The organism is Streptomyces sp. NPDC091371, from assembly GCF_040684275.1.
In the GTDB taxonomy this organism is placed as follows: domain Bacteria; phylum Actinomycetota; class Actinomycetes; order Streptomycetales; family Streptomycetaceae; genus Streptomyces.
The window spans coordinates 458,874-514,696 of the sequence record NZ_JBFBFP010000002.1 but is presented as its reverse complement, the minus strand read 5'-3'; the positions used below and the strand labels follow the sequence as shown (position 1 = coordinate 514,696).

General features: G+C 71.5%; 54 protein-coding genes and 1 pseudogene (1 of these 55 only partly in view). 10 read left to right on the top strand and 45 right to left on the bottom strand.

From position 1 onward, the window contains the following. From AB0O21_RS05205 to proS, 15 genes are all read right to left on the bottom strand, one after another. Positions 1–749, bottom strand: the start of a protein-coding gene (locus tag AB0O21_RS05205) for a YifB family Mg chelatase-like AAA ATPase (RefSeq protein ID WP_365166337.1). It extends 874 nt beyond the left edge of the window; the window shows 749 of its 1,623 coding nt (coding positions 1–749); the start codon lies at positions 747–749; its stop codon lies off the left edge, out of view. After that, a complete protein-coding gene (locus AB0O21_RS05200; RefSeq protein WP_365166335.1) occupies positions 749–1,120 on the bottom strand; it encodes a YraN family protein in 372 nt (123 codons plus the stop codon). Before AB0O21_RS05200 ends, AB0O21_RS05205 begins: the two co-directional genes overlap by 1 nt. Positions 1,121–1,266: 146 nt before the next feature. Further along, entirely contained in the window at positions 1,267–1,575 is a 309-nt protein-coding gene (locus tag AB0O21_RS05195; protein WP_003965949.1) for a DUF2469 domain-containing protein, read from the bottom strand. A 55-nt stretch (positions 1,576–1,630) separates the two neighbouring features. Next, positions 1,631–2,140, bottom strand: a complete 510-nt coding sequence (locus AB0O21_RS05190) for an NUDIX hydrolase (RefSeq protein ID WP_365166333.1) — start codon at positions 2,138–2,140, stop codon at positions 1,631–1,633. Next, on the bottom strand, positions 2,130–2,942 hold the full coding sequence (gene lepB, locus AB0O21_RS05185; protein WP_365166331.1) for a signal peptidase I: 813 nt from the start codon (positions 2,940–2,942) through the stop codon (positions 2,130–2,132). Before lepB (AB0O21_RS05185) ends, AB0O21_RS05190 begins: the two co-directional genes overlap by 11 nt. 44 nt (positions 2,943–2,986) lie before the next feature. After that, positions 2,987–3,856, bottom strand: a complete 870-nt coding sequence (lepB, locus tag AB0O21_RS05180; RefSeq protein ID WP_365166329.1) for a signal peptidase I — start codon at positions 3,854–3,856, stop codon at positions 2,987–2,989. A 113-nt stretch (positions 3,857–3,969) separates the two neighbouring features. After that, positions 3,970–4,788 (bottom strand): signal peptidase I, encoded by an 819-nt coding sequence (gene lepB, locus AB0O21_RS05175; RefSeq protein WP_365166327.1) that lies wholly within the window; start codon positions 4,786–4,788, stop codon positions 3,970–3,972. Further along, the gene (gene lepB, locus AB0O21_RS05170) at positions 4,781–5,503 is read right to left on the bottom strand and encodes a signal peptidase I (protein ID WP_365166325.1); all 723 of its coding nucleotides are present in this window, start codon (positions 5,501–5,503) and stop codon (positions 4,781–4,783) included. Before lepB (AB0O21_RS05170) ends, lepB (AB0O21_RS05175) begins: the two co-directional genes overlap by 8 nt. A gap of 44 nt (positions 5,504–5,547) precedes the next feature. Further along, the gene (gene rplS / locus AB0O21_RS05165) at positions 5,548–5,898 is read right to left on the bottom strand and encodes a 50S ribosomal protein L19 (protein ID WP_073911044.1); all 351 of its coding nucleotides are present in this window, start codon (positions 5,896–5,898) and stop codon (positions 5,548–5,550) included. Positions 5,899–6,031: 133 nt separating this feature from the next. Continuing rightward, on the bottom strand, positions 6,032–6,853 hold the full coding sequence (gene trmD, locus AB0O21_RS05160; protein WP_365166323.1) for a tRNA (guanosine(37)-N1)-methyltransferase TrmD: 822 nt from the start codon (positions 6,851–6,853) through the stop codon (positions 6,032–6,034). Further along, positions 6,853–7,410, bottom strand: a complete 558-nt coding sequence (rimM, locus tag AB0O21_RS05155) for a ribosome maturation factor RimM (RefSeq protein ID WP_365166321.1) — start codon at positions 7,408–7,410, stop codon at positions 6,853–6,855. The genes trmD and rimM overlap by 1 nt, the downstream gene beginning before the upstream one ends. An 82-nt stretch (positions 7,411–7,492) precedes the next feature. Continuing rightward, positions 7,493–7,732, bottom strand: a complete 240-nt coding sequence (locus AB0O21_RS05150; RefSeq protein WP_030011889.1) for an RNA-binding protein — start codon at positions 7,730–7,732, stop codon at positions 7,493–7,495. A 2-nt stretch (positions 7,733–7,734) separates the two neighbouring features. Continuing rightward, positions 7,735–8,172 (bottom strand): 30S ribosomal protein S16, encoded by a 438-nt coding sequence (rpsP, locus tag AB0O21_RS05145; RefSeq protein WP_351318398.1) that lies wholly within the window; start codon positions 8,170–8,172, stop codon positions 7,735–7,737. A gap of 219 nt (positions 8,173–8,391) precedes the next feature. After that, positions 8,392–8,988, bottom strand: a complete 597-nt coding sequence (locus AB0O21_RS05140; RefSeq protein ID WP_365166319.1) for a hypothetical protein — start codon at positions 8,986–8,988, stop codon at positions 8,392–8,394. 190 nt (positions 8,989–9,178) lie between these two features. Then, a complete protein-coding gene (gene proS, locus AB0O21_RS05135) occupies positions 9,179–10,591 on the bottom strand; it encodes a proline--tRNA ligase (protein ID WP_365166317.1) in 1,413 nt (470 codons plus the stop codon). A 131-nt stretch (positions 10,592–10,722) separates the two neighbouring features. On the opposite strand from proS, the gene AB0O21_RS05130 reads away from it, so the two are divergent. Next, a complete protein-coding gene (locus tag AB0O21_RS05130; RefSeq protein WP_365166314.1) occupies positions 10,723–11,409 on the top strand; it encodes a methyltransferase type 11 in 687 nt (228 codons plus the stop codon). Positions 11,410–11,419: 10 nt separating this feature from the next. On the opposite strand, the gene ftsH is transcribed toward AB0O21_RS05130, so the two are convergent. From ftsH to AB0O21_RS05100, 6 genes are all read right to left on the bottom strand, one after another. Then, complete coding sequence (gene ftsH / locus AB0O21_RS05125) at positions 11,420–13,270, bottom strand: ATP-dependent zinc metalloprotease FtsH (RefSeq protein ID WP_365166415.1); 1,851 nt, start codon at positions 13,268–13,270, stop codon at positions 11,420–11,422. A gap of 222 nt (positions 13,271–13,492) precedes the next feature. After that, the gene (gene ffh, locus AB0O21_RS05120; protein ID WP_365166312.1) at positions 13,493–15,064 is read right to left on the bottom strand and encodes a signal recognition particle protein; all 1,572 of its coding nucleotides are present in this window, start codon (positions 15,062–15,064) and stop codon (positions 13,493–13,495) included. A gap of 374 nt (positions 15,065–15,438) precedes the next feature. Next, positions 15,439–17,865 carry a [protein-PII] uridylyltransferase gene (locus tag AB0O21_RS05115; RefSeq protein WP_365166310.1) on the bottom strand — a complete coding sequence of 809 codons (2,427 nt, stop codon included), beginning with the start codon at positions 17,863–17,865 and terminating at the stop codon, positions 15,439–15,441. 17 nt (positions 17,866–17,882) lie between these two features. Next, a complete protein-coding gene (locus AB0O21_RS05110; RefSeq protein WP_365166307.1) occupies positions 17,883–18,221 on the bottom strand; it encodes a P-II family nitrogen regulator in 339 nt (112 codons plus the stop codon). Continuing rightward, positions 18,218–19,564 carry an ammonium transporter gene (locus tag AB0O21_RS05105; protein ID WP_365166305.1) on the bottom strand — a complete coding sequence of 449 codons (1,347 nt, stop codon included), beginning with the start codon at positions 19,562–19,564 and terminating at the stop codon, positions 18,218–18,220. Before AB0O21_RS05105 ends, AB0O21_RS05110 begins: the two co-directional genes overlap by 4 nt. 292 nt (positions 19,565–19,856) lie before the next feature. Next, positions 19,857–21,320, bottom strand: coding sequence for a hypothetical protein (locus AB0O21_RS05100; RefSeq protein ID WP_365166303.1), 1,464 nt, complete (start codon positions 21,318–21,320; stop codon positions 19,857–19,859). Between the two features lie 445 nt (positions 21,321–21,765). Here AB0O21_RS05100 and AB0O21_RS05095 point away from each other — a divergent pair, with 445 nt between their 5' ends. Further along, entirely contained in the window at positions 21,766–22,434 is a 669-nt protein-coding gene (locus AB0O21_RS05095; protein ID WP_365166301.1) for a bifunctional DNA primase/polymerase, read from the top strand. Between the two features lie 69 nt (positions 22,435–22,503). On the opposite strand, the gene ftsY is transcribed toward AB0O21_RS05095, so the two are convergent. Further along, positions 22,504–23,727, bottom strand: a complete 1,224-nt coding sequence (gene ftsY / locus AB0O21_RS05090; protein WP_365166298.1) for a signal recognition particle-docking protein FtsY — start codon at positions 23,725–23,727, stop codon at positions 22,504–22,506. Between the two features lie 143 nt (positions 23,728–23,870). Between ftsY and AB0O21_RS05085 the strand changes: the two genes are divergently transcribed. Both AB0O21_RS05085 and AB0O21_RS05080 read left to right on the top strand, forming a co-directional pair. Next, positions 23,871–25,310, top strand: a complete 1,440-nt coding sequence (locus tag AB0O21_RS05085; RefSeq protein ID WP_365166296.1) for a cytosine permease — start codon at positions 23,871–23,873, stop codon at positions 25,308–25,310. 63 nt (positions 25,311–25,373) lie between these two features. Further along, positions 25,374–26,360 carry an LLM class flavin-dependent oxidoreductase gene (locus AB0O21_RS05080; protein WP_365166293.1) on the top strand — a complete coding sequence of 329 codons (987 nt, stop codon included), beginning with the start codon at positions 25,374–25,376 and terminating at the stop codon, positions 26,358–26,360. 42 nt (positions 26,361–26,402) lie between these two features. Here the strand turns inward: AB0O21_RS05080 and AB0O21_RS05075 are convergent, their stop codons facing one another. The 4 genes from AB0O21_RS05075 to AB0O21_RS05060 form a co-directional block, all read right to left on the bottom strand. Next, positions 26,403–27,833: a sugar porter family MFS transporter gene (locus tag AB0O21_RS05075; RefSeq protein WP_365166291.1), complete on the bottom strand. Its 1,431-nt coding sequence runs from the start codon at positions 27,831–27,833 to the stop codon at positions 26,403–26,405. A gap of 184 nt (positions 27,834–28,017) precedes the next feature. Further along, entirely contained in the window at positions 28,018–31,782 is a 3,765-nt protein-coding gene (locus AB0O21_RS05070) for an AAA family ATPase (protein WP_365166288.1), read from the bottom strand. Positions 31,783–31,959: 177 nt separating this feature from the next. Further along, positions 31,960–32,178: a hypothetical protein gene (locus AB0O21_RS05065; RefSeq protein ID WP_030708500.1), complete on the bottom strand. Its 219-nt coding sequence runs from the start codon at positions 32,176–32,178 to the stop codon at positions 31,960–31,962. 367 nt (positions 32,179–32,545) lie between these two features. Further along, entirely contained in the window at positions 32,546–32,827 is a 282-nt protein-coding gene (locus AB0O21_RS05060; protein ID WP_365166285.1) for an acylphosphatase, read from the bottom strand. Positions 32,828–32,964: 137 nt separating this feature from the next. Between AB0O21_RS05060 and AB0O21_RS05055 the strand changes: the two genes are divergently transcribed. Beyond that, a complete protein-coding gene (locus tag AB0O21_RS05055) occupies positions 32,965–33,834 on the top strand; it encodes a CAP domain-containing protein (protein ID WP_365166283.1) in 870 nt (289 codons plus the stop codon). A gap of 9 nt (positions 33,835–33,843) precedes the next feature. On the opposite strand, the gene AB0O21_RS05050 is transcribed toward AB0O21_RS05055, so the two are convergent. Next, positions 33,844–34,449 carry a flavodoxin family protein gene (locus AB0O21_RS05050; RefSeq protein ID WP_365166281.1) on the bottom strand — a complete coding sequence of 202 codons (606 nt, stop codon included), beginning with the start codon at positions 34,447–34,449 and terminating at the stop codon, positions 33,844–33,846. A 127-nt stretch (positions 34,450–34,576) separates the two neighbouring features. Here AB0O21_RS05050 and AB0O21_RS05045 point away from each other — a divergent pair, with 127 nt between their 5' ends. Then, on the top strand, positions 34,577–34,984 hold the full coding sequence (locus tag AB0O21_RS05045; protein ID WP_365166279.1) for a helix-turn-helix domain-containing protein: 408 nt from the start codon (positions 34,577–34,579) through the stop codon (positions 34,982–34,984). Here the strand turns inward: AB0O21_RS05045 and mutM are convergent. The 9 genes from mutM to AB0O21_RS05000 form a co-directional block, all read right to left on the bottom strand. After that, the gene (gene mutM, locus AB0O21_RS05040) at positions 34,957–35,817 is read right to left on the bottom strand and encodes a bifunctional DNA-formamidopyrimidine glycosylase/DNA-(apurinic or apyrimidinic site) lyase (protein WP_365166277.1); all 861 of its coding nucleotides are present in this window, start codon (positions 35,815–35,817) and stop codon (positions 34,957–34,959) included. The genes AB0O21_RS05045 and mutM overlap by 28 nt on opposite strands. Positions 35,818–36,032: 215 nt before the next feature. After that, on the bottom strand, positions 36,033–36,878 hold the full coding sequence (gene rnc, locus AB0O21_RS05035) for a ribonuclease III (protein ID WP_365166275.1): 846 nt from the start codon (positions 36,876–36,878) through the stop codon (positions 36,033–36,035). 19 nt (positions 36,879–36,897) lie between these two features. Next, positions 36,898–37,071 carry a 50S ribosomal protein L32 gene (rpmF, locus tag AB0O21_RS05030; RefSeq protein WP_003965982.1) on the bottom strand — a complete coding sequence of 58 codons (174 nt, stop codon included), beginning with the start codon at positions 37,069–37,071 and terminating at the stop codon, positions 36,898–36,900. Between the two features lie 2 nt (positions 37,072–37,073). Beyond that, positions 37,074–37,781, bottom strand: coding sequence for a DUF177 domain-containing protein (locus AB0O21_RS05025; protein WP_365166273.1), 708 nt, complete (start codon positions 37,779–37,781; stop codon positions 37,074–37,076). Between the two features lie 69 nt (positions 37,782–37,850). Beyond that, on the bottom strand, positions 37,851–38,921 hold the full coding sequence (locus AB0O21_RS05020) for a cell division initiation protein (RefSeq protein ID WP_365166271.1): 1,071 nt from the start codon (positions 38,919–38,921) through the stop codon (positions 37,851–37,853). A gap of 103 nt (positions 38,922–39,024) precedes the next feature. Beyond that, positions 39,025–39,504, bottom strand: coding sequence for a pantetheine-phosphate adenylyltransferase (gene coaD, locus AB0O21_RS05015; protein ID WP_365166413.1), 480 nt, complete (start codon positions 39,502–39,504; stop codon positions 39,025–39,027). A 14-nt stretch (positions 39,505–39,518) separates the two neighbouring features. Beyond that, positions 39,519–40,097 (bottom strand): 16S rRNA (guanine(966)-N(2))-methyltransferase RsmD, encoded by a 579-nt coding sequence (rsmD, locus tag AB0O21_RS05010; protein WP_365166269.1) that lies wholly within the window; start codon positions 40,095–40,097, stop codon positions 39,519–39,521. A 47-nt stretch (positions 40,098–40,144) separates the two neighbouring features. Next, positions 40,145–43,369: a helicase-related protein gene (locus AB0O21_RS05005; RefSeq protein ID WP_365166267.1), complete on the bottom strand. Its 3,225-nt coding sequence runs from the start codon at positions 43,367–43,369 to the stop codon at positions 40,145–40,147. 16 nt (positions 43,370–43,385) lie between these two features. Then, the gene (locus AB0O21_RS05000; RefSeq protein WP_365166265.1) at positions 43,386–45,032 is read right to left on the bottom strand and encodes a DAK2 domain-containing protein; all 1,647 of its coding nucleotides are present in this window, start codon (positions 45,030–45,032) and stop codon (positions 43,386–43,388) included. A 240-nt stretch (positions 45,033–45,272) separates the two neighbouring features. Here AB0O21_RS05000 and rpmB point away from each other — a divergent pair, with 240 nt between their 5' ends. Then, a complete protein-coding gene (gene rpmB, locus AB0O21_RS04995; protein ID WP_007266795.1) occupies positions 45,273–45,458 on the top strand; it encodes a 50S ribosomal protein L28 in 186 nt (61 codons plus the stop codon). A gap of 88 nt (positions 45,459–45,546) precedes the next feature. Here rpmB and thiD read toward each other — a convergent pair whose 3' ends face one another. Together thiD and AB0O21_RS04985 are read right to left on the bottom strand one after the other, a co-directional pair. Continuing rightward, a complete protein-coding gene (thiD, locus tag AB0O21_RS04990) occupies positions 45,547–46,347 on the bottom strand; it encodes a bifunctional hydroxymethylpyrimidine kinase/phosphomethylpyrimidine kinase (RefSeq protein WP_365166263.1) in 801 nt (266 codons plus the stop codon). Then, entirely contained in the window at positions 46,344–47,327 is a 984-nt protein-coding gene (locus AB0O21_RS04985) for a thiamine-phosphate kinase (RefSeq protein WP_365166261.1), read from the bottom strand. Before AB0O21_RS04985 ends, thiD begins: the two co-directional genes overlap by 4 nt. A 245-nt stretch (positions 47,328–47,572) precedes the next feature. Here AB0O21_RS04985 and AB0O21_RS04980 point away from each other — a divergent pair, with 245 nt between their 5' ends. Then, positions 47,573–47,806 carry an Lrp/AsnC ligand binding domain-containing protein gene (locus AB0O21_RS04980; protein WP_030028650.1) on the top strand — a complete coding sequence of 78 codons (234 nt, stop codon included), beginning with the start codon at positions 47,573–47,575 and terminating at the stop codon, positions 47,804–47,806. 56 nt (positions 47,807–47,862) lie between these two features. Beyond that, a complete protein-coding gene (locus AB0O21_RS04975) occupies positions 47,863–48,348 on the top strand; it encodes a DUF3515 family protein (protein WP_365166259.1) in 486 nt (161 codons plus the stop codon). Positions 48,349–48,457: 109 nt separating this feature from the next. Here AB0O21_RS04975 and AB0O21_RS04970 read toward each other — a convergent pair whose 3' ends face one another. The 3 genes from AB0O21_RS04970 to AB0O21_RS04960 are packed head-to-tail and all read right to left on the bottom strand — an operon-like array spanning position 48,458 to position 51,414. Then, the gene (locus tag AB0O21_RS04970; RefSeq protein WP_365166257.1) at positions 48,458–49,615 is read right to left on the bottom strand and encodes a D-alanine--D-alanine ligase family protein; all 1,158 of its coding nucleotides are present in this window, start codon (positions 49,613–49,615) and stop codon (positions 48,458–48,460) included. A gap of 39 nt (positions 49,616–49,654) precedes the next feature. Further along, positions 49,655–50,665 (bottom strand): NAD(P)H-dependent glycerol-3-phosphate dehydrogenase, encoded by a 1,011-nt coding sequence (locus AB0O21_RS04965; protein WP_365166254.1) that lies wholly within the window; start codon positions 50,663–50,665, stop codon positions 49,655–49,657. Continuing rightward, positions 50,662–51,414, bottom strand: coding sequence for a lysophospholipid acyltransferase family protein (locus AB0O21_RS04960; protein ID WP_365166252.1), 753 nt, complete (start codon positions 51,412–51,414; stop codon positions 50,662–50,664). The genes AB0O21_RS04965 and AB0O21_RS04960 overlap by 4 nt, the downstream gene beginning before the upstream one ends. A 160-nt stretch (positions 51,415–51,574) precedes the next feature. On the opposite strand from AB0O21_RS04960, the pseudogene cofC reads away from it, so the two are divergent. Beyond that, a pseudogene (gene cofC, locus AB0O21_RS04955) lies at positions 51,575–52,222 on the top strand (2-phospho-L-lactate guanylyltransferase); the annotation flags it as partial. A 340-nt stretch (positions 52,223–52,562) separates the two neighbouring features. Here the strand turns inward: cofC and AB0O21_RS04950 are convergent. From AB0O21_RS04950 to leuC, 4 genes are all read right to left on the bottom strand, one after another. Further along, positions 52,563–53,234 (bottom strand): HU family DNA-binding protein, encoded by a 672-nt coding sequence (locus AB0O21_RS04950; protein WP_365166249.1) that lies wholly within the window; start codon positions 53,232–53,234, stop codon positions 52,563–52,565. A gap of 144 nt (positions 53,235–53,378) precedes the next feature. Then, the gene (locus AB0O21_RS04945) at positions 53,379–53,606 is read right to left on the bottom strand and encodes a hypothetical protein (RefSeq protein WP_030009267.1); all 228 of its coding nucleotides are present in this window, start codon (positions 53,604–53,606) and stop codon (positions 53,379–53,381) included. 137 nt (positions 53,607–53,743) lie between these two features. Further along, positions 53,744–54,337, bottom strand: a complete 594-nt coding sequence (leuD, locus tag AB0O21_RS04940) for a 3-isopropylmalate dehydratase small subunit (protein WP_365166247.1) — start codon at positions 54,335–54,337, stop codon at positions 53,744–53,746. A 5-nt stretch (positions 54,338–54,342) separates the two neighbouring features. Continuing rightward, the gene (gene leuC, locus AB0O21_RS04935) at positions 54,343–55,767 is read right to left on the bottom strand and encodes a 3-isopropylmalate dehydratase large subunit (protein ID WP_365166245.1); all 1,425 of its coding nucleotides are present in this window, start codon (positions 55,765–55,767) and stop codon (positions 54,343–54,345) included. Between the last annotated feature and the right edge of the window lie 56 nt (positions 55,768–55,823).

Below are 55,823 nucleotides of genomic sequence, written 5' to 3'. Positions count from 1 at the left end.
ATGGTCTTGCCGGCCCCCGGCGGCCCGTTGAAGAAGAGGTGGTGGCCACCGGCCGCGGCCACCTCCAGGGCCCGGCGCGCGGCGCGCTGCCCGGCGACGTCCGCGAGGTCCGGGAACTCCGCTTCCGGGCCGCCGTGGGCCGAACCGGTGCCCAGACCCGCCCCCGGCAGCAGCAGGCCCGCCAGTATCGGGTCCGGGCGGCCGGGGGTGTCGACCGGTTCCTCCTCGGGGACGGGCGTGTCCGTGAGGACCGCGATCAGCTGGCGCAGGCTGCGGACGCCCAGCACCGAGACGTCCGGTACGAGCGCGGCCTCGGCGGCGCACTGCTGCGGCACCACCACCTGCCGGTAGCCAGCCTCCGAGGCGGCCAGCACGGCCGGCAGGATCCCCCGGACCGGGCGCACCCGGCCGTCCAGCCCCAGCTCCCCGATGAGCACGAGGTCGGCGATGGCAGCGGGGTCGACCACCTCGGCGGCGCCCAGCACGGCCGCCGCCACGGCCAGGTCGAAACCGGCGCCGCTCTTCGGAACGGACGCCGGACTCAGCCCGACCGTGAGCTTCTTCTGCGGCCAGGCCGCGCCCGAATTGACCACGGCGGCACGCACCCGGTCCCGGCTCTCCACCAGGGTCTTGTCGGGCAGCCCCACCAGGGTGAAGGCCGCGACCCCGGGCTCCAGGTCGGCCTGGACCTCCACCACCACTCCGTCGACGCCGACCAGGGCCACCGAACAGGCTCGTGCGAATCCCATCAGGCCACCCCCCTGACGTGCTCCACCACGGGCGCCCCGCGCCGCGGCAGCAGGACTCCGACGAGGTCGATGCGCACCCCGCCCGGGGGCGGTCCGCCGTGGTCGGCGAGCCAGCGCCCGGCCAGCCTGCGCAGGCGCTCGGCCTTGCCGGGCCGCACGGCGGCCATGGGATGCTCGAACTCGCCCTCCCGGCGGGTCTTGACCTCGCAGACGACGAGGGCGTCCCCGTCCCGCGCCACGATGTCGATCTCCCCGCTGCGGCACCGCCAGTTCCGCGCGATCACGGTCATCCCGGCCTCGGTCAGCCGCCGTGCCGCGAGCTCCTCGCCGTACCGCCCCAATGCCTGCTGTGCCACGCCCTTCGCGTTCATCCGGCACCACCTCCGGCACCGACGATCGCGCGTCCACGCCCACCTTGTGGATCTTGGTGGACAGCCGGGCCGTTGTGGACAATCCCGTCACCCACACGAAGGACGGGCCCGTGCGGCGCCCCTGGCAGGAGGGGCGTGGGGCGTGACTAGCCGCCGGGCAGTTCGAGGTCGCTCTTGTTGAGCTCCTCGATGTTCACGTCCTTGAAGGTCAGCACGCGCACCTGCTTCACGAAGCGGGCCGGCCTGTACATGTCCCAGACCCAGGCGTCGGCCATCGAGACCTCGAAGAAGACCTCCCCCTGGACCGAGTGCACCTGCATCTCGTAGTCGTTGGTGAGGTAGAAACGGCGTTCCGTCTCGATCACATACTTGAACAGCCCGACGACGTCGCGGTACTCCCGATAGAGCTTCAGCTCCATCTCGGTCTCGTACTTTTCGAGGTCCTCGGCACTCATGGCATGTTCCCCTTCAGCCGTGCGTCCCCCTATTGTGCGCCAGACCCATGCGCCCCTAAACGATTTCCGGGGCCAAGACCACCGGCGCACCCGGAGGACCCTCGTCGAGCAGCGTCTTCAGCAGCTCGGCGAGTCTGGTCGGGTACACCGTCTCACGTGCCGCGAGCAGTTCCTCGGAGGTCCACCACCTGGCTCCGGTGACGCTGCGCCGCTCCAGTTCGGTGAGCCCGCGCATCTCGGTCCGCGTCTGGGCGGTACGCGCCAGGAAGTACCACTCGTCCTGTTCCCAGCGCCGCCCGTCGAAGGGGAACGAGCAGTACCTGTGCCACAGGACCGGCCCCAGTTCGACCTCTGTGATTCCCGTCTCCTCGGCCAGCTCCCGCAGGGCGGCCTGCTCCCGGCTCTCGGATCCCTCCAGCCCGCCGCCCGGGGTGAACCACCAGTCGTCGCCGGGGTCGGCCGGCTCGAAGCCGTGCAGCAGCAGGATCCGGTCCGCGGGGTCCAGCAGGATCACCCGGGACACCTGCCGCGGGCCGGGGGTCCCGGCCGCCGGGTCAGCGGGCACCGGCCCGCTCCTGCCGCCGCCCGCGCCCCAGAGCCCGTGCGACGGGCCCGTACGCAGCCCCCAGCACCACCAGGACGGCGCCGGCGGCCACCGCCGCCACCTGGAGCAGCAGCGGCCCGGGCCGGGAGGTCCCGCCGGGCAGGCCCTCGTACGTCTTCGGCCGCTCCAGCATCTCCATGGCGGGCCAGGCCAGGGCGTCGACGCGGGCGCTGACCGTCGACCGCGACACTGTGCCCTGCCCGGCTTCCTGCAGGTGGGCCCGCGAGTCCAGCGAGCCGGCGCGCTTGTCGCCCAGCAGGAAGAGGTTCCCCTCGGGGACCGTCACCTCGAAGGGGGTCCCCGAGGGGGCGGTCTGCCCGGGCGGCATTTCCAGACCGGTGTCGGGCTTGGTGGCGTCGATGTAGGGCTCGTCCAGCGCCGTCCCGTTCACGGTCAGCTCGCCGCGCGGGCCGCAGCACTTCACGGTGTCGCCGCCGATGCCGACGACCCGCTTGACCATGGGCGAATCGCTCCACATGGAGTCAGTAAAGATGACGACGTCCCCGCGGCGCACCTCGCCGCCGTCGATGCGCTGCGCCAGCACCCGGTCCCCGGGCTTCACGGTCGGCATCATCGAGTCCGTCGGCACGGTGTACGGCTGGTAGGCGACCGCGCCCCAGATGAAACCGCCGAGGAAGAGCACAAAACCGATGGCCACGGCGAGCCCCGACAGCGTGTTGCCGAGACCGCCGCGGCCATCCTCACCACTGCGTATTGAACGGGTACCGCTCGAACGCGTACCGCTTGCTTGCGTGCCGCCCATTGCAGCGCCCCCACACTTCGGAGATCGTCGACCTGGGCGGCACCCTACCCGGCGGTACGCCCGTTGGTCAGCCTCCGGCGGCGCCACATGACGAGCGGAACCGCGCCGACGAGCCCCAGTGCGGCCGGGCCGACCGCGGTCGCCGCGGGCTGCTTGTCGATGCCCGGCTGGTCGAAGGTGTCCGGGACCGGCAGGGTGGACCAGCGGGTGATCGGCCACGCGACCACCACGGCCCGTCCGACGACCTTGCTGACCGGCACGAAGCCCTGGGTGGAGTCCTGCATGTGGTAGCGGGAGTCCTGGGAGTTCTGCCGGTGGTCGCCCATCACCCAGATCTTGCCCTTGGGCACGGTGATCGGGCCGAAGGGCGCGTCGTCGCACGCGGTGTTGCCGGGGAAGATGTACGGCTCGTCGAGGGCCTTGCCGTTGACGACGACCGGGCCGCCCTTCTTGCACTCGACCGTGTCCCCGCCGATGGCGATGGTCCGCTTGATCAGGTCCTTCTCGGAGGCGTCCGGCATCAGGCCGATCTTGCTGAGGATCTGCTGGGCGAGGTTCGGCTCCGGGGTGGCCTCCCCGGACAGCCAGTCCGCCGGGTCGTGGAAGACGACGACCTCGCCGCGCTCGGGCTCGGAACCGAACCACGGGGTCAGCTTGTCCACCAGGACGCGGTCCCCCCGCTGCAGGGTGTTCTGCATCGAGTCGGAGGGGATCGAGAACGCCTGGACCAGGAAGGTCTTGATCAGCAGGGCGAGCAGCAGGGCGATGCCTACGAGGAGCGGGAGCTCCTTCCAGAAGGAGCGGTGCGCGTGCGCCTCGGTACCGCCGTCCTCCTCCTCGGCCTCGCGCTTGACGGCGTCGTCGTCCGGCCGCTCCTCGCCCTCGTCGCGTCCGGACCGTGCGCCTACCGCCACATCCCCCACATCCACTCCTCTTGTAGAGATCGCCGCCCGCGCCGGATCGGACACGGGCCCTCCCCTCCCTTAACGAGCGGGAGTTCCCTAAGGCGCGGGAGACCCAGGACACACTATGCGAACGGCACGCCCCGGCGGCGCCGACGGCGCCCGCGTGCCTCGCGCCGCGGCTGATCGGGCACCATGCGGAAGGTCGCGGGCGTCTCGAAGCGCTTCCAGTGCCCGTAGGGCCAGGCGATGACCACGGCCTCGCCCACGACCCCGTTCTCGTCGATGGTGCCCTGGAAGGCCTCGTCGAGGTGGTAGCGGGAGTCCGCCGAGTTCGCCCGGTGGTCGCCCATCACGAAGAGCCGGCCCGCCGGCACCTGCACCTCGAAGGAGATGTCCGAGGGGGTGTTGCCCGGGCTCACGTACGGCTCTTCGAGCGGCGAGCCGTTGACGGTGACCCGGCCCTTGGCGTCGCAGCACTTGACGGTGTCCCCGCCGACGCCGATGACGCGCTTGATCAGGTCCTGCTCGTCGGCCGAGGGGAGCAGGCCGATGAAGGTCAGCGCCTGCTTGACCTGCTTGATGCCGACCGGGTCGGGGGCCGGCCGGGCCGCCTCGCCCTGGAGCCAGCCGCCCGGGTCCTTGAACACGACGACGTCGCCGCGCTCGACCTTGGAGCCGAACCACGGGGTCAGCTTGTCCACGAGGACCCGGTCGCCGATCCGGATCGTCTGCTCCATCGAGCCCGACGGGATGAAGAACGCCTGTACGAAGAAGGTCTTGAGGAGCATGGCGATGCACAGCGCCACGACCACCAGCAGCGGCACCTCGCCCGCCCGGCGGGTGCGGCGGCGCCGCTTCACCCGGCGGGCCAGCCTGCGCCGCTCGGCCCGGCTGCCCGGCTCGGGCTCCGGTTCGCGCCGCGGCCGTCCTCGGCTACCCATGGCCGCCGCCGGCGGAGCCCCAGCGCGATGCCGGCCAGCCGATCCAGTCCGCCCGCCCGATCACCTTGTCCACCGGCACCATCCCCCCGCCCGGCTCCCCCAGGTGGTCCCGGGAGTCCCGGGACTGGGACCGGTGGTCGCCCATCACCCACAGCGTCCCCAGCGGTACGACGATCCGGAACGGCACCGTCGAGGGCGCGTCGCCCGGGAACAGGTACGGCTCGTCCAGCGGGACGCCGTTGACCTCGATCCGCCCGCCCGCGTCGCAGCAGACGACGTCGTCACCGCCGACGCCCACGACCCGCTTCACGAAGTCGGTGTCGGAGGGCTCCGCGAGCCCCAGCACAGAGGCCGCGCCGTGCAGGACCTCGCCCACCGGATTGCCCTCGGGGCGTTCGCGTACGAAGGATCCGGTGCCGTCGAAGACCACCAGGTCGCCCCGGCGCGGCTGGTCGCCGAAACGGTACGCCAGCTTGTTGACCAGCAGCCGGTCGCCGACCTGGAGCGTCGGCTCCATCGAGCGGCTGGGGATCAGGAAGGGCTGGACCACGAAATTGCTGAGCAGCAGCAGGAGGACGGTGCCGAACACGCCGAGCACTCCGGCCCGCCGCCACGTCAGCGGCCGCAAGGCCCTGGAAAACGCGAAACGCGACCGCCCCTCCCCGTCTGCACGGGAGGAGTGGTCGCGCTGCGTGTGAGGTGCTTCGGTGTCCATCGGGGGCGAGCCTATCCGGCCTGCCCCGGACACCGGAGGGGACCTCAGTTGTCGCGCTTCTCCTTGATCTTCGCGGCCTTGCCGCGGAGCTCACGGAGGTAGTACAGCTTGGCGCGGCGCACGTCACCGCGGGTGACGAGCTCGATCTTCTCGAAGATCGGGGAGTGGACCGGGAAGGTACGCTCCACGCCGACGCTGAAGGAGACCTTGCGAACGGTGAAGGTCTCGGAGACACCGGCGCCCTGGCGGCGGATGACGACACCCTTGAACTGCTGGATACGGGAGCGGTTGCCCTCGATCACGCGGACGTGCACGTTGATCGTGTCACCCGGGCGGAAGGCCGGGACGTCCGAGCGGAGCGCGGCGGCGTTGACGCCATCGAGCAGGTGAGACATGTTCTTCGTCTGCTTTCTTCGCATGACGCCACAGGTCGCCAGTGCGGGTTTCCGTAGAGAATTCGGGAGCCGTGCCACTCGTCGGACGACGATCCCCCTGTGGCAGGGGCGTCCGCGAGCACACAGCAGCCGCCTATTCTTCCACGCCCTCGGGCCTGCGCCAAAATCGGCCGTCGGCGGACGGCTGCCAGCCCAGGATGGACAGGATCTCCCGGTCCTTCTTGTCGAAGGCGGAGGCGTCGCAGCGCTCGATCAGGTCGGGGCGGTTGGCAGCGGTCCTGCGGAAGGCCTCGTCCCGGCGCCAGCGGGCGATCTTCCCGTGGTGGCCGCTGAGCAGCACCTCCGGGATGCCCCGGCCGCGCCACTCCGGCGGCTTGGTGAAGACGGGGCCCTCCAGCAGGTTCGCCATCTCGCCGGGCGCGAAGGAGTCGTCCCGGTGCGATTCCGCGTTGCCGAGCACCCCGGGCAGCAGCCGGGCCACGGCCTCGGTGACCACCAGGACGGCGGCCTCGCCGCCCGCCAGGACGTAGTCGCCGATGGAGACCTCGTACACCGGCATGCGCGTGGCGTACTCGTCCATGACCCGGCGGTCGATGCCCTCGTAGCGGGCCGGCGTGAAGATCAGCCAGGGCCGCTCGGAGAGCTCGACGGCCAGCTCCTGGGTGAAGGGGCGGCCGCTGGGCGTGGGGACGACCATGACGGGCCCGTGCGCGCCCGCCTCGTAGCCGTCGGCCAGCGCCTCGTCCAGGGCCTCGCCCCACGGCTCGGTCTTCATGACCATGCCGGGTCCGCCGCCGTACGGGGTGTCGTCGACCGTGTTGTGCCGGTCGTACGTCCAGTCCCGCAGGTCGTGGACGTGTACGTCGAGCTGGCCGCGGGCGCGCGCCTTCCCCACCAGGGAGACGTTCAGCGGTTCCAGGTACTCCGGGAAGATCGTGACGACGTCGAGACGCATCAGGCGTCGTCTCCGGCCTCGTCGCGGGTCGAGTCGATGACCGCTTCGCGCTCGTCGATCAGCCCCGGCGGCGGGGTGATGACGCAGCGCTGCTCCTCCAGGTCGATCTCGGCGACGATCTCCTCGACGAAGGGGATCATCACCTCGGAGCCGTCCGGCCGCTCGACGATGAAGAGGTCCTGCGAGGGCAGGTGGGAGATCTCGGTGATCCGGCCGATCTCGGTGCCGTCCTCGAGTACGACGTCCAGGTCCATGAGCTGGTGGTCGTAGTACTCGTCCTCCTCCTCGGGCAGCTCCGTCGGGTCGACGTCCGCGATGAGCAGGGTGTTGCGCAGCGCCTCGGCGGCGGTGCGGTCCTTGACGCCCGCGAAGCGGAGCAGGAGCCGGCCGCTGTGCACCCGGCCCGTCTCGATGGTCAGCGGGCCCGCCGACGCCGGTTCGGTCCGGAGCACGGCGCCGGGCGAGAGCCGCAGCTCCGGCTCGTCCGTCCGGACCTCGACGGTGACCTCACCCTTGATCCCGTGGGCGCGGCCGACCCGCGCGACTACCAGCTCCACCTGAGAAACTCTCCTGTTCGGACGACAACGGGCCGGGGCGGACACGTATGCCCTCCCCGGCCCGTGCCGGTGATTCAACTGCTCAGCGGACCTGGTCCACGTCGACGAGGTCGACGCGGATCCCCCGGCCGCCGATGGCGCCCACGACGGTACGCAGCGCACGTGCGGTGCGGCCGTTGCGGCCGATCACCTTCCCGAGGTCGTCGGGGTGGACCCGGACCTCGAGCACCTGCCCGCGGCGCAGGTTGCGCGAGGCGACCTGCACTTCATCGGGGTTGTCCACAATGCCCTTTACGAGGTGCTCAAGAGCCTCCTCGAGCATGATCAGGCCTCGGTCGACTCGGCGGCGGCCTCAGCCTCGTCCGCCTTCTTGTCGGCCTTCTTGGCCTTCTGGGTGATGGCCTCGCCCTTGGCGTCGCCACCCTCGAGGGCCTTGGCGAACTCGTCGAAGGAACGACGCTTGTCTTCCTTCGTCGCCGGCTGGAGCAGCGGCGCGGGGGCGGGGAGGCCCTTGTGGGCCTGCCAGTCACCGGTCAGCTTCAGGATGGCGAGCACAGCCTCGGTGGGCTGGGCGCCGACGGACAGCCAGTACTGCGCACGCTCGGCGTTGACCTCGATGCGCGACGGGTTGTAGGTCGGGTGGTAGATACCGATCTCTTCGATCGCGCGACCGTCCCGACGGGTACGGGCGTCCGCGACGACGATGCGGTAGTGCGGCTGGCGAATCTTGCCGAGGCGCTTGAGCTTGATCTTGACTGCCACTGGAGTGGTGTCTCCTGAACTTGACGTGGTTGGGCACATGAGATGCCACGTGGGGTTGCGGTACTCGGGTGCCCGATGGACGCGTCAGCCGGAGGAGAGAGGGGTCCTATGCGACTGTCGAGTACAGCTGTTCATTGTGCCATACGCCTGCGGCGCGCTCAGCCGGGAGGGCCCGATCCGGGACACGGCGGAGCGGGCCGCGCGGCCCGCCGCGGCGGTTCAGGAGGCTGCCGAGAGGGCCACCTCGGGGATGCGGAAGGGCTTCATGCAGCCTCCGCACACGATCGGGGCCTGCGCCAGCACCGAGGGGACCACCCGGACGTTGCGCCCGCAGTCGCAGACCGCCTTGACGCGGACGCCGCCGCCGGAGGAGCCGTGGCGGGCCGCCGGGCCGCGGAAGCTGCGCTTGGTGTCGGCGGCGGTGGCCGCCGTGTGCGCCTTGAGGGCGCGCTGCAGCCGCTCCATCGTCGGGCGGTAGCGCTTCTTCGCCTCGGGATTGAGCGTGACCAGCGAGAAGCCGCTGCTCGCATGCGGCTCTTCGGAGTGGTCCAGCCCCATCTCCTCGGCGATCGCGAGGAATCTGCGGTTGTGGTAGCGGCCGGCGCGGGAGGTGTCTCGGACCCCGCGGGCGGCGGCGATGCCGTGGACTGCCTCGTGCAGCAGTCGCTCGAAGGAGAGCTCGGCGCCGCAGGCGGACGAGGACTCTCCGATCAGGGACTCGGGCGCGGCAAGGTCCGGCAGCTCGGGGTGGTACCGCTGAATGTCGGCCCACGCCTGCGCCAGCTCTGCGGCGAGAACAGGTGGTGTCGTGCTCACGTCGTGACAACGAGCCGGGGTGCCCGGGTGTTCCGATTCCGGGCCATTCCAAATTTTTTGCACGTACCAGTCAGTTCAGTCTCATGCGTCCTGACGAGGACGGGTGCGCCGATCTCAGGAGGAGTCGGTACGTAACGACGACTACACCCCGGCGCGCGGCTCGGGCCGCACGCCGGGGTGTGGAAGCGGATCAGTACGAGCGCGCGACGATCGCGAGGGTACCGGGGGCGTCGTCCGCCACCGGCACCGACCCGTCCTCGGCGATCAGGCAGCGCACGGAGACGGCCTGCTCGGCCAGCTTCGCCTCGCCCTCCGGGCCGAGGTCGGCCCACGGGATGCGCGCCCAGCCACCCGCGATGGCGGCCTCGGCGGCCTCCTCGAGGGTCGCGACGTCCGTCGTACGGGACTCGCGGCGCTCGCGGGACTCGCGCAGCAGCTGCGCCTGGTCCTCGTCCAGCACCTTGGGCAGCAGGTCGAGCAGCTCGGTGATCTGGACCGGCTCCTTGCCGCCCGGGATGCGGCGGGCCAGCATCGCGGTGCCGTTCTCCAGGTCGCGCGGGCCGATCTCGATGCGGACCGGTACGCCCTTGAGCTCCCAGTCCACGGCGCGGCGGCCGAACGGGGTGTCGACGCGGTCGTCGACGTGCACGCGGATGCCGGCGGCCTTGAGCTGGTCGCCCAGCTCGCGGACCTTCGCCACGGCCTCGTCGCCCTTGATCGCCATGACGACGACCTGGATGTGCGCGAGGCGCGGCGGGACGCGCAGGCCGTTGTCGTCGCCGTGGGACATGATCAGGCCGCCGACCATGCGGGTCGAGACGCCCCACGAGGTCTGCCAGACCAGCTCCTGCTTGCCTTCCTTCGACAGGTACTGCGTGTTGAAGGCCTTGGCGAAGTTGGTGCCGAGCTCGTGGCTCGTGCCCATCTGCAGGGCCTTGCCGTCGCCCATCATGCCCTCGAGGGTGAGGGTGTTGATGGCGCCGGCGAAGCGCTCCTTGGCCGTCTTGCGGCCGAGGACCACGTCGATGCCGAGGACGTTCTTCATGAAGTCGCCGTAGACGTCCGTGTGGATCCGGGCGGCGTAGTCGCGGGCTTCCTCGTAGGTGGCGTGGGCCGTGTGGCCCTCCTGCCAGAGGAACTCGCTCGTACGGAGGAACACGCGGGGGCGCATCTCCCAGCGGACCACGTTGGCCCACTGGTTGATCAGCAGGGGCAGGTCGCGGTAGCTCTGGACCCACTTGGAGAAGTAGTCGTTGATGATCGTCTCGGAGGTGGGCCGGACGACGACCGGCTCTTCGAGCTCCTTGCCGCCGCCGTGCGTGACGACGGCGAGCTCGGGGGCGAAGCCCTCGACGTGCTCGGCTTCCTTCGTCAGGTACGACTGCGGGATGAACAGCGGGAAGTAGGCGTTCTGGGCGCCCGCTTCCTTGATGCGCGCGTCCATCTCCTGCTGCATCCGCTCCCACAGCCCGTAGCCGTACGGTCGGATGACCATCGTGCCGCGCACCGGGCCGTTGTCGGCCAGCTCGGCCTTGTTGATCAGATCCTGGTACCAGCGGGGGAAATCCTCCGCCTGCGGGGTGAGAACGGGTGCCTTTGCCATGGCGCGAATGGTACGGCGCCTCGCGCGTCGAGCGTGAATCGGGTGACCCGCTCCTCTGGACGCGGGGGCGAATGGGGAGTTCTCTGGCAACGGGGGCAAGGGGGCGAGACGGAATCAGGAGCGCTCTTTCGATGACACCGACGCCGACGGCGACGCTCGTCGCCCGGGACTGGGCGGAGATCCAGGAACGGATGCTGGTACCGCTGTACGAAGCGGTCTACGACCGGCTGGAGGTCGGGCCGGGCGACCGGCTGCTGGGCCTCGACTGCGGGGCCGGCCTGCCCCTGCTGCTGGCGGCCGGGCGGGGAGCCTCGGCCACGGGCGTGGAGGCGGATCCCGCGCGGCGCGCGCTGGCCCGTGAGCGGCTGCTGGAGGTGCTGGTGGCCCCGCCCGCGGCGCCCCCGGCCGACCGCGCCTACGACGCCCTGCTGGCCTTCTCGCCCACCCCGGCGGCCCTGGCCTCGGCACTGCCCGCGGTACGGCGCGGCGGGGCCGTGGTGCTGGCCGACTGGGGCCCCGCGGAGCGCTGCACGGTGCCGTCGGTCCTGGGCCGCGGGCCCGCGCCGCGGGACCTGGACGCGCTGGTGGAGCGGGCGGGGCTGCGGCCGGACGGGTCGGGGCGGGTGTTCTGCCCGTTCGGGTACGCGGACGTGGACAGTGCCGTACGGGGGCTGCTGTCGACCGGGCTCTACGACGCGGCCGCCGATCCCGCGCTGGCGGAGAAGGAGCTGGCCGAGGCGCTTCACCCGTTCGAGCGGTCCGACGGCGCCGTGTGGCTGCCGAACATCTTCCGGTACGTGATCGCCCGGGTGGCGTAACCGCCCGGGTTCAGTCGGTGCCGTGCGCCTTCGTCAGCCGCGGGATGCCCGCGGCGGCGTAGGCGGCCGGCTCGTCCAGGGTCTCGGCGGCGAGGAGGGCCTCCGCCAGCGCGTCGAGTTTCGTGCGGTTCTCGCGCAGCAGGCGGCAGGCCTCCACGTAGCACTCGTCGACGATCCGGCGCATCTCGTGGTCCACGGCGTCGAGGGTGGCGGGGGCGGCGGACAGGCCGTACGGGCCCCCTCCGTCGGACGGGATGGCGGTGAGCTTTCCGATGCGGTCGCTCATGCCCCAGCGGCCGACCATGCCGCGGACGATGTTGGTGACCTGTTCGAGGTCGTTCTCCGCGCCCGTGGTGATGACGTCGTAGACGACGTGCTCGGCCGCCATGCCGCCCAGCGCTCCGATGATGCGGCCGCGCAGGTACTCCTCGGTGTACGCGTACCGGTCGGCGTCCGGGGTCGAGAGGGTGACGCCGAGGGCGCGGCCGCGGGGGACGATGGTGATCTTGCGGACCGGGTCGGCGCCCGGCTGGAGCATGCCGAGGAGTGCGTGTCCGCTCTCGTGGTAGGCCGTACGGCGGCGCTCCTCCAGCGGCATGACCAAGGACCGCTCCGCGCCGAGCTGGACCTTCTCCAGGGCGTCCGACAGGTCGGACTGGGTGACCTGGTCCTGTCGGCGTTTGACGGCCAGCAGCGCGGCCTCGTTGGCGAGGTTGGCCAGCTCGGCTCCCGTCATGCCGGGGGTGGTACGGGCCACCTGGGCCAGGTCGACGCTCTCGGCGAGCGGGATGTCCCGGGTATGGATGCGCAGGATGGCCTCGCGGCCGCCGCGGTCCGGCGGGGAGACGACCACGGTGCGGTCGAAGCGGCCGGGGCGGGTCAGCGCCGGATCCAGGACGTCCGCGCGGTTGGTGGCGGCGAGGACGACGACGCCTTCCGAGCCGGAGAAACCGTCCATCTCGGTGAGGATCTGGTTCAGGGTCTGTTCGCGTTCGTCATGGCCGCCCATGGCCGCGCCGCCGCCCCGGACCCGCCCGATGGTGTCGATCTCGTCGATGAAGATGATCGCGGGGGCCACCTTGCGCGCCTCGGCGAAGAGTTCCCGCACCCGGGAGGCGCCGACGCCGACGATCATCTCGATGAACTCGGAGGCGGAGGCCGAGAAGAACGGCACCCCGGCCTCGCCCGCGACCGCCCGCGCGAGGAGGGTCTTTCCGGTGCCGGGCGGGCCGGAGAGGAGGACGCCGCCGGGCATCCGGGCGCCCAGCTTCCGGTACTCCTGCGGGTTCTTGAGGAAGTCGACGACGTCGTTGAGCTCCCCCTCCACCTCGTCGATGCCGGCCACGTCCTCGAAGGTGGTGCGCTTGGCGCCCTCCTCCAGCTCCACCGGCTTGGGCGGGGCCTTGCGGCCCAGTCCGCCCAGGCCTCCCATGCCGCCCATACCCGCGCTCATGCGGCGGGCGATGATCACCCACAGGAGGACGAGGAGCAGGATCGGGGCGAGGGAGAGCAGCAAATTGGCCAGGAAGCTGCGCTGCTCGACGACCGGCGAGGCGGTCACGTTCACGTTCTGCTTGGTGAGGTCGGCCCACAGGTCGTCGTCGGCGAAGGCGGGGCGCTGGGTGACGAACTTGGTGTAGTCGCCCTTGTCGCCGTCGGGCGCCGGCTGCTTGGCCTTCAGCTGGCCCTGGATGGCATCGCCCTTGGAGTAGATCTTCGAGACGTTGCCGTTGGCGACCTGCTTGCTGAACTCGGTGTACGAGATCGTCGGCTCGTCGCCTTCGTTGAAGAAGGAGAGCACCAGATTGGTGATCAGGTACACGATCAGGGCGGTGAGGATGAGCCAGCGCCAGCCCGGCATCTTCCTCTTGGGCGGAGGGGTGGGCCGTGCGCCCTCCGAGCGCCAGGGCGTATCGGCCCGGTCGCGGGGCGGTACGGGGGTGGGGCTGGGCACGGGACCTCCTTCTGCCGTCCCCCCGGCCCGACCATAAGGGATAAATCGGGCCATCGCCCCAGCAGGAACGGAAGGGCCCCGGCCGTGCGAACACGACCGGGGCCCACCGTCACGAAGCTCGGCTCCGCACTACTTCATGAACTTCTTGAACTCGTCCGGAAGGTCGAAGTCCTGACCCGCCTGGCCCCCGGTGGGGAGCCCGAAGGGGCTGCCGCCGGGCGCGGGCTCGATCGCCTGCGGGCCCTGCTCGCGGCGGGCCGCTGCCGCGGCCTCCTCTTCCTTGCGCTTCATCGGGTTGCCGCTCTTGCGCTTGCCCTTGGCCTGCTTGACCTGCTTCTTCTGCCGGCCGGGGCCGCCGCCCATCCCGGGGATGCCGGGCATGCCGGGCATGCCGCCGCCCTGGGCCATGCGGGACATCATCTTGCGGGCGTCGAAGAACCGCTCGACGAGCGACTTGACGGCGCTGACCTCGGTGCCGGAGCCCTTGGCGATACGGGCACGGCGCGAGCCGTTGATGATCGTCGGGTCCTGGCGCTCGGCCGGGGTCATCGACTTGATGATCGCGGCGGTGCGGTCCACGTCGCGCTCGTCGATGTTGTTGATCTGGTCCTTGATCTGCCCCATGCCGGGGAGCATGCCGAGCAGCTTGGAGATGGAGCCCATCTTGCGGACCTGCTCCATCTGGGCCAGGAAGTCGTCGAGCGTGAACTCCTTCGGGCCCTTGGCGAGCTTGGCCGCCATCTTCTCGGCCTCGGCCTGCGAGAAGGTCTTCTCGGCCTGCTCGATGAGGGTGAGCATGTCACCCATGTCGAGGATCCGGCCCGCCATGCGGTCCGGGTGGAAGGCGTCGAACTCGTCGAGCTTCTCGCCGTTCGAGGCGAACATGATCTGCTTGCCGGTGACGTGCGCGATGGAGAGCGCGGCACCACCGCGGGCGTCGCCGTCGAGCTTGGAGAGCACGACGCCGTCGAAGCCGACGCCGTCGCGGAAGGCCTCGGCGGTGTTGACCGCGTCCTGACCGATCATCGCGTCGACGACGAACAGGATCTCGTCGGGGCTGACCGCGTCCCGGATGTCGGCGGCCTGCTGCATCATGTCGGCGTCGATGCCGAGGCGGCCGGCGGTGTCGACGATCACGATGTCGTGCTGCTTGGTGCGCGCGTACTCGATGGAGTCCTTGGCCACCTGGACCGGGTCGCCGATGCCGTTGCCGGGCTGGGGACCGTAGAACGCCACGCCGGCGCGGTCGGCGACGACCGAGAGCTGGTTGACGGCGTTGGGGCGCTGGAGGTCGCACGCGACGAGCAGCGGGGTGTGGCCCTGCCCCTTCAGCCAGAGGCCGAGCTTTCCGGCGAGGGTGGTCTTACCGGCACCCTGGAGACCGGCGAGCATGATCACGGTGGGCGCGGTCTTGGCGAAGCGGAGCCGCCGGGTCTCGCCGCCGAGGATCGTGACGAGCTCGTCGTTGACGATCTTCAGGACCTGCTGGCCGGGGTTCAGCGCCTTGCTGACCTCTTCGCCGCGGGCGCGTTCCTTGACGTTCGCGATGAAGGAGCGGACGACCGGGAGGGCGACGTCGGCCTCGAGGAGGGCGATACGGATTTCCCGGGCCGCGGAGTCGATGTCAGCCTCGGACAGCCGGCCTTTGCCGCGCAGGCCCTTGAAGGTATTCGCCAAGCGGTCGGAGAGCGTATCGAACACGGTGGTCGCGATTCCTCGGGTCGGGGGCGGTGTGGTGTCCCCCAGGGTATCGGGCCGTGCCAAGTGGTGGGCCCGGGCGGTCGGAACCGGGGCTCCGCCCCGCACCCCGCGCCTCAAACGCCGGCGTGGCTGGACGTGGCCGGCGCCGCCTGCCCCTGCGGCTCAAAGCCCTGGGGCTCCGCCCCAGACCCCGCTCCTCAAACGCCGGAGGGGCTGGGTTGTCGCCCGGCGAGGCTGGACTGCCCGCAGGGCAATTCCAGCCTCGCCGGCGTTTGAGGCGCGGGCGCGCAGCGCCCGTACGGGGTCCGGGGCGGAGCCCCGGGGAACGGTGGAAGGGCGGGTAGGGGACCGCCCCGCGCAGCGGGTGCCCTGGCCTACACCAGGGCACCCGCCACCAGCTCCGCCAGGGCAGCCGCGTCCACGGGGTCCAGGGGTTTGCCCTCGGGCGTGGTGACGTACAGGGTGTCCACCGCGTTGGCGCCGAGCGTCGAGACGTGCGCGCTGCGGACCCGGACGCCCCGGGACTCGAGGGCTCGCCCGATCCGGTGCAGCAGCCCCACCGCGTCCGGGGCCCGGACCTCCAGGACCGTGGCCAGCGAGGAGACGTCCGCGACGACGGTGACCCGGGGCGGCGGGGGCACCACCCCGCGCCGTCGCGGGTACGCCGCCTCCCGGTCGGCCAGCTTCGCCGGGATGTCGAGCGAGCCGTCCAGCGCGCGGACCAGGTCGGTCCGCAGCCGGGCCGCCTGCGGCAGCGAGCCGTACTCCGCCGCGACCCGCCACCGGAGCACCAGGACCTCGCCCAGCTGGTCCGGGAGCTCCGTGGAGCGCAGGTCCGCCGCCCGGACGGTCAGCCGGTGCAGGGCCAGCACCCCCGCCACCGCCGGGAGGACCCCCGGCTGGTCGGGGACGGCCACCACGAGTTCCACGCCCACCGCGTCCTCCTCGTGGCGTGCGTGCAGCGCCAGCACCGGCTCGCCCGTGCGCAGCGCCTCCACCGCGAGGCGTTCCTGCTCCGTCGTCGGGATCTCGGGCTCCCCCGCCGCCGGGGCCGTGCCGCGCAGGACGGCGGCGACCCGGGCGACGAGGTCCGCCACGAGGGAGCCGCGCCACGCGCTCCACGCGGCCGGCCCGGTGGCGAGGGCGTCCGCCTCCGTGAGGGCGTGCAGTATCTCCAGCGTGCCGACCGACCCGACGGCCTCGGCGACCGTCCGGACGGTCGCCGGGTCGTCCAGGTCGCGCCGGGTCGCGGTGTCGATCAGCAGCAGGTGGTGCCGTACGAGCGTGCCCAGGACGGCGACGTCCCGCTCGTCGAAGCCGACCCGGGCGGCGACGTCGCGGGCGATGGTCTCGCCGGCCACCGAGTGGTCCCCGGGCCAGCCCTTGCCGATGTCGTGCAGGAGGGCGGCCATGAGCAGCAGGTCGGGGCGGCCGACCCGGCGGGTGAGGGCCGAGGCGCGCACGGCCGTCTCGATGAGGTGCCGGTCCACCGTCCAGGTGTGGACGGGGTTGCGCTGGGGGCGGCAGCGCACCCGCTCCCAGTCGGGCAGCAGCCGCGCGATCAGGCCGTCCGCCTCCAGGGCCTCCCAGACGGCCACCGTCGGCTCCCCCGCGCCGAGCAGCGTGACCAGCTGTTCGCGGGCCTCGGCCGGCCACGGCACCGGGAGCGGTTTCGCCTGTACGGCGAGCCGGCGTACGGCGTGGGGCGAGACGGGAAGGCCCGCCTGCGCGGCGGCCGCGGCGAAGCGGAGCGCCAGCACCGGGTCGCGGTCGGGCCGTGCGGCCAGGGCCAGTACGGCCTCGCCGTCCGACTCCACGACCCCGTCGGCGAGCGGCGCCCGCGGGGCCGCCGGGGCGCCCCGGGTGCCGAGCAGTCCGCGGAGCCTGGGGCGGGCGGTGCGCGCGCGGAGCACCCGGCCGACCTCGCGCCAGGTCACGTCGCCGGCGTACGAGACCACGCGCGCGGCCTCGTACACCTCGCGGAGCAGCGCGTCGGCGTCGAGCAGCCCCAGCTGGGCTGCGACCTGGTCCTGTTCCTGGAGGGAGAGCCGGTCGGTGGCGCGGCCGGTGACGAGGTGGAGGGCGTCGCGGGCGTCGAGGAGCCGGCGCCGGGCCTGGGCGAGGCCCTCGCGCGGGGCGTCGGCCAGCCAGGACGCGGCGACGGCCCGCAGCGCGGTGATGTCGCGCAGGCCTCCCCGGGCCTCCTTGAGGTCGGGTTCGAGGAGGAAGCGCAGTTCGCCGGAGCGCTCGGCCCGGTCCCGGCACAGGGAGTGCAGTTGCGGGAGCCGCTTGGCGGCCTGGTTGCGCCAGTCGGCCAGGACGGAGGTGCGCAGGCCGGCGAGGAGGCCGGCGTCGCCCGCGACGGAGCGGGCGTCGAGCAGCCCGAGGTGCACCTTGAGGTCCTCGGCGGCGGTCTTGCGGGCCTCGGCGGGGGTGCGCACCGAGTGGTCGAGGGCGAGGCCGAGGTCCCACACCGGGTACCAGAGGCGGTCGGCGAGCGCGCCCAGCGCGCGCGGTTCGGCCTTGCCGTCGTGCAGCAGCACCAGGTCGAGGTCGCTGCGCGGGGAGAGTTCGGCCCTGCCGTAGCCGCCGACGGCCACCAGGGCGGCGCCGCGTACGCCGGTCTCCCGTACGGCGGTCGCGAACAGGGCGTTCAGCCATTCGTCGGTCAGCCCGGCCAGCGCGGAACGCCGCGAAGGCCCGGACCGCGACTCCTCCTGGAGGAGTCGCAGCCGGGCCGCGGCGTATCCGCTGGGTCCCGAGTCGGCCGTGTGGTCCGTGGATTCTTCGACGCTCGTCACCCGGGATCTCCCGTCACCTAGAGGGCGTCAGCGCCGCGCTCGCCGGTGCGGACCCGTACGACCGAGTCCACGGGGACGCTCCACACCTTGCCGTCGCCGATCTTGCCGGTGGAGGCGGCGCTGACGATGACGTCGATCAGCTGCTCGGCGTCGTCGTCGGCGACCAGCACCTCGATGCGGATCTTGGGGACGAGGTCGACCTGGTACTCGGCGCCGCGGTAGACCTCGGTGTGGCCGCGCTGGCGGCCGTAGCCGCTGGCCTCGGTGACCGTGAGGCCCTGCACTCCGAAGGTCTGGAGGGCTTCCTTGATCTCGTCCAGCTTGTGGGGCTTGACGATCGCGGTGATCAGCTTCATGCGTCGACCTTCTTGCTCGCGGCGGAGTGGCTCGGGACAGCGGCGGTGTTGCGCGAGGCCGCGCCGCCGCCGGCTCCGCTGAAGTCGTAGGCGGTCTCGGCGTGTTCGACCTGGTCGATGCCGGCGACCTCGTCGTCCTCTGTGACCCGCATCCCGATCGTCTTGTCGAGGAGGAAGGCGAGCAGCGCGGACGCCACCAGAGAGTAGGCGAGGACGGAGAAGACTCCGATGGCCTGCTTGCCGAGCTGTTCCAGGCCGCCTCCGTAGAAGAGGCCGGCCACGTCGGACTGGACCCCGCCGGTGGCGAAGAGGCCGACGAGGAGCGAGCCGACGACACCGCCGACGAGGTGGACGCCGACCACGTCGAGGGAGTCGTCGTAGCCGAACTTGTACTTGAGGCCCACGGCCATGGCGCAGAGCAGACCGGCGATGGCGCCGATGGCGATCGCGCCGAGCGGGGAGCAGGAGCCGCCGGAGGGGGTGATGGCGACGAGGCCGGCGACCGCGCCGGAGGCGGCGCCGAGGGTGGTGAAGGAGCCGTGGCGCAGCTTCTCGTAGCCGAGCCAGGCGAGCATGGCGGCGGCGGTGGCGACCTGGGTGTTGACGAACATGACCGCGCCCACGCCGTCGTCGTTGCCGAGCCAGGAGCCGGCGTTGAAGCCGAACCAGCCGAACCAGAGGAGACCTGCGCCGAGCATGACGAGCGGGAGGCTGTGCGGGCGCATCGGGTCCTTCTTGAAGCCGACGCGCTTGCCGATGACCAGGATCACGCCGAGGGCGGCGGCGCCGGCGTTGATGTGGACGGCGGTGCCGCCGGCGAAGTCGATGACGCCCATCTCGAAGAGCCAGCCGCCGGCGCCCCACACCCAGTGGGCGACGGGGAAGTAGACGACCGTGACCCACAGGGCGGTGAACAGGGCCCAGGCGCTGAACTTCACGCGGTCGGCGAGGGCGCCGCTGATCAGGGCGGGGGTGATCACGGCGAACATCAGCTGGAAGACGGCGAAGACGTAGACCGGGATGGTGTACCCGTCCCACAGCTCGGTGATCCCGATGCCGCTGAGGCCGACGTAGTCGGAGTTCCAGCCGATGAGGGAGCCGGAGTCGGTGCCGAAGGCGAGGCTGAAGCCGTAGAGGACCCAGAGGATCGTGACGATCCCGAGGCTGATGAAGCTCATCATCAGCATGTTGAGGCTGCTCTTGACGCGGACCATGCCTCCGTAGAAGAAGGCGAGTCCCGGGGTCATCAGCATGACCAGGGCGGAGCAGATGAGCATGAACCCGGTGTTCGCGGCAGACAGCGTCGGGGCGTCTGCCGCGAGGGTCGTGATGGCTGATGCCATCGGCGTCTCCTCGTCGTCGGTACGTTCGCGTGCGGGCGATCGTGAAAACCTGAGCGGCGGCGTGTAAGAACTGGCCGGTTATTGGCCATGAGATTCGCGCAGGCCGGTTTCCGGCGGCGCCGCTCGGTGTTTCGTGCCGATGACGAAGCGGTCGGACGTGTTACGCGTCCATGAACGAGTGGTTCCTGCAACCCGACCGCGGCAGTACCCGGATGTCCTGGCTGGGGGAGCCTGATCGGGCTTCACGGGGTGACTGCCGCGGCCGGGGCCTTGGGGGCGGCCGCTCGGGCCGTCAGACGGCCTCCGCGGCTTCGGGGAGGCGCGAGGCGAGGTGGTCGGTGAGCCGGACGATCTCGGCGACGTCGCCGTACTCACGGGCGGCGGTGTCGACGGTCTTGCGCAGCCGGGTGTTCACCCGTTCGGACCGCACCTTTCCCGCCACGTCCAGGGCCCGGTCGACGAGGACGGCGGCCTGTTCGGGCTCGCGCTGGAGCAGGTGCACGGTGGCCATGCCGATGAGGTTGAGGGCGTAGGAGCGCTGGTGCTCCTGGTCCTTCTCGAAGAGTTCGACGGCCCGTTCCATGACGGGTTCGGCGAGGGAGGCGTACATGGGGCTGCGGCCGGCGACGTAGGCCAGGTCGCGGTACGAGTGGGAGTTCTCGCCGTTCAGTTCGGCTTCGGAGAAGAAGCGGATCCAGTCGGGCTCGGGCTCGCCCGCGAAGCCGACGTCGCCGAAGGTGTCCTCGGCCATCCGCACGGCCCGCTTGCAGCGGCTGGGCTGGCCCATGTTGGCGTAGGCGCGGGCTTCCATCGCATACAGCATGGCCTGGGTGCGCGGGCCGGCGCAGTCGCGGCTGCCGTACTGGGCGAGGTGGATGAGTTCCAGGGCGTCCTCGGGGCGGCCCAGGTGGATCATCTGGCGGCTCATGCCGGAGAGGATGTACGAGCCCAGCGGCTTGTCCCCGGCCTCCTTGGCGGCGTGCAGCGCGAGGACGAAGTACTTCTGGGCGGTGGGGTGCAGGCCGATGTCGTAGCTCATCCAGCCGGCCAGTTCGGCGAGTTCCGCGGCGACCTTGAAGAGCCGCCGCATGACGGGCGCCGGGTGGTTCTCCTGGAGCAGGTCGGTGACCTCGTGGAGCTGGCCGACGACGGCCTTGCGGCGCAGTCCGCCACCGCACTGGGCGTCCCACTGGCGGAACATGACGGTGGTGGCGTCGAGCAGGTCGAGTTCCGGGTCGGAGAGCCGGGGCGGCCGGTGGCCGCCGAGCGCGCCCGACGGCCCCGCCTCGCGCGGTCCCGGGTCGGCGGCCGGTACCGGGACGAGCCAGCGCTGCATGGGCTCGATCAGGGCGGGGCCGGCGGAGAGGGCGAGCGAGGTCCCGAGGAAGCCGCGGCGGGCCAGCATGAGGTCGCTGCGGGAGAACTCGCCGAGCAGTTCGACGGTCTGCGGGCCGGCCCAGGGCAGGTCGACCCCGGAGACGGACGGGGTCTGGTGGGCGGTGCGCAGGCCGAGCTGCTCGATGGCGACGACGGAGCCGAAGCGCTCGGAGAACAGCTCGGAGAGGATGCGCGGGACGGGCTCGCGGGGCTGTTCGCCGTCGAGCCAGCGGCGCACGCGGGAGGTGTCCGTGCTGATGTGGTGGGCGCCCATCTGGCGGGCCCGGCGGTTGACCTGGCGGGCGAGTTCGCCCTTGGACCAGCCGCTGCGGACGAACCACGAAGTCAGCTGTTCGTTGCGCGCGGCAGCGTCGTCCATCGTTCCGCTTGCGCCGTTGCCGCTCACTGGAACGCCCCCATCCGCATCGCCTCTTCCACACGAAACCCTGGCCGTGGCGCCCGGCGCCATCACGGACCTTCACAGGTCCTCCACACATTGCCTCCGGCATACCCACGGACGGGCCCGCCTTCGGGGTTCGTGCACTGAAAGTAATCCTACGATCACCCCTCCGGCGAGGTCGATTCCAGAAACGCCACCATTCGCCACCCCTTCGAATGAACTCGCCACCGGCCAGGCGCGATTCACTTGACACCGAGGTGAAAACGGATCGGTTGGGCTGGGGTGCGCCCGGGGCGCGCGCGGCGAGGAGTGCGCCGGGCGGCGACGGGCCGCACGCCGCGGCATCGGCCGGCGGAGCGTCCGCAGCAGGTCCCACCGGTCTCGTAACCACCGGCGCGTCCGACCCGTTGGAGGGGGCATGGGCATGGGCTTCACGATCGGCGGCAGCCGCGGCACCAAGGAGTTCCGTTCGGGCACCCGGCGCCGCGGCCGGACCTCGGAGTGCACGGCGGTGGCGGAGTACACCGGACTGTGGGGCTGGGACGTGGTTCCCGGCGCGCGGGCCGCGGCGCCCGCCCGCGACTGCTCCTGCGGGGACGCGCGGTGCGCGGCTCCCGGGGCGCACCCCCTGCCCTTCGCGCCCACCGTCAAGGCCGGGGCCACCCTGGACGAGGTCACCGAGGCCTGGAGCGAGTATCCGGGCGCGGCGGTACTGCTCCCGGTGGGCCGCGCCTTCGACGTGATCGAGGTCGCCGAGGAGGCCGGGCGGCGCGCGCTGGTGCGGCTGGAGCGGATGGGCCTGCCGCTGGGCCCGGTGGTGGCGACCCCGGACGGCCGGGCCCAGTTCTTCGTGGCGCCCGGCGCCGCGGCCGAGCTGCCGCAGCTGCTGTACCGGATGGGCTGGGACGACGCCGACCTCGACCTGCGGGCCCTGGGCGAGGGGGCCTTCGTGACGGTCCCGCCCTCCGACCGGTCCGGGCTCGGGCAGGTGGGCTGGCTGCGGTCGCCCGCGCTGGACAACGCCGGGGGCCCGCCGCAGGCCCGGCTGCTGCTGGGCACCCTCGCCTACATCTGCCACCGCTTCCGCGGGTAGCCCCCTCAACGGCACTGCCCCCGGGTTCCGAGCGGAACACGGGGGCAGTGGTGTGCGTACGGGCTGCGCTCAGTCGCCGATCAGGGCGTCGACGAACGCCTCCGGCTCGAACGGGGCCAGGTCGTCCGCGCCCTCGCCGAGGCCGACGAGCTTGACCGGGACGCCCAGCTCGCGCTGGACGGCGACGACGATGCCGCCCTTGGCGGTGCCGTCGAGCTTGGTCAGCACGATGCCGGTGATGTCCACGACCTCGGCGAAGACCCGGGCCTGGGTCAGCCCGTTCTGGCCGGTGGTGGCGTCCAGGACCAGCAGGACCTCGTCCAGCGGGCCGTGCTTCTCCACGACGCGCTTGACCTTGCCGAGCTCGTCCATGAGGCCGGTCTTGGTGTGCAGCCGACCGGCGGTGTCGATGAGCACCACGTCGGCGCCCTCGGCGATGCCCTCCTTGACCGCGTCGTAGGCGATCGAGGCCGGGTCGCCGCCCTCGGGACCGCGCACGGTACGGGCGCCGACCCGGTCGCCCCAGGTCTGGAGCTGGTCGGCGGCGGCCGCGCGGAAGGTGTCGGCCGCGCCGAGCACCACGCTGCGGCCATCGGCGACGAGCACCCGGGCGAGCTTGCCGGTGGTGGTGGTCTTGCCGGTGCCGTTGACGCCGACGACCATGATCACGCCGGGGGTGTCCTCGCCGCTCTCCGTCTTGACGGCGCGGTCGAAGTCGGTGCCGACCAGGGTCAGCAGTTCCTCCTTGAGCAGGGCGCGCAGGTCCGCCGGGGTGCGGGTGCCGAGCACCTTGACGCGCTCGCGGAGCCGGTCGACGAGCTCCTGGGTCGGAACGACACCGACGTCGGCGACGAGCAGGGTCTCCTCGATCTCCTCCCAGGTGTCCTCGTCGAGGTGCTCCCGCGAGAGCAGCGTGAGCAGGCCCTTGCCGAGGGAGTTCTGCGACCGGGCGAGCCGGGCGCGCAGCCGGACCAGACGGCCGGCGGTGGGCTCGGGCACCTCGATCGCGGGCGCGGCCGGGGCCTCCGGCTCCGCGACGGGCACCTCGACGGGCACCTCGACGGGAGCCTCCGCCTCGGGGAGGACGACCTCCTCGATGGTGCGGCGCGGCTCTTCCGCCGTCTCTACGGCGTCCTCCCCCACCTGCGGTTCCGCGGGAGGGGCAGTGATGGTCGGCGTGCTCGACGGTGCCGTGGGGGGCAGCTGCTTCTTCTTGCGGCTGCTGACCACGAGCCCGCTGATTGCGCCGACCGCGACCAGGGCGATGACTACAGCAAGGATGAGGATGTCCATAACCCAACCAGTATCGGCCACGGGCGGCCGGACCCTCGGACCTTGGGCGTTCACACGAGGACGTAAGTCTCTATTTGTGGTTTTAGCGGTAAATCTACGATGATGAGCGACTCCCCCACACCCCTCCCCCCACGGAGTAGCGCATGCCTGCCGAAGAGACCGCGGTCGAGACCCGCGGCCTGGAGCCCGTCCCCGACAGCGAGCGCCGCGGCAAGGTCCGCGAGCTCGTCCCCACCTGGGTCGCCGCCAACATCAGCGTGCTGCTGCTGACCATGGGCGCGGGGCTGGTGATCTTCAACAAGCTGAACATCTGGCAGGTGCTCGTCGTCGCGGTCGCCGCACCCGTCGTCTCGTACGGGATCGTCGGGCTGATATCCATCGCCGGAAAGCGCGGCGGCGCCCCGGGCATGGCCCTGTCACGGGCGGTGTTCGGGCAGCGCGGCAACCTCTTCCCCGGTGCGCTGATCTGGGTGGCCCGGTGGGGCTGGGAGACCATCAACGCGGTCAGCGGGGCCTACGCCGTCCTGACCGTGCTCGACCTGCTCTTCGGCATCAAGAGCAGCACCACCCTCATCGTCGTCACGCTGCTCTTCTTCGTGGGCTGCACCTTCGTGGTCTCGGGCCTCGGCATCAACGCGCTGCGCGTCTGCTCGAAGTGGTCCACGTACCTCTTCGGGGCCTTCAGCGTGCTCGTCCTCGGGTACCTGGTCGTCACCACCGACTGGTCCGCCGTCTTCGGGAAGCCCGCGGGCTCGACGGCGATGATGATCGCAGGCATCGGCACCATCGCGGCCGGCGGCATCAGCTGGGTCCCGTCCGGCCCGGACTTCACCCGCTACCTGCCGCGCACGGCCTCCTCCAAGGCCATGGTGGGCGCGACGATCGGCGGCGCCGGCGTCGTCGTCCTGCCGATGGTGCTGATGGGCGCGGTCATGGCCGTCGGCACCCCGGACCTGGCCACCGCGCAGGACCCGGTCTCCTTCATCGGCGCGCTGCTGCCGACCTGGATCGCGGTCCCGTACCTGCTCGTCGCGCTCGTCGGCATGCTGCTGATCAACTCGATGTCCATGTACTCGGCCGGCTTCACCGCGCAGACCCTCGGCATCAAGGTCCCGCGCGCCTGGGCGGTCAGCGTCAACGCCGTCATCAGCCTGGTCTTCGGCTTCCTCCTGATGGTGGTCGCGACCAGCTTCTTCGGCTCCTTCATCTCCTTCCTGACGCTGCTGGCCGTGGCCTTCTCCGCCTGGATCGGCGTCTTCGGCGTCGACATGCTGCGCCGCAAGAGCTACGACGGGCCCGCCCTGCTGGACACCACGCCGAGCAGCGCCTACTGGTACAAGGGCGGTTTCGCCTGGCAGGCGGTGACCGCGTGGGCCGTCGCCCTGGCCGTGGGGCTGCTGTTCACCGCGGTGGACTGGTTCAGCGGGCCGCTGGCCGGCACCTGGATCGGGCAGAACGGCCTCGGCTGGGCGGTCGGCATCCTGACCTCGGGCGCGCTGTACGCCGTACTGCCGCGCACCCCCGCCCCGGCCGCGCCGGCTCCCGCCGGGGAGCGGGAGCTCGCCGGATCCCTGTCCAACTGACGCCACGTCAGATAACGTCCCCCTTCGCCGGCCCACCCACCTCCGGCGAAGGGGGACTTCTCCATGCCCATCACCGTGGCCCGCTTCAATCTCGTCGACCCGAACGGCACCCCCGAGTCCCTCTCCGCCCGCTACAAGGCGGCCCTGGAGATGGCCCGGTACGCGGACGACCGCGGGATCGACACCATCCAGACCGAGGAGCACCACGGCACCGGCAACAACTGGCTGCCCTCCCCCTTCGCCTTCGCCGGCGCGGTGTTCGGCGCCACCCGCCGGATCGCCGTCACCGTCTCGGCGATCATCGGCCCGCTGTACGACCCGCTGAAGGTGGCCGAGGACATCGCCGTGCTGGACCTGCTGAGCGGCGGCCGGCTGGTCACCGTCGCCGGGATCGGCTACCGGCCCGAGGAGTACGAGCAGCACGGCGTGGAGTGGGGCCGGCGCGGGAGGCTCCAGGACGAGCTGCTGGAGACCCTGCTGAAGGCGTGGACCGGCGAGCCGTTCGAGTTCCGGGGCCGCACGGTGCGGGTCACCCCGCGGCCGTTCACGCAGCCGCACCCGATGCTGCTGGTCGGCGGGAGCTCAGAGGCCGCGGCCCGGCGCGCGGCCCGGCTGGGGCTGCCGTTCTTCCCCAGCGCGCACCTGCCGGAGCTGGAGGCGTACTACAACGCGAAGCTGGCGGAGTACGGCACGGAGGGCTTCTGCATGATGCCGGCGGCCGAGACCCCGCTGCTGCACATCGCCGAGGACCCGGACCGCGCCTGGGCCGAATACGGCGGGCACTTCCTCCACGAGGCCGGGATGTACGCCTCCTGGCAGTCCAAGGACATCCGCAGCGCCGTACGGTCGGCCGCGCGCTCGGTGGCGGAGCTGCGGGCGGAGGGGGTGTACCGGATCCTCACCCCGGACGAGGCCGTCGCGTACGCCCGGGGCGCCGGCGAGGCCGGGAACCTGGTCCTGCACCCGCTGTGCGGCGGCATGCCCGTCGACGAGGGCTGGCGCAGCCTGCACCTGCTGTGCGAACAGGTACTGCCCCGGCTCAAGGACTGAGCCGGGGCAGCATCGAGGAGAGGGGGCGTTGGCGGGGGATGGTTACCCCATCTCCTCCAGCGCCTTGCCCTTGGTCTCCGGCACCCATTCGAGGATGAAGGGGATCGAGAGCAGGGCGAAGCCGGTGTAGATCATGTAAGCGCCGGACAGGTTCCAGTCCGAGAGCGTCGGGAACGAGACGGTGATGACCCAGTTGGCGATCCACTGGGCGGCCGCCGCGACACCGAGGGCCGCGGCCCGGATGTGGCCCGGGAACATCTCACCGAGGAGCACCCAGACCACCACGCCCCAGGACAGGGCGAAGAAGAGGACGAAGCAGTTGGCGGCGACCAGGGCCACGATGCCCTGCGCGTGCGGCAGGGAGATGTCGTCGCCGGTACCGGACTTGTACGAGAACGCCCAGGCGGCCAGGCCCAGCGAGATCGCCATGCCGACCGAGCCGATGAGGGCCAGGGGCTTGCGGCCGATGCGGTCCACGAGCGTCATCGCGATCACCGTGCCGACGATGTTCACCACGGAGGTCTCGAAGGAGTACAGGAACGAGGCGCTCGGGTCGATGCCGACGGACTGCCACAGCAGGGAGCTGTAGTAGAAGATCACGTTGATGCCGACGAGCTGCTGGAACACGGACAGGCCGATGCCGATCCAGACGATCGGCAGGAAGCCGAAGCGGCCGCCGAGCAGGTCCTTGAAGGTGGACTTGTGCTCGGACCGCATGGTGTGTTCGATCTCGGCGATGCGCCCGTCGAGGTCGACGCCCTTGCCCTCCACCTCGGCGAGCACCTTGCGGGCCTCGGCGTTGCGGCCGACGGAGACGAGGAAGCGCGGGGATTCGGGGATGACGAAGGACAGCAGCCCGTAGACGACGGCCGGGACGACCATCACCCCGAGCATCCACTGCCAGGCCTCCAGGCCGCCGATCTCGCCCCGCTGGTCTCCGCCGGCGAGGTTGAGGATGCCCCAGTTGACGAGCTGGGAGACGGCGATGCCGATGACGATCGCGGCCTGCTGGAAGGAGGCGAGCCGGCCGCGGTAGGCGGGCGGGGAGACCTCGGCGATGTAGGCGGGGCCGATGACGGAGGCCATGCCGATGCCGAAGCCGCCGATCACGCGCCACATGGCGAGGTCCCAGAGGGCGAAGGGCAGGGCAGAACCGATCGCACTCGCGGTGAAGAGGACGGCGGCGATCTGCATGCAGCGGATGCGGCCGATCCGGTCGGCGATCCGGCCGGCGGTGGCGGCGCCGATCGCGCAGCCGATCAGCGCCGCGGCGATCACCTGGGCGAGCGCCTCGGAGCCGACGTCGAAGCGGTCCCGGATGGCGACGACGGCGCCGTTGATGACGGAGCTGTCGTAGCCGAAGAGGAAGCCGCCCATCGCCGCGGCGGCGGCGATGAAGATGACGCGGCCGAGGTGTTCGGGCCGCGGCGCGGCCGATCCGCCCGACGCCGATTCCTGCGCTGTGCTGGTCAAAGTGCGCTCCGTGGGGTTTTTGTCCGTTCTCCTAGTGGCGCACAGTTCAAGATCGGGCACCACCCGAAGGCGGAAGACAGCGGAGCGAGCTTATGTGTTCATTTTCTGAAGTCAATACCGGACTTAGAGAGATCGCAGCGGCAGACTTTGGGCAAGTGACTTCAGTTCTTGAAGTGAGTGGCTGTCAGCGGAGCCGTTGACTGATGACCTTGGAGACCCCGTCGCCCTGCATGGAGACGCCGTAGAGCGCGTCGGCGACCTCCATCGTCCGCTTCTGATGGGTGATCACGATCAGCTGCGAGCTCTCCTGGAGCTCCTCCATGATCCGGATCAGCCGCTGCAGGTTGGTGTCGTCGAGCGCCGCCTCGACCTCGTCCATCACGTAGAACGGGCTGGGCCGCGCCTTGAAGATGGAGACCAGCAGGGCGACGGCCGTCAGCGAACGCTCGCCGCCCGAGAGCAGTGACAGCCGCTTGACCTTCTTGCCCGGCGGCCGGGCCTCCACGTCGACCCCGGTGGCCAGCATGTTGTCGGGATCGGTGAGGACCAGCCGGCCCTCGCCGCCGGGGAACAGCCGTGAGAACACGCCCTCGAACTCCCGGGCCGTGTCGTGGTAGGCCTCGGTGAAGACCTGCTCGACCCGCGCGTCGACCTCCTTCACCACTTGAAGGAGATCGGCCCTGGTCTTACGAAGATCCTCGAGCTGGGTGCTGAGGAACTGGTGCCGCTCCTCCAGCGCTGCGAACTCCTCCAGGGCGAGCGGGTTGACCTTGCCGAGCTGCTGGTACGCGCGCTCGGCGGCCTTGAGCCGCTTCTCCTGCTGGGCGCGGACGAAGGGGCCGGGCCGGTTGCGGGGGTGCTCAGGATCCTCGGGCAGCTCCTCGCCGTCGGCGGGCGGGGACGGGGGCACCGGCTGCTGCGGGCCGTACTCGGCGACGAGCCCGGCGGTCTCGATGCCGAACTCCTCCAGCGCCCTGCCCTCCAGAGCCTCGATGCGCAGCCGCTTCTCGGCGCCGAGCACCTCCCCGCGGTGCACCGAGTCGGTGAGCTTGTCGAGCTCGCCCTTGAGGTCGCGGCCGTGGTTGCGGGCGTCGGCCAGCTCGCGCTCCCGCAGGCCCTTGGCGTGTTCGGCCGCGGTGCGCTCCTCCTCGGCGCGACCCAGCGACACCTCCAGGTGCGCGAGCAGCTGCCGGGAGCCGTCGGCGACGGCCCGGGCCACCCGGGCCTCGTACGCGAGGCGGGCGCGGCGGCGCTCGGCCCGCGCGCGGGCCTCGTCCTCGGCCCTGGCCGCCCGGTCGAGCGAATCGGCCCGTCCGGCCAGCCCCTTGACCCGTTCCTCATGGGTCCTGAGCTGGAGCCGGGCCTCCATCTCGGTCTGCCGGGCGTTGGCCCCGTCGGCGGCCAGCCGGTCCCGCCGGGAGGTGTCCGGCTCGTCTTCTACGGGGATCTCCTCGGCCGTGGCCAGCCGCTCGGCACACTCCTCCACCTCGGCCAGCGCCTGCTCCAGCGCGTCCTGTGCCTTGGCGGCGGCGGTGGTGGCGCGCTCGGCTTCGCCGGCGGCCCCCTTCGCCTGCCCGGCGAGCCGCCCGAGCTGCTGCGCGACCCCGGCGCGGGCCTGTTCGGCGGCCCGCCGGCGCTGGGCGAGCTCCTCGACCAGGGCGGACGCGTCGTGGCGGCGCGCCTGGGCGGCCTCCCTCGCCGCGGCGAGCTCCTGGCACCGCCCGTCCAGCCGGGCCAGCTCGCCCGCCGCCTCGTCGACGGCGGCCTGCACCTCGATCAGGGTGGGCGCGCCGGCGGAGCCGCCGTGTGCGAGGTGCGCGCCGAGCACGTCCCCGTCGGCGGTCACGGCCACCGCGTCGGGCCGTGCGGCGACGAGCGCCTCGGCCTCCTCCAGCGTGCCGACCACGAAGTGGTCCCGCAGCACCCACCCGACGGCCCGCCGCACCTCGGCGTCCCCGCGGATCAGTTCGGCGGCGGGCACCGCCACGGGGGCCGAACCGGCCTCGCCCGCGGCTTCGATGCCGGGGCTCCGCCCCAGACCCCGCGCCTCAGACGCCGGCGAGGCTGAAATACCCAGCCCCGCCGGCGTTTGAGGCGCGGGTCCGGGCAGAGCCCGGTTCCGGGAAGGGGCGGGGTGGGGGAAAGCTCCCCCGGGCCCGGCCGAAACCCGGTCGGGGTTCGAGCCCTGGCCCGGGAGGGCGGCCCCGGCAGCCGCGCCCCCGCCCGGGAGGGCAACCGGCGGGGTGATCAGCAGGGTCGCGCGGCCCGCGTCCGCCTCGCGCAGGTGCCGGAGGGCCTCGGCCGCCGCCCCGGGGGAGGCCACCGCGAGCGCGTCCGCCGCCGAGCCCAGCGCAGCGGCCACCGCGGCTTCGTGCCCCGGGGCCACCGAGAGCCGCTCGGCGACCGGTCCCAGCAGCCCGGCCAGCCGTTCGCGGGCCGCGAGCAGTGCCCCCGTACCGTCCTTGCGCCGCAGCCCCAGCGCCAGCGCGTCACGCCGCGCCGACACCGCCGCACGCGAGCGCTCCGCCTCGGACAGCGCGTCCCGCGCCGCCGACAGCGCCGCTTCCGCGGCCGCCAGCTCCGCCCGGGCCGCCTCGTGCTCGGCATCCAGCGAGGGTTCGTCGAGCCCGCCGACCTCCTCCTCCAGGGCCTCGTACTCCGCCTGCGCGGCCCCGGCCCGGCGTTCCGCCTCGTCGCGCGCCGCGACCAGCCGGTCGATCTCGGCCTGCGCCGCCCCCGCCCGGGAGCGGGCGGCGCCGAGCCGGCCCGTCAGCCGGGCCAGCCCCTCGCGCCGGTCGGCGATGGCCCGCGCCGCGTCCCGCAGCCGCCGCTCCTCCTCGGCCAGGGCCCGTTCCAGCTCTGCCCGGTGCTCGGCGGTGTCCTCCAGGGCCCGCGAGGCCGCTTCCAGAGCCGCCGTCAGTTCCGCCTCCTGCTCGCGGATCCGCGCGGCCTCCCGCCGCATGTCCTCCGGGTCGCGGCCGCGCCGCTCCTCCTCGGCCGGAGCCGTGGCGCTCTTGACGCGCGCGTCGGCCAGGGAGGCGGTGCCCCGTACCCGCTCGGCCAGTTGGGACAGCTCGTACCAGGTCTGCTGGGCCCGCTGGAGCCGCGGGGCCAGCTGCCGCACCGCCGCCTCCAGTTCGGCCTCCCGGCGCAGCGCGTCCGCGAGCTGCGCCTCGGCGGCCTCCTTGCGCTCCTTCAGCGCCGCCTCGTCCGCAAGCTCCTCGTCGAGCGCCCGGCGCAGCGTGACCAGGTCGTCGGCGAGCAGCCGCAGCCGCGCGTCGCGCAGGTCGGCCTGGATCACGGCCGCCCGCCGGGCCACGGCCGCCTGCCGCCCCAGCGGCTTCAGCTGGCGCCGCAGCTCGTCGCCCAGGTCCTGGACGCGCGCGAGGTTGGCCTGCATCGCGTCCAGCTTCCGCAGCGCCTTCTCTTTCCGCTTGCGGTGCTTGAGGACGCCGGCCGCCTCCTCGATGAAGGCGCGGCGCCCCATGGGGTCGGCGTGCAGGACGGAGTCCAGCTGGCCCTGCCCGACGATGACGTGCATCTCGCGGCCGATGCCGGAGTCGGAGAGCAGCTCCTGGATGTCGAGCAGGCGGCAGGTGTCGCCGTTGATCTGGTACTCGCTGCTGCCGCCGCGGAACATGATCCGGGTGATGGTGACTTCGGCGTAGTCGATGGGCAGCGCGCCGTCGGAGTTGTCGATGGTCAGCGACACCTCGGCGCGCCCGAGCGGCGGCCGGCCGGTGGTCCCGGCGAAGATGACGTCTTCCATCTTCCCGCCGCGCAGGGATTTGGCCCCTTGTTCGCCCATGACCCAGGACAGCGCGTCCACCACATTGGACTTGCCCGAGCCGTTGGGGCCCACGACGCACGTGATGCCGGGCTCGAAGCGCAAGGTCGTGGCGGATGCAAAGGATTTGAAGCCACGCAGGGTCAGGGACTTGAGGTGCACGCCGCCGGACTCTACCTTTCGCGTTCGGTTTCACCCATGAAGGTGCAGGGCACAACTGACGTTAAAGGAATTTCCGGCACCCCTGCCCAGCCCGATGTCGATGTGAAAGAAAGAAGGGACGCCGGAGCGTCCCTTGCAGATCATGCGGGGCTGGAGTCGAGCGACGAGTAGCGCGGATCAGGTGAGCGCAGGCTCCGCCTGGGGTACGTCGATGTCGATGCGGTCCAGCAGCGAATCTCCGTCGTGCTGGGCGGCGGCCGCGTTCAGCGCGTCATTTTCGGACTGAATCCGTACGAGCTCGGACTCGAGGTCCTGGACGCGCTGCTGAAGCCGTCGCATCTCGGCGAGGAGTCGCGGGTCGGAACCGCCGACGTAACCGAGAAGCGCCTTTGCCATGATGGATGGTCCTCCACACTGAGTGACCGACCGAAGCGGTGTGGGTCGTGAGGGAATCGCACCCGCGGATGTCCGACAGCGACCGACAGTCACTGCACATTTTCTCTTGCTAGCACTGCGTACTGCCAACACTGCCAAACAGCTCAGGTGCGCGGGGCTTCCAGCGTCTCACCAAAAAGTTTGACGGTCAACACGATCACGCCCCGTATCGGCGGGCAGCCCGGCGCCCGCAAGGGGCGTGGAGATCATCCTCGTATCCGAGCCTTCCACGGATCGCCGGCGTCGGCAACGTCTCGCCGATGAACGTGCAGTTCCGACCGTATGCAGTCACTCCACGGCGGTGATCAGTACATGATCAGTCGATCGGTCAACGGATCGCGAAGCCGTCGTAGCCACCGCGCGGTGTGCCCCAGATCTCTGTCACTCCGTCCACCCTCCCGGGCGTGTCGGAGGAACGCAGCCAGTCGAGCAGCCGGTGGCAATTCTCACGTTGACCCTCGGCCACCACCTGCACTCGCCCGTCGTCGAGGTTGAGCGCGAAGCCGACGACCCCGCCGATCCCCAGAGCGTTCTCCCTGGTGAACCAGCGGAAGCCCACTCCCTGTACACGGCCGCGCACCCAGGCGGTCAGACGGACATCTTCATTCATGCGTGAACGCTAACGGGGCAAACAATTTCGGGGCACACCGCCCCCCTGTCCCCATGGCGTACAGTCGCGCACCAATGAACTCACCCGTTCGGGTGAGCAAAGCACGATCTTGATCGTATGAGGAAGGCACGAGGCCGATGGGACGCCACCGACTCCCCGCCGCACCGCGCCCCGGCGGCGCCCGCCGCACCGCCCTGCGCACCGGCCTGCTGGGTGTCTCGGTGGCCGTGGCCCTCGGTACGGCGGCCGTCACCACCGGCATGGTGCCGGTCGGCGGCTCCTTCCCCTACGTGGGTGTCAGCGCCTCCGGCGACGCGGGCGAGCCCCGGGCCAAGGCCGCGTCTCCCTCTCCGAGCCCCGACAGCCTGACGCAGCCGCTGGGCGGCCTCGCCAACCTGTCCGGCCGTACCCCGCAGAGCCCGGCCCCCACCCCCGCCGGCACCCCTTCGGCGTCCCCCTCACCGAGCCCGTCGCCGAGCCCCTCGACGAGCCCCGCGACGACCCCCTCCGCGCCCCCGTCGCCGAGCGCCTCCGCGAGCAGTTCGCCCTCCCCCAAGCCGGTCCCCTCGACCAAGGCCCCGCAGAAGAGCACCGCCCCGGCACCGGCCATCCCGACGCCCGACGACGGGCACTCCGCCGAGGAGGCGGCCGTGGTGGCCCTGGTGAACCAGGAGCGCGCCATGGCGGGATGCGGTCCGGTGCGGGCGAACCCGCCGCTCGCGGCACTGGCGGGGGCCTTCAGCAAGGACATGGCCACCCGCGGCTTCTTCGGCCACACCGACCCAGACGGCAACAGCCCCTGGGACCGCGCGGCCAAGGCCGGCCTCTCGGGCCTCGGCGGCGAGAACATAGCCCGCGGCCAGGGCGACGCCGAGGCCGTGATGAAGGCCTGGATGAACAGCCCGGGCCACAAGGCGAACATCCTGAACTGCGAGTTCCGCACCCTGGGCGTCGGCGCGCACCTCGCGGCCGGCGGCCCCTGGTGGACCCAGGACTTCGGCTTTTAGGAGCCGGTCCTACAGCGCGGCGAGGGCCGCGCGGCCCGCCACCACGACGCGGGCGTGCTCCGCGACACGGCGGCCCAGGTGCTCGGCGGTGGCGATGTCGGACTTGTGCACGGCGTCCGCGCCCTCGTCGCTGTTGGACTGGGCGGCCGCGCCGGAGAAGAAGCCCAGGCGGTTGAGGTCGTTCTCGGAGGCCGTGCTGGAGTTCCAGCCCGGCTTCAGGCCCAGGCTGACCCAGCTCATGCCGTGCTGCGAGGCCAGCGTCTGGAAGAACTGCAGGGTGTGCAGCTTGTCGCCGCTCTTGGAACCGGAGTTCGTGAAGCCGGCGGCCAGCTTGTCCTGCCAGGCGTCGCCGAACCAGCGCTTCGAGGTGGCCTCGGCGAAGACGTGGAAGGCGCCGGAGGCGGTGCCCATGTAGGTCGGCGAGCCGAAGACGATCGCGTCGGACCCGTCGAGCAGCTCCCACTGGGCGTCGTCGATCTCGTCGACCTTGACCAGGTGGACGGTGGCCCCGGCCTCGGCGGCGCCGTTGCGCACGGCCTCGGCCACGACCGCGGTGTGGCCGTAACCCGAGTGGTAGGCGATGGAGACGACAGGGGCGTGCGTGATACCGGACAAGGTGATCTCTCCCTCGGGAAGCGCGTTCGCCGCTCCACGAGGCGTGGTGCGACAAGAACGAGAAAACCACTAACTTTTTGAAAGCGCAACCCATTAGTTAGCGCTACCCAGGAGTACGCTGTTTCTCATGGACACACCCGCCATCCCCACCGAGGTCGCCGGAGCCGAACTACCGTTCGACGTCTTCGCGCGCACCTGCCCGTCCCGGGAAACCCTGGAACACGTCACCGGTCGCTGGGGCAGTCTGATCCTGGGCGCCCTGCGCGAGGGCCCGTGCCGCTTCAACGAGCTGCGCCGACGGGTGGAGGGCGTGAGCGAGAAGATGCTCTCCCAGACCCTGCACGCGCTGGAGCGCGACGGCGTCGTCCACCGCGAGGCGCAGCCGACCAACCCGCCGCGCGTGGACTACGAACTGACCCCGCTCGGCATCGAGGTCGCGGACCGGCTGCTCGCCCTCATCCACCTCCTGGAGGGGAAGATGCCGCAGGTGCTGTCCGCCCGGCAGTCCTACGACGAGACGCGCGGCGGCCGCTGACAGCGCGGGCAGAAGTAGCTCGACCGGTTCATCCACGGCCGGCGCCGCATCGGCGTACCGCAGCGGCGGCAGGGCTCGTCCTCGCGCCCGTAGGCGTCGAGCGAGCGGTCGAAGTACCCCGACTCGCCGTTCACGTTGACGTACAGGCTGTCGAAGCTGGTGCCGCCGACCGCGAGGGCGGCGTTCATGACGTCCCGGACGTGGCCGAGGAGTTCCGCGCTGCGGAGGCGCGTGAGGTTCGCGGTGGGGCGCTCGTAGTGCAGCTTCGAGCGCCACAGCGCCTCGTCGGCGTAGATGTTGCCGACCCCGCTGATCAGGGACTGGTCCAGCAGCGCCCGCTTCACGGTGGTCCGCTTGGCGCGCAGCGCCAGGTGGTAGGCGCCCTCGTCGAACAGCGGGTCCAGGGGGTCCCGGGCGATGTGCGCGATCACGTCGGGCAGCCCGTCGGGCGTGTTCTCGTGCAGGGACAGCCCGCCGAAGGTCCGCTGGTCGACGAAGCGCAGCTCCGTCCCCCGGCCGTCGTCGAACCGCAGCCGGATGCGCAGGTGCTTCTCGTCGGGGGCGTCCTGCGGCTGCACGAGCAGCTGCCCGCTCATCCCGAGGTGCCCGAGCACCGACTGGTGGCCGCCCTCCAGGGGCAGCCACAGGTACTTGCCGCGCCGCTGCGGCACCCCGATGGTCTCCCCGCGCAGCCGCGCCGCGAAGTCGGCCCCGCCGCCGGGGTGCCGGCGTACGGCACGCGGGTGGAGGACCTCGACGGCCTCCACGGTCCGCCCGGCGACCCAGCGCTCCAGCCCCCGGCGGACGACTTCGACCTCGGGCAGCTCGGGCACGGTGTTCCTCCGGAGGGGTGGGTCGGATCTGGCTCTCCCTGTGAGCGTACCGACGTCCCTGCGGGGCTTGTCCCCTACCCGCCCTTCCTCCCGTTCCCCGGGCTCCGCCCGGACCCTCCCCGGACCCCCTGCCTCAAAGGCGGCTGATGGCGGAAAACAGCCCGCCCCGCCACCTGCACAGCAGGGGGCGGGGCGGGGGAAGCCCGAAGGAAGGGTCAGGCGCCGGGCGCCGGGTCGGCGGGTTTCGGCGTCCCGCCGTCCTCCGCACCGGCCGGAGCCGGGGCTTCGGACGGAGCGGCGGCGGCCGCGGCCGCGGCCGCGATCCGCTCGTCCGCCGCGGCGCGGATCCCGCGCCACGCGGACTCCGCCGCCTGCTGTTCCGCTTCCTTCTTGCTGCGACCGGTGCCGGTGCCGTACGAGACACCACCGACGCGGGCGGCAGCGGTGAAGGTCTTCTCGTGGTCCGGACCGGTCTCGGTGACCAGGTATTCCGGTACGCCAAGACCTTCGGCGGCCGTGAGCTCCTGGAGGCTGGTCTTCCAGTCCAGGCCGGCGCCGAGGTTCGAGGACTTCTCGATGAGCGGGTCGAAGAGCCGGTGGACCAGCTCCGAGGCCGCGTCGAGGCCCTGGTCGAGGTAGACCGCGCCGATCACCGCTTCAAGGGTGTCGGCGAGGATGGAGGCCTTGTCCCGGCCGCCCGTGCCCTCTTCGCCCCGGCCGAGCCGGATGAAGGAGCCGAGTTCGAGGCCGCGCCCGACCTCCGCAAGTGCGCGCGAGTTGACCACCGCGGCCCGAAGCTTGGCCAGCTGGCCTTCGGGGAGATCGGGGTGGGTCGTGTACAGCGTGTCCGTGACCACCAGGCCCAGCACGGAGTCCCCGAGGAACTCCAGGCGTTCGTTGGTGGGCAGACCGCCGTTCTCGTACGCGTACGAACGGTGGGTCAGTGCACGCACCAGAAGGGCGGACTCGAGTCGATACCCGAGCCGCCCTTCCAGAAGCGTGTGGGACGAGGCCGCGTTGTTACTGTCTGCCTGCTTCTCAGCGTTGGACAGCTCAGACATTGCGCCTCTCACCAGCCGCTCAGACCTCGAGGACCTGGCGCTTGTTGTAGGTGCCGCAGCTCGGGCACGCGATGTGCTGGAGCTTCGGCTCCTGGCAACGCTCACACGAAACCAGGGTGGGGACCGCAGCCTTCCACTGCGACCGGCGGTGGCGCGTGTTGCTGCGCGACATCTTCCGCTTCGGAACAGCCACGGCTACTTCTCCTGCTTCTCGGCGGCGCCCTGAACTCCGTCAGAGGCAGTGCCGCTCATGTTGTCCTTCTCGACGCCCTGATCGGTGACGAGTCCTTGCAGTGCCGCCCAACGGATGTCGACGGCGTCATGGTGGTGGTCCGGGTCCTCGTTCAGGCTGAGCCCGCAATCGGGGCACAGTCCGAGACAGTCCTCCCGGCACACCGGCTGCATGGGCAGTGCGAGCACCACCACATCCCGCAGCACGGGTTCGAGGTCGAACAAGCCGTCCTCAAGGTAGAGCGTGTCCTCGTCGTCCTCGGCGTCGTCGGCCGGCTCCGCCTTTGAGCGGCCCCGGTCGTCGGCGTCAGGGTACGAGAACATCTCCTGGAAGTCCGCCTTGAGCTCGCGCTCCACGGACTCCAGACACCTTACGCACTCCCCTACGGCCGACGCACGGGCGGTGCCTGTGACAAGCACCCCTTCCATGACCGACTCGAGGCGGATGCTGAGCTTCACCGGGGCGCCTTCCGGCACTCCGATGACGCCGACGAGACCGAAGTCCGCCGGTGCCGCGATCTCACGGGACAGCCGCTGCATGGCACCAGGACGCCGGCCCAGCTCGTGCGTGTCGAACACGAGGGGGTTTCGGTGGTCGAGGCGGGTGTTCAGGGCCGTTCCTGCTTTCACAGATCGCTGAAGATCAAGATTTCCGCCACTTAAGGGCAGCATGGATCGCGGTGCATACGCGCGACCGAACAGCCAGGATACCCGGCGCTTCGCCCTGAGCCCAATCCGGCCCTAGCGACCCTGCTCGTACTCGCGCAGCTGGTCCAGATTGATCATGCTCGTGTCGAAGAAGCTGGTCTCGTCGAGCGCGGCCTGCGGAGCCTGCGGCTGCTGGTAGGCCGCGTACGGGTCGGGCTGCGGGGACCCCTGGGGCTGGTGGTAGCCGGCGTACGGGTCGGGCTGCTGCATCCCGGCGTACGGGTCGGCGTAGGGCGCGCCCGCACCGTCCGAGACGGGGTACGGGTCCGCGTAGGCGTACCCGTCCTGCTGCCCGGCGTAGGCCGCGCCCGCACCCGAGTACATGTCGTACACGGGTTCCGCCTGCGCCGGGATCTGCGCGGCCACGGGCGCGGCCGGCTCGGCCAGGCCCGCCAGGAAGTCCGCGTCGCTGGCCGAGCGGGACGGCTGGCCGCCCGCGGCCTCCTGGGCGGCCATGTGCGCGCCGAGGTCGTCCGTGGGCACCCGGCCCAGCAGCTTCTGCCGGCCGCGGCCGACGGCCTCCAGGGTCTTGGAGAGCACCGCCTCGAAGGTCGCCAGCTTGGTGTCCACGTACGCGTCCGCCTGCCGGCGCTGCGTCTCGGGGTCGTGGCTGCGCTCGGGCGCCTCGGCGTCCGCGTAGCCGTGCTCGTCCAGGCCCGGACCGCGGCCGAGCAGCTTCTCCCGGCCGCGGTCCACCGAGCCGATGGTCTTGGTCAGCACGACCTCGAAGTTCGCGAGCTTGCTGTCGACGTAGTCGTCGGCCTCGGCCCGGATCTCCTCGGCCTCCCGGCGGGCCTCCTCCAGGATCCGGTCCGCCTCGGCCTGGGAGCGCCGCGCGATCTCGGTGTCGGAGATCAGCGAGCCCCGCTGGTTGTGGGCGGACTCGATGATCCGCTCCGCTTCCCGGCGGGCCTCCTCGACCATCTGCTCCCGGCCGCCGATGAGCTCCTGCGCCTGGGCGAGCGAGCCGGGGAGCGCCTGGCGGACCTCTTCGAGCTGCGCGAGCAGCTCTGCGCGGTTGATCACGCAGGAGGCCGACATGGGCATGGACCGGGCGCCGCCGACGGCCGCGACGATCTCGTCGAGCTTCTTCTGCACGTCCATGGGGGCTCGCACTCTCTCGGCCTCGGGCGGTTCCTGAGACGGACGCCACGACTGTAAGGCCACCGGGCGGGCGGCCGACACCGCCTGACGCCCTGTCAGTCGGTCAGTGGTCGCGCAGTCGCTCCAGGAGCGCGGCGTGGACGTGGGCCGGCAGCAGGTGGGCGACGTCGCCGCCCCAGGTCGCGACCTCCTTGACCAGCGAGGAGGACAGGAAGCTGTAGGTGGGGATGGTCGGGACGAACAGCGTCTCGACGCCCGACAGGCCCATGTTCATCTGGGCCATCTGGAGCTCGTAGTCGAAGTCGCTGACCGCGCGCAGGCCCTTGACGATGGCCGGGATGTCCCGCTGCTTGCAGAAGTCGACGAGCAGTCCGTGGAAGGCCTCGACCTGGATGTTGCCGTAGTCCGCCACCGCCTCGCGGATCAGCTCGATCCGCTCCTCGACGGTGAACAGGCTCTTCTTCGACTTGTTGATCATCACGGCGACGTGCACGACGTCGTAGAGCCTGGAGGCGCGTCCGATGATGTCGAGGTGTCCGTTGTGGATGGGATCGAAGGACCCGGGACAGACGGCGCGGCGCAACTGAACTCCCTCGTTCATGAGTCTTCGCTGGTGAAGGCGGCGCGACCGTACCAAAGGGTGCCCTCGCCGTACTTCCGCGACCGGAGCGGCTCGAAGCCCTCGGGCCACGGGAAGGCGCCGCTCCTCGTGCTGCGCTCCACGGTGACGAGCGCATCGTCCGTGATCCAGCCATTGGAGCGGAGTGTGAGGAGGATCTCCCGCAGTTCCGCGTGGTCCACGGCGTACGGCGGGTCCAGGAAGACGATGTCGTACGGGTCCCCGAGCGCGGCCCCCGCCACGATCTGCTCGGCCTTGCCCGCACGGAATTCGGCACCGGGCAGGCCCAGCGTCCTGATGTTGTCCCGGATCGCCTTGGCGGCCTTGGCGTCGGCCTCGACCAGCAGGGCGTGGGCCGCGCCGCGCGAGAGGGCCTCCAGGCCGACCGCCCCGGAGCCGCCGTACAGGTCGAGCACCCGGGCCCCCTCGACGCCGTGCAGCGACTCCCACGTGGAGAAGAGCCCTTCGCGCATCCGGTCCGAGGTCGGCCGGGTGCCGGTGCCTGGGGGCACGGCCAGCCGTCGCCCGCCGGCACTGCCGGCGATCACGCGGGTCATCTGGGGGTTCCTTCACTCTCCTCGGGGGACAACGAGCACCCCCATTGTCAGCCCTTCTCCAGATACTGCTCCCGCTCGGTGTCCAGCAGTGCGTCCAGGGCGGTGCGCAGTCCCGGCAGCCGCTCCAGCTCCGGATCGGCGGCGACGACCCGGCCGGCCTCCTCCCGGGCCTGGGCGATGACCTCCTCGTCCTCGATGACGGAGAGCACCCGCAGCGAGGAGCGCACCCCCGACTGGGCCTGGCCGAGCACGTCGCCCTCGCGGCGCTGCTCAAGGTCGATCCGGGAGAGTTCGAAGCCGTCCAGGGTGGCGGCGACGGCGGCCAGCCGGGCCCGGGCGGGGCTCGCCTCGTGCATCTCGCTGACCAGCAGGCACAGGCCCGGCGCGGAGCCGCGGCCGACGCGGCCGCGCAGCTGGTGGAGTTGGGAGACGCCGAAGCGGTCCGCGTCCATGATCACCATGACGGTGGAGTTGGGGACGTTCACCCCGACCTCGATCACGGTGGTGGCGACCAGCACCTTGACCTCGCCGGCCGCGAACCGGCGCATGACGTCGTCCTTGTCCGCGGGGTCCATCCGGCCGTGCAGCACCTCCACCGACAGCCCGGCGAGGGGGCCGCGGGTGAGCTGCTCCGCGATCTCCAGCACGGCGAGCGGCGGCCGCCTCTCTGCCTCGTCCTCGGCGGAGCCCTTCTTCTTCGGCTCCTCCTCGTCCCCGATCCGCGGGCAGACCACGTACGCCTGGTGGCCCTTCTCCACCTCCTCGCGGACCCGCTCCCAGGCCCGGGCGAGGAAGTGCGGCTTGTCCTTGGCGGGCACCACGTGCGTGGCGATCGGGGAGCGTCCGGCGGGCAGCTGGTCGAGGACGGAGGTCTCCAGGTCGCCGAAGACGGTCATCGCCACGGTGCGCGGGATCGGGGTCGCCGTCATCACCAGCAGGTGCGGCGGCTGCTTCCCCTTGGACCGCAGCGCGTCGCGCTGCTCGACGCCGAAGCGGTGCTGCTCGTCGACGACGACCAGCCCGAGGTCGTGGAACTGCACCTTGTCCTCGATCAGCGCGTGCGTCCCGATCACGATCCCGGCCTCACCGGTGACCAGGTCGAGCAGCGCCTGGCGCCGCGCGGGCATCCCCATCGACCCGGTGAGCAGCACGACCTTGGTGCCCTGGTCGGAACCGCCGAGCATGCCCCCCTCGGCGAGCTCGCCCATCATCTCGGTGATGGACCGGTGGTGCTGCTGCGCGAGCACCTCGGTGGGCGCGAGCATCGCGGCCTGCCCCCCGGAGTCCACGACGGCGAGCATGGCCCGCAGCGCGACCATCGTGTTGTGCGTCACGGTGAAGTTGTCCGTGACGTAGGCCCGGCTGGGGTGCGTGACGCTGATGCACTGGACCGGCTTCCGGCCGACGTACTCGACGTCCCGGATGCCGCGCCGGAAGTTGTTGTACTTCGTCCGGGGCCTCATCCGGCCCGCTTTGCGCGACAACCGGAAGGGCCCGAAGGCTTCGGGCAACGTGAAGGCCACCTCGTACGCGTTCTTCTTCGTGCGGATCCGGGCGCGTCCTCCCAGGGACCTGGCGAGCCACGCAACGTCCTCGGCGAGCTGCTTCGACGCCGAGCAGAACGAGATCCCGAGCCCGGTCGTCCCGATCGTGCCATCGGTGTCCATGAGCCCTTGGAGGAGGGCGAGACGGTCTTTGACCGGGGCATTGCGGTAGCCCTCGGGAACGAACTTGTCGTGCGAGGTCAGCCCCCACAGCCCCAGGGCGCGCAGTGCCTGGATCACGGGATTTCGCCGTGTGCCGTCCTTCGGCCCGCTCATGCCGATGGTGAAGTCACACGTGGAGCCCGGCACCGGCCTCAGTTCACAGTCGGGTGCTACCGCCGCGCCGACCGCTGCGAGAATCTCGTCGTCGGTGGTGGAAAGCCGCAGATTGTGGCGGAACGAGCCGTCTCCGATGAGCACTCCCAGCAGGTACGGGTCGAGTGGCCGGGAGCCGCCTCCCTCCAGGTCCACGGGCTCAGCCACGGGCAGGTACCACTTCGACGATCCGTTGGCCTTCAGCAGGTCATTTCGGATCTCGCTGGTCGTGAGGACCTTGGGCTGCTCTCCGCGGTCCCAGGCGCAGCTCGTCGCCACGATCCACAGGTGCTCGTCGTCGCACTCGACGGTGCTCCCGTCGGAGAGCACCAGGCGCCACACGTCTCGGACACCCTGCGGGTAGACACCGTCGATCGTCGCGATCTCGCCCGTCGGGACGACGATCTCGTCGCCCACCGCCATCCCACCCATGGTCCGGAAGCCCGCGGGGGTCAACACCAGCGCGTCGAGCGGCTGGGCCTTGCCCGAGCCGACCTCGCCCTGGAGGAGGCGGTGCATGGGGTGGCTGGTGGACAGGTCGTCGAAGATCTCCTTGGAGACCGTCTGCTGGCCTTCGGTGAGGGTGAACGGGAGCTTGGCGTCGAAGGAGTCGAGCAGTCCGCCGGGGGTGGGGCGGCGGGGGACGGCCGGGAGCTGGGAGTCGGCGTGGCGGCGGCGGGCCAGGGCGACTTGGAGGACGAAGGCCTCGTCCCACTTCAGGCGCTGGCGGGCGTCCTCGATGTCGGCCTTGGTGGCCGGCCGGTGGATCTTGAGGAGGGCCTCGGTGAGCGGGACCAGTCCGCGGCCGTCGCGCAGGGCCGCGGGGAGGGGGTCCACCACCTCCTGAGCCCTCGGCAGCACCGCGTCCACGCACTTGGCGATCTTCCAGGACTCCAGCTTCGCGCAGGCCGGGTAGATCGGGATGAGCTGGTGCGCGAACGCGGCTGCCGCGTCCTGGTCGGAGGCGTCCGCGCTCAGCAGCTCGTAGGCGGGGTGGGAGAGCTGGAGCTTGCGGTTGAACATGCCGACCTTGCCCGCGAACATCGCGCGGGTGCCGGGCAGCAGGTCCTTGTGCGGCTTGTGGACCCCGGCGCCGAAGAAGACCAGCTGCAGGCGCCCGTTGCCGTCGGTGATGGTGACTTCGAGGCGCTTTCCGCCGCCGCGGCTGCCCTGGTAGGTCAGCAGCCGGGCGTCGGCGACCTGCGCGACGACGGTGACGTGCTCGTCGATCTGGTCGGCGAGGTCCGTCAGCGAGGTCAGCTCCCCGCGCTCGGCGTACCGGCGGGGGTAGTGGTGGAGCAGGTCCAGGGCCGTGTGCAGGCCGAGCTGCTCGGCCAGCACCTTGGCGGTGGCGGGGCCGAGCGTCTTCTTGAGGTCTTCGTCGAGCGCGGGCACGTGTTCATTGCACACCATCGCGCTGACAAGCCCGCTATTCCACCCCGATGAGCAGCGGCGCCGAGTAGCGGCCGCCCCGGTAGGTGACGGTGTCCACGGCCAGGTGCCCCTGCTGTACGTAGGCCTCCAGGCGCTCGGCGAGGGCGTCCGGCACCTCCGGTCCCAGGACCAGCGTGACGAGTTCCCCGCCGGAGCCGAGCATCCGGTCCAGGACCGCCTCGGCGGTCTCGGGCAGGCCCGCGCCGATGACGGCGACGTCCCCGTCGATGAGGCCGAGCACGTCCCCGGCCTGGCAGATGCCGGCCGAGGTGAAGGACTGCCGTTCGGCGACGGCCAGTTCCCCGTAGCGGGTGGCGCCGGCGGCCGCGGTCATGGCGACCACGTCCTCGTCGAAGCTGCCCGCGGCGTCGTGCACGGCGAGGGCGGCCAGGCTCTGCACGGCGGACCGGGTGGGGATCACGGCGACCCGTACGCCCTCCGCCCGGGCCCGTTCGGCCGCCGCGGCCGCCGCCGCCCGCAACTCGGCGCTCCCCGGCAGCAGGACCACCTCGCGGGCGTGCGCGCGCCGCACGGCGTCGACGAGCCCGTCGATGTCCGGGACCTCCCCGGCGCGGGCGAGCACGGTGGTCGCGCCGGCCTCCTCGCAGAGCCCGGCCAGGCCTTCGCCGGGGACCACGGCGACCACGGCCCGCTGGGCCCGCTCGCCGCGCGCCCGGCGGCGTTCGTCGCCGAAGTGCGTGATCCGTATCCGGTAGGGGCGGCCGGCCACGACACCGGCCTCCACGGCCGCGCCGGGGTCGTCGACGTGGACGTGGACGTTCCACAGGCCCTCGCCGCCGACCACGACCAGCGAGTCGCCGAGCCCGTCGAGCCGCGTGCGCAGCTCCTCCACCGCCGCGTCGGGCGCCTCCAGGAGGTAGACCACCTCGTACGCGGGCCCGACCTCCTGCGCGCAGGGCTCGGACGTCTGCGCTACGGGCACGGCCCGGCCGCGTACCGCCTCCGGGGCCGGCTCCTGCCCGGACAGCGCCTGCCAGAGGGCTCCGAGTACGGCGACCAGCCCGCAGCCCCCCGCGTCGACCACCCCGGCCCGGCCCAGCACGGCCAGCTGCCCGGGGGTCTCGGCGAGGGCGGCGCGGGCCCCCTCGTAGGCGGCCCCGGCCACGTCGGTGACGGTCCCCGCGGCGGACCCGGCTGCCTCCGCGGCCCGCGCCGCCGCGGCGGCGACGGTGAGCATGGTGCCCTCGACCGGGTGCGCGACGGCCTGGTACGCCTCCTCCGCGGCCCGGGTCAGCGCCTGCGCCAGCAGCCGGCCGGGGCTGTCGTCGCGGCGGGCCCCGGGCTCTGCGCCCAGTACGTCGGCCACGCCGCGCAGCAGCTGCGCGAGGATGGTCCCGGAGTTGCCGCGGGCGCCTATGAGCGCGCCGTGCGCGTAGGCCCGTACGGCCTGGGCCAGGGAGGTGCGCGGCGTGTCCTGCGTCACCTGCGCGAGGGCGCGGTCGGCCGATTCGGCGGTGAGGTAGAGGTTGGTGCCGGTGTCGGCGTCGGCGACCGGGTAGACGTTGATCGCGTCGATGTCCTCGCGGGCCCGGCCCAGTGCGGCCAGGGCCAGCGAGCTCCAGGTGCGCACCGCTTCGGCGTCGAGCTCGTCGGCGGGCTGCGGCTGCGGCTCGTGCGGCACCGGGCGTTCCTCCTTGTGCGGGCCAGGGTTCACCGCAGGGTAACGAAGGACTGCCGGGGAGGCGGGATCGCGGGGCGGGGTCGGCGGCAGCCGTGGTAGTTTTCTTGGACGGGAGCAGTCGTTGTATGCTGCTCCGGTTGCCCGATGAGAGTCGGGCCATTCTTCCGGCAAACCACTTCAGACCTCTGATCCGGTGCGCCGGATTTCACTGTAATTGCATCTGAAGTTTTGGAGTGACCTGTGGCTGCCAACTGCGACGTTTGCGCCAAGGGGCCGAGCTTCGGCAACAACATCTCCCACTCGCACCGCCGCACCTCGCGTCGCTGGAACCCGAACATCCAGCGCGTCCGTGCCGTGGTCAATGGGACGCCGAAGCGCCTCAACGCCTGCACCTCGTGCATCAAGGCCGGCAAGGTCTCGCGCTGACGCCTCCCGTCGTAGCGCAGCCCTTCCGGTTGCCACAAAAGGCCGGTTCACCTCTGGTGAACCGGCCTTTTGTCTTGCCCTGAAACCGTCAGCGCCACTGCCAGCCGTGGTCCACCGGGCCGATGCCCCCGCCGAGCGGGAAGCCGGCGGCGATGGCGCCCGTGACGTACTCCTTGGCCTGCGCGACGGCCTCCGGGACGGCCAGGCCCTTGGCGAGGCCGGCCGCGATGGCGCTGGCGAGGGTGCAGCCGGTGCCGTGGGTGTGCCGGTTGGGGTGCCGGGGGGCGCGCAGCCAGTGTTCCTCGGTGCCGTCGGTGAGCAGGTCCGCGGCCTCGTCCCCGTGGGCCGCCAGGTGTCCGCCCTTGATGAGCGCCCAGCGCGGCCCGTACCCGAGGATCGCGTCGGCGGCCCGCCTCATGTCGTCCTCGCGCTCCACGACCACGCCGGTGAGCTGCGCCACCTCGTCCAGGTTCGGGGTGGCCACGGTGGCCCGCGGCAGCAGCTCCTGTCGTACGGCGTCCAGCGCGGAGGCGGCGAGCAGTGCGTCCCCGTGCTTGGAGAGGCCCACGGGGTCCACGACGGCCGGGGCCGGGGTGGTGGCCAGCAGTTCGGCCACGGTCTCCACAAGCACCCTGGAGGACAGCATCCCGGTCTTCACGGCCTGGACGCCGATGTCGTCCACGACGGCCCTGAACTGGCCCCTGACGGCCTCGGCGGGCAGTTCCCAGGCGCCCCGCACCCCGAGCGAGTTCTGGGCCGTCACGGCGGTCACCACGCTCATGCCGTGGACGCCGAGCGCGAGCATGGTCTTGAGGTCGGCCTGGATGCCCGCGCCGCCGCCGGAGTCGGATCCGGCGACGGTCAGGCACAGCGGCGGGGTCGCACTCACGACTGGTGGTCCTCGGGGGCCGGGTCGCCTCCGAAGTGGTCCCAGCCGCCGGTGCTGGTCCACGGGGCGCCGTCCACGGTCACCTGGGGCAGCGCGGAGCGGTTGAGCACCTCCCCGATGACCTTCCAGCGGGCGGGCAGCTTCACGTCGGGCGGGAAGGTGGCCACGATCGCGTGGTCCTCTCCCCCGGTGAGCACCCACTGCAGCGGGTCCACGCCGACGGCCTGGCCGATGTCGTGCATCTGGGTCGGGATGTCGACGGCCGAGGTGTGCAGGTCGATGCGCACCTTGCTGGCCTCGGCGATGTGCCCGAGGTCGGCGATCAGGCCGTCGCTGACGTCGGTCATGGCGGTGGCACCGAGTCCGGCGGCCGCGGGGCCCGCGTGGTACGGCGGCTCGGGGCGCCGGTGGGCCTCGACGAAGGCCCGCGGGGAGCGGAAGCCGCGCGAGAGCACGGCGAAGCCCGCGGCGGACCAGCCGAGCCAGCCGGTGACGGCGACGACGTCGCCGGGCTGCGCGCCGGAGCGGAGCACCGGCTCGTGGTTGCGCAGGTCGCCCAGGGCGGTGATGGCGACGGTGATGGCGTCCCCGCGGACCACGTCCCCGCCGACCACGGCGGCGCCGGCGACCTGGCACTCGTCGCGGATCCCGTCCATCAGCTCGGTGGGCCAGGTGACCGGCAGCTCGGCCGGGACGACGAGGCCGAGGAGCAGCGCGGTCGGCACCGCGCCCATGGCGGCGATGTCGGCCAGGTTCTGCGCGGCGGCCTTGCGGCCGACGTCGTAGGCCGTGGACCAGTCGCGCCGGAAGTGCCTGCCTTCGAGCAGGATGTCGGTGCTCGCCACGACCCTGCGGTCGGGGGCCGACACCACCGCGGCGTCGTCGCCCGGTCCGAGCCGGACCGCCGGGGTGGTGGTGAGCCGTGAGGTGAGCTCCCTGATGAGCCCGAACTCCCCCAGTTCGCCCACAGTGCCCTTCATCGCTGTGCCCCTTCTTGCCCAGTCCGCTTGCGGTCGCGAGCCGCCACGGCTCTGGGTACCGTCAACAGATACGTCAACTTCTGCTCTCCGTACGCCCCGCTGAACGCGGCGCCGGGCCGAAGGGTCTCCCCTTGGCGCTCGGCGACGCGGTACCGTGGCGTCCCTTCTTCCCCCGGCCCTTGTGATCGTGTGGGGCCCACCCGAAGGTTAGGGGAAATGATCCTCGTGGCCGCCCTGGAGGTTCCGTGGTACAGGCGTACATCCTTATCCAGACCGAGGTGGGCAAGGCGTCGTTCGTCGCCGAGTCCATCGGCCAGATCCCGGGGGTGATCCAGGCAGAGGACGTGACGGGTCCGTACGACGTGATCGTGCGCGCCCAGGCCGACACCGTGGACGAGCTCGGCCGCATGGTCGTCGCCAAGGTCCAGCAGGTGGAGGGGATCACCCGCACCCTGACCTGCCCGGTGGTCCATCTGTAGCCCCCGTCTACTGTTGGCCGGTGATGTCCCTCCACCGCCGGTCCGTCCGTGTCCGCATGTCGTCGGCCTTGTCGACCTTGGCCGCCGTGCCCGCCGTGATGGCCCTCGTGGCCCTCGCGGCGTGCTCCCCGGGTGGTTCCGAGGCCCGGGTGGAACCGCCTCCCACGCCGCCGGCCGAGGTCGCGGGGCTCTGTGCGGCGCTGCACGGGGAGCTCCCGGAGACGGTGGCCGGGCTGGCGCGGACCAGGACCGAACCGGAGTCCGCTCTGACCGCCGCGTGGGGCGGCTCGGCGATCGTACTGCGGTGCGGTATCCCCAAGCCCCCCGCGATGGCGGATCCCCGGCAGGAGGGCGTCCACGTGAACGGGGTCGCCTGGCTGCTGGAGAAGCTGGACAACGGGGATTTCCGGTTCACCACCGGGCTGCGGCTGGCGTACACGGAGGTCCTGGTCGACAAGGAGCATGCCACGGACGCGGGGATGCTCGTCGGACTGTCCACGGCCGTGGCCAAGACGGTGCCCGAGGGCATCTCCACGTATTGAGACAGCGCCGCTTGAGACAGCGCCGCCTGAGACAGCGCCGCCTGAGACACACCGCCGCCCGCCGGCCTTGCGGGCGGCGGGCGGTCGGCTGTACCGGGGCCTCGTGCGGCTAGCGCAGTCCGGTGGAGCGGCGCAGGGCCGCCTGGAGCAGCCGGTCCACCAGCTCCTGGTAGCCGATGCCCGACTCCTGCCACATCAGCGGGTACATCGAGATCGGGGTGAAGCCCGGCATCGTGTTGATCTCGTTGATGACGAACTCGCCGTCCTCGGTGAGGAAGAAGTCGGCGCGGACCAGACCCTCGCAGGAAGCGGCCTCGAAGGCCTCGACCGCGAGCCGCTGCACCTCGGCGGTCTGCGCCTCGGTGAGCGGGGCGGGCACGATCCCGGTGGCGGAGTCGATGTACTTCGCCTCGAAGTCGTAGAAGTCGTGGCTGGAGACCGGCGGGATCTCGGCGGGCGCGCTCGCACGCGGTCCGTCCTCGAACTCCAGGACGCCGCACTCGATCTCGCGGCCGCGCAGCAGCGCCTCCACGATGATCTTCGGGTCGTGGCGGCGGGCCTCGCGGATCGCCGCGTCGAGGCCGGAGGCGTCGTCGACCTTGGTGATGCCGATGGAGGAGCCGGCCCGGGCGGGCTTGATGAACAGCGGCCAGCCGTGCTCGGCGGCGAAGTCCATGATCCGGGCCTTGGCGGCGCCCTGGTCGGCTTCCCACTCGCGGGGGCGGATGGTCACGTACGGGCCGACCTTCAGCCCGAACGAGGTGAACACCCGCTTCATGTAGTCCTTGTCCTGGCCGACGGCCGAGGCGAGGACGCCCGAGCCGACGTACGGGATCCCGGAGAGCTCCAGGAGGCCCTGGAGGGTGCCGTCCTCGCCGTACGGGCCGTGCAGCACGGGGAAGACGACGTCGACCTCGCCCAGGGCCTTGGGAACGGCACCCGGCTCGGTGTAGACGACCTGGCGGTTGGCGGGGTCGACCGAGAGCACGACGGAGCCGTCCTCGGAGTCCGCGAGCTCCTCGACGCTCGGGAGCTGCCGGTCGGCGATGGCCATCCGCGCGGGCTCGTCGGCGGTCAGCGCCCACCGGCCGTCCGTGGTGATGCCGATGGGCAGCACCTCGTACTTGGACCGGTCGATGGAGCGCAGCACGGCGCCGGCCGTGACGACCGAGATGGCGTGTTCCGAGCTGCGGCCGCCGAACACGACGGCCACGCGGGGCTTGCGGCCCTGCTGCTCAGGGGTCTGGGGGAGGTTCTCGCTGCTCATATCGCCACGAGGGTACCCGCTCAAGCGTCCGGAAAGGTGTCAGCGACGTTCCGGTTTGGCGCTGCGGCCCATCAGCTCCTTGAGGGCGACCAGGGTAGGCTTGCCGTGGTGGACGATGTCGACGACGGTGTCGGTGATCGGCATGTCCACCCCGTGGCGACGGGCCAGATCGGCCACGGACTGGCAGGACTTGACGCCCTCGGCGGTCTGCTTGGTGACCGCGATGGTCTCCTCCAGGGTCATCCCGCGGCCCAGGTTGGTGCCGAAGGTGTGGTTCCGGGAGAGCGGCGAGGAGCAGGTCGCGACCAGGTCGCCGAGGCCCGCGAGGCCGGAGAAGGTGAGCGGGTCGGCGCCCATCGCGATGCCCAGGCGGGTCGCTTCGGCGAGGCCGCGGGTGATGAGGGAGCCCTTGGTGTTGTCGCCGAGGCCCATGCCGTCCGCGATGCCGACGGCGAGGCCGATGACGTTCTTGACGGCGCCGCCGAGCTCGCAGCCGATGACGTCGGTGCTCGTGTACGGGCGGAAGTACGGGGTGTGGCAGGCGGCCTGGAGGCGCTGGGCCACGGCCTCGTCCACGCAGGCGACGACGGAGGCGGCGGGCTGCCGGGCGGCGATCTCGCGGGCCAGGTTGGGGCCGGTGACCACGGCGATGCGCTCGGCGGGGACCTTGGCCACCTCTTCGATGACCTCGCTCATCCGCTTGGCGGTGCCGAGTTCGATGCCCTTCATGAGGGAGACGAGCACGGTCTCGGGGGCGAGCAGGGGCGCCCATGCGGCGAGGTTGCCGCGCAGGGTCTGGGACGGGATGGCAAGGACGGTGAAGTCGGCGCCCGCCGCGGCCTCGGCCGGGTCGGTGGTGGCCCGGATGCCCGCGGGGAGTTCGACGTCGGGGAAGTAGTCCGGGTTGGTCCGGCCGGTGTTGATGGCGTCGACCAGCTCCTGGCGGCGGCCCCACAGGACCACCTCGCAGCCGGCGTCGGCGAGCACGATGGCGAAGGCCGTGCCCCAGGAGCCCGTTCCGAAGACGGCTGCCTTCATGGGACGTGTCACTTCTTGCCCTCCCCCGCGGCCTTGCGCCGCTGTTCCGCCCTTGCCTTGCGATGGTCGTACGGCTGCTCGGGGGCGCTTTCGCCCCGCAGCTCCTCCAGCAGCGCGGTGATGGCCGCCATGATGACCTCGGTGGCCTCCTTGAGCACGTCCGGGGTGGGTTCCCGGTCGTAGAAGGCGGAGAGGTCCACCGGCGGTCCCGCGAGCACCTGGAGGGTCTTGCGCGGGAAGAGGCTGACCTTGTTCTCCTCGGCGTAGGGCGGCATCGCGAGGTTCGCGCCCCACTGCGCCACCGGAATGACGGGCGCCTTGGTGATCAGCGCGACACGGGCGGCGCCGGTCTTGCCGGCCATCGGCCACATGTCGGGGTCACGGGTGAGCGTGCCCTCCGGGTAGAAGGCCACGCATTCGCCGCGCTCGATGGCATCCACGGCGGCCCGGAATGCGTCCAGGGCGTTGGTGGACTCCCGATAGACCGGGATCTGCCCGCTGCCGCGCAGGATCGCGCCGACAATGGGGACCTTGAACAGGGCGGCCTTCGCCAGCAATCGGGGCACCCGGCCGGTGTTGTACTGGAAGTGCGCGTAGGAGAGCGGGTCCAGATACGAGTTGTGATTGACGGCGGTGATAAATCCGCCGTCGGCCGGAATGTGCTCGATTCCCCGCCAGTCCCGCTTGAAGAGCACTACCAGCGGCGGTTTTGCGATGACCGCCGCCAGGCGGTACCAGAAGCCGATTCTGCGGCGGGACACTCGGACACCTTCCTCTAGGACCGGTGCGCGGCTCGGGCACCTCGTCGGCCGGACAAGTGTGGACCCCGGCCCGGTCTCTGTCGAGAACACCGTACGCCCCGCTCACGGCACACGGCCCCGGGGTCGTCCGGGCGGAGGTGACAATGGTGGCCGAGCGCGCCTGAGGGAAACCCGAGGGAAGGGGGCGGCCACGAACGCCGTGTGGAGTCTGGTGGTCCCGCTGAAGCCTCTGGCGGTGGCCAAGAGCCGTCTCGCCGAGTCCGTGGGCGGGTCCCGTCCCGGTCTCGCCCTGGCCTTCGCCCAGGACACCGTCGCGGGGGCGCTGGCCTGCGCGGCGGTCGCGGATGTGGTGGTCGTCACGGACGACGCGGCGGCCGGTGCGGAACTGGCCAGGCTGGGTGCGCGAATCGTTCCGGACACCCCGGGGGCCGGGCTCAACGCGGCGCTGGCCCATGGGGCGCGGGCGATACGCGCGCGGCGGCCCGGGGCGGCGGTGGCCGCGATGAACGCCGATCTGCCGGCGCTGCGGCCCCCCGAATTGCTACGCGTGCTCGATACGGCCGCCGCATTTCCCCGGGCATTTCTGGCGGATGCCGCCGGAATCGGGACGACCTTGCTTTCGGCTGCTCCGGCTGTGGAATTGGCACCCTCGTTCGGAGGGCCGTCGCGGGCGAGGCATTCGGCCTCGGGGGCGGTGGAAATCGCGCTGGAGGGCGTCGACAGCGTCCGCCGGGACGTGGACACGGCGGCGGATCTGCGGACGGCCCTCGCCCTTGGCGTGGGGCGTCACACGGCCCGATACAGTTCCGGTATGCAGGCGACCGCGTACACGTACGACTCCGAGACCCGCAGCGGCAGTGTGCTGCTGGACGACGGCACCCCGGTGCCCTTCGAGGCCGCGGCCTTCGACGCGGGGGGCCTGCTGATGCTGCGGCCCGGGCAGCGGGTCCGGATCGAGACGGACGGCGAGGGCGCGGGGCTGCGGATCACCCTGGTCACGCTGCAGACGTTCTGACCTTCCGCCCCTCACCCGCCGTCCCTCATTGCCCCTTTGCCCCTTTGCCCCTCTGACCTGCGCAGAACGCGCCGCGGGCCGACTTCCCGCAGGTGGGAAACCGGCCCGGCGTGTGTGACTCGTGCCCCCGCTGCTACTTCTTGCGGGCGGTGGTCTTCTTCGCGGTGGCCTTGCGCGTCGCCGTCTTCTTGGCGGGCGCGGTCGTCTTCGCGGTGGCCTTCTTGGCCGCCGGAGCGGTCTTCTTGGCGGCGGCGGTGGTCTTCTTCGCCGCGGTCGCGGCCTTCTTGACGGTGGCGGCCTTCTTCGCCGGGGTGGCCTTCTTCGCCACGGCGGTCTTGGCGGCCGTCTTCTTGGCGGTGGCGGTGGTCTTCTTGGCCACCGTCTTCTTTGCGACCGCGGTCTTTGCCGCGGCCTTCTTGGCGGTGGTGGCCTTCTTCGCGACGGCCTTCTTGACCGTCGCGGCGGCGCCGCCGGTGAGGCTGCCCTTGGGCGCCTTCTTCACCGAGACCTCGCCGCCCTTGGGGAGCTTCTTCGTGCCGCTGACCAGGTCCTTGAAGCCCTGGCCGGCGCGGAAGCGGGGCACCGAGGTCTTCTTGACCCGGACGCGCTCCCCCGTCTGGGGGTTGCGGGCGTAACGGGCCGGCCGGTCGACTTTCTCGAACGAGCCGAAGCCCGTGACCGAGACCCGGTCGCCCGCGACGGTAGCGCGGACGATCGCGTCCAGTACCGCGTCGACAGCGTCCGCGGCCTGCTGACGGCCGCCCAGCTTGTCGGCAATCGCTTCTACGAGCTGCGCCTTGTTCACGTCTTCCCCTTCGGAGACTTCGCCAGAACGAATGTGTTCAAGCTTATTTCGCACGTTAGGCGGATATATACCGCAAATCAAACACGAAACGGGCTAATCACCCTAGTGCCGCAACGCCGGAGGCGCTTACGGAGTTCCTTCGCATCAGTCGCCTTCAGGGAATCGACCCTCGTCGAGGTCCTTCATCAACCTGTCCAGGCGCCTTGCCGCATCGGCGAGATCGTGCTTCGCCGCGGCCGTGACGACCAACAGCTTCCGGGACAGCGCCATCCTTACGCCCTCCGGGACTTGCAGTGAGCGCACCCTTGTGTGTGCTTCTTTCAATCGGTCGGCGACGAGTTCGTAGAGCTCAAGTTGACTGTCGCGTTCCATGCACAGATTGTGCCATCTGGGGCGAGTTGTCGCCTCACGGGGCCTCAACACACAGCTGTGCCCCCCACCATCCGGTGGGGGGCACAGTGTTGTCGATGTGATCACCCGAGGGTGAATAAGCGCTGATCAGGCAGGAATCAGGCCTGAATCGTGCGCGGCTTGAAGGTGGGACGCGCACTTTCGTACGTGGCGATGTCCGCTTCGTTCTGAAGGGTGAGCGAGATGTCGTCCAGCCCTTCCAGCAGCCTCCAGCGGGCGTTGTCGTCGAGCTCGAACTCGGCGACGACGCCTTCCGCGCGGACCTGTCGGGCGACGAGGTCGACGGTGATCTCGGCGGTCGGGTCGGCCTCGGTCAGCTCCCACAGCCGGTCGACGGTCTCCTGCGGGAGGACGACCGTGAGCAGGCCGTTCTTCAGCGAGTTCCCGCGGAAGATGTCGGCGAAGCGGGAGGAGATGACCGTCTTGAACCCGAAGTTCTGCAGGGCCCAGACAGCGTGCTCGCGCGAGGAACCGGTACCGAAGTCGGGGCCGGCGACCAGGACGGTCGCGCCCTGGCGCTCCGGGCGGTTGGTGACGAACTCCGGGTCCTTGCGCCAGGCCTCGAACAGCCCGTCCTCGAACCCGTCGCGGGTGATCTTCTTCAGCCAGTGGGCCGGGATGATCTGGTCGGTGTCGACGTTGCTGCGGCGCAGCGGGACGGCCCGGCCGGTGTGGGTGGTGAAGGCTTCCATGATTCTCAGACTCCGGCGGTCGCGTCGGCGGCGGACAGGTCGGCGGGCGAGGCCAGGTGGCCCAGCACCGCGGTGGCCGCGGCCACCTGCGGGGAGACCAGGTGGGTGCGTCCGCCCTTGCCCTGCCGGCCCTCGAAGTTGCGGTTGGAGGTGGACGCGGAGCGCTCACCGGGCGCCAGTTGGTCGGGGTTCATGCCCAGACACATCGAGCAGCCCGCGTGCCGCCATTCGGCGCCGGCCTCCTTGAAGACCTTGTCCAGGCCCTCTTCCACGGCCTGCAGGGCGACCCGGACCGAGCCCGGGACGACCAGCATCCGCACACCGTCGGCGACTTTGCGGCCCTCGATGATCCCGGCGACGGCGCGCAGGTCCTCGATGCGGCCATTGGTGCAGGAGCCTACGAAGACGGTGTCGACCTTGATGTCGCGCAGCGGCTGCCCGGCGGTCAACCCCATGTACTCCAGGGCCTTTTCGGCGGCCAGACGCTCCGAAGCGTCCTCGTACGAAGCCGGGTCGGGGACGTTGGCCGACAGCGGCGCGCCCTGGCCCGGGTTGGTGCCCCAGGTGACGAACGGGGACAGCGCGGCGCCGTCGATGACGACCTCCGCGTCGAAGACCGCGTCCTCGTCGGTGCGCAGGGTCTTCCAGTACTCGACCGCGGCGTCCCAGTCCTCGCCCGCGGGGGCGTGGTCGCGGCCCTGGAGGTAGTCGAAGGTGGTCTGGTCCGGGGCGATCATGCCCGCCCGGGCGCCGGCCTCGATCGACATGTTGCAGATGGTCATGCGGGCTTCCATCGACAGCTTCTCGATGGCCTCGCCGCGGTACTCCAAGATGTAGCCCTGGCCGCCGCCGGTGCCGATCTTGGCGATGATCGCCAGGATCAGGTCCTTGGCGGTGACACCCTCGGCCAGCGCGCCGGTGACGGTGATCGCCATCGTCTTCGGGCGGGCCAGCGGCAGCGTCTGGGTGGCCAGCACGTGCTCGACCTGGCTGGTGCCGATGCCGAAGGCCAGCGCACCGAAGGCGCCGTGGGTGGAGGTGTGCGAGTCACCGCAGACCACGGTGGTACCCGGCTGGGTCAGACCCAGCTGCGGCCCCACCACGTGCACGACACCCTGCTCGACATCACCCAGCGAGTGCAGCCGGACGCCAAACTCGGCGCAGTTCCTGCGCAGCGTCTCCAGCTGGGCCCGGGAGACCGGGTCCGCGATCGGCTTGTCGATGTCGAGCGTGGGGGTGTTGTGGTCCTCGGTCGCGATGGTGAGGTCGAGGCGTCGGACCTTGCGGCCGGCCTGGCGCAGACCCTCGAAGGCCTGCGGGCTGGTCACCTCGTGCAGCAGGTGCAGATCAATGAAGAGGAGGTCGGGCTCGCCTTCGGCGCGCCGGACGACATGGTCGTCCCAGACCTTCTCCGCGAGTGTCCTACCCATCGCTTTCCCTCCGGCCGGCCGGTTGTGCCGGCGCTTCATAGAGATCTGTTGCGCCT

What these genes read in the sequence shown, in the direction of transcription:
- AB0O21_RS05200 (WP_365166335.1), bottom strand. Translation starts at nt 1,120, where the DNA reads ATGAACGCGAAGGGCGTGGCACAGCAGGCATTGGGGCGGTACGGCGAG.
- AB0O21_RS05195 (WP_003965949.1), bottom strand. Translation starts at nt 1,575, where the DNA reads ATGAGTGCCGAGGACCTCGAAAAGTACGAGACCGAGATGGAGCTGAAG.
- lepB (WP_365166331.1), bottom strand. Translation starts at nt 2,942, where the DNA reads ATGGGCGGCACGCAAGCAAGCGGTACGCGTTCGAGCGGTACCCGTTCA.
- lepB (WP_365166327.1), bottom strand. Translation starts at nt 4,788, where the DNA reads ATGGGTAGCCGAGGACGGCCGCGGCGCGAACCGGAGCCCGAGCCGGGC.
- lepB (WP_365166325.1), bottom strand. Translation starts at nt 5,503, where the DNA reads ATGGACACCGAAGCACCTCACACGCAGCGCGACCACTCCTCCCGTGCA.
- rplS (WP_073911044.1), bottom strand. Translation starts at nt 5,898, where the DNA reads ATGTCTCACCTGCTCGATGGCGTCAACGCCGCCGCGCTCCGCTCGGAC.
- trmD (WP_365166323.1), bottom strand. Translation starts at nt 6,853, where the DNA reads ATGCGTCTCGACGTCGTCACGATCTTCCCGGAGTACCTGGAACCGCTG.
- AB0O21_RS05150 (WP_030011889.1), bottom strand. Translation starts at nt 7,732, where the DNA reads ATGCTCGAGGAGGCTCTTGAGCACCTCGTAAAGGGCATTGTGGACAAC.
- proS (WP_365166317.1), bottom strand. Translation starts at nt 10,591, where the DNA reads ATGGCAAAGGCACCCGTTCTCACCCCGCAGGCGGAGGATTTCCCCCGC.
- AB0O21_RS05130 (WP_365166314.1), top strand. Translation starts at nt 10,723, where the DNA reads ATGACACCGACGCCGACGGCGACGCTCGTCGCCCGGGACTGGGCGGAG.
- ftsH (WP_365166415.1), bottom strand. Translation starts at nt 13,270, where the DNA reads ATGCCGGGCTGGCGCTGGCTCATCCTCACCGCCCTGATCGTGTACCTG.
- AB0O21_RS05110 (WP_365166307.1), bottom strand. Translation starts at nt 18,221, where the DNA reads ATGAAGCTGATCACCGCGATCGTCAAGCCCCACAAGCTGGACGAGATC.
- AB0O21_RS05105 (WP_365166305.1), bottom strand. Translation starts at nt 19,564, where the DNA reads ATGGCATCAGCCATCACGACCCTCGCGGCAGACGCCCCGACGCTGTCT.
- AB0O21_RS05100 (WP_365166303.1), bottom strand. Translation starts at nt 21,320, where the DNA reads ATGGACGACGCTGCCGCGCGCAACGAACAGCTGACTTCGTGGTTCGTC.
- AB0O21_RS05095 (WP_365166301.1), top strand. Translation starts at nt 21,766, where the DNA reads ATGGGCTTCACGATCGGCGGCAGCCGCGGCACCAAGGAGTTCCGTTCG.
- ftsY (WP_365166298.1), bottom strand. Translation starts at nt 23,727, where the DNA reads ATGGACATCCTCATCCTTGCTGTAGTCATCGCCCTGGTCGCGGTCGGC.
- AB0O21_RS05085 (WP_365166296.1), top strand. Translation starts at nt 23,871, where the DNA reads ATGCCTGCCGAAGAGACCGCGGTCGAGACCCGCGGCCTGGAGCCCGTC.
- AB0O21_RS05080 (WP_365166293.1), top strand. Translation starts at nt 25,374, where the DNA reads ATGCCCATCACCGTGGCCCGCTTCAATCTCGTCGACCCGAACGGCACC.
- AB0O21_RS05065 (WP_030708500.1), bottom strand. Translation starts at nt 32,178, where the DNA reads ATGGCAAAGGCGCTTCTCGGTTACGTCGGCGGTTCCGACCCGCGACTC.
- AB0O21_RS05060 (WP_365166285.1), bottom strand. Translation starts at nt 32,827, where the DNA reads ATGAATGAAGATGTCCGTCTGACCGCCTGGGTGCGCGGCCGTGTACAG.
- AB0O21_RS05055 (WP_365166283.1), top strand. Translation starts at nt 32,965, where the DNA reads ATGGGACGCCACCGACTCCCCGCCGCACCGCGCCCCGGCGGCGCCCGC.
- AB0O21_RS05045 (WP_365166279.1), top strand. Translation starts at nt 34,577, where the DNA reads ATGGACACACCCGCCATCCCCACCGAGGTCGCCGGAGCCGAACTACCG.
- rnc (WP_365166275.1), bottom strand. Translation starts at nt 36,878, where the DNA reads ATGTCTGAGCTGTCCAACGCTGAGAAGCAGGCAGACAGTAACAACGCG.
- AB0O21_RS05025 (WP_365166273.1), bottom strand. Translation starts at nt 37,781, where the DNA reads ATGCTGCCCTTAAGTGGCGGAAATCTTGATCTTCAGCGATCTGTGAAA.
- AB0O21_RS05020 (WP_365166271.1), bottom strand. Translation starts at nt 38,921, where the DNA reads ATGGACGTGCAGAAGAAGCTCGACGAGATCGTCGCGGCCGTCGGCGGC.
- rsmD (WP_365166269.1), bottom strand. Translation starts at nt 40,097, where the DNA reads ATGACCCGCGTGATCGCCGGCAGTGCCGGCGGGCGACGGCTGGCCGTG.
- AB0O21_RS05005 (WP_365166267.1), bottom strand. Translation starts at nt 43,369, where the DNA reads ATGGTGTGCAATGAACACGTGCCCGCGCTCGACGAAGACCTCAAGAAG.
- AB0O21_RS04985 (WP_365166261.1), bottom strand. Translation starts at nt 47,327, where the DNA reads ATGAAGGGCACTGTGGGCGAACTGGGGGAGTTCGGGCTCATCAGGGAG.
- AB0O21_RS04975 (WP_365166259.1), top strand. Translation starts at nt 47,863, where the DNA reads ATGTCGTCGGCCTTGTCGACCTTGGCCGCCGTGCCCGCCGTGATGGCC.
- AB0O21_RS04970 (WP_365166257.1), bottom strand. Translation starts at nt 49,615, where the DNA reads ATGAGCAGCGAGAACCTCCCCCAGACCCCTGAGCAGCAGGGCCGCAAG.
- AB0O21_RS04945 (WP_030009267.1), bottom strand. Translation starts at nt 53,606, where the DNA reads ATGGAACGCGACAGTCAACTTGAGCTCTACGAACTCGTCGCCGACCGA.
- leuD (WP_365166247.1), bottom strand. Translation starts at nt 54,337, where the DNA reads ATGGAAGCCTTCACCACCCACACCGGCCGGGCCGTCCCGCTGCGCCGC.
- leuC (WP_365166245.1), bottom strand. Translation starts at nt 55,767, where the DNA reads ATGGGTAGGACACTCGCGGAGAAGGTCTGGGACGACCATGTCGTCCGG.